This window comes from Nonomuraea jabiensis, from assembly GCF_014204795.1.
Classification (GTDB): Bacteria; Actinomycetota; Actinomycetes; order Streptosporangiales; family Streptosporangiaceae; genus Nonomuraea; species Nonomuraea jabiensis.
On the sequence record NZ_JACHMB010000001.1, the window covers coordinates 12763526 to 12819985 of the forward strand.

Consider the following 56460-nt stretch of genomic DNA (forward strand, 5'->3'; position numbering starts at 1 on the left):
AGGGCGCCGGACTCGGTACGGCGATGCTGCGCCACCGGCTGGAGCGGGCCGACGCCGACGGGCTCGCCGCGTACCTGGAGGCGAGTTCGCCCCGCAGCCGCGACCTCTACCTGCGGCACGGCTTCGAGGAGCTCGGCGAACCGGTGCGCGTGGCGGACAGCCCCCTCCTGTGGCCGATGTGGCGCCGGCCGCGCCCCTGACCATCCGTACAAACCCAACGAACAAAGGAAGAGAACGACAATGAGCAACCATGAAGCAGAGCGAGCGCCGACCCTGCTGTTCGTCCACGGGACCAACTCCTCCTCGGCCTTGGGCACGGGGCTGATCCGCGAACTCACCCTGCGCGGGCACCGCGCCCTGATGGTCGACCTCCCGGGACACGGCGACGAGGCGTTCTATCCTCGCGCGTACCAGGCCCCGCAGGACCTCCAGGCGCTGGCCACCGAGCCGTCGCCGCTCGCCAAGATCACCATCGACGACTACGTCGAGCGGGTCGTGGACGTGGTCCGCCGCGCCCGCCGCCTCGGGCCCGTGATCCTGGCCGGCGCCAGCCAGGGCGGCGTCACCCTGAGCAGGGTCGGCAACGCCATCCCCGAACTGCTCGACCGGGTCGTCTACGTCGCCGCGTACTGCTGCGTGGACCTGCCTAACCTGACCGCCTACCTCTCCACCCCCGAGAACGGCGACAGCCTGCTCTCCCAGGTGACCCAGGCGCTGGTCGCCGACCCCGCGGTCCTCGGGGTGACCCGGCTCAACTGGCGCTCGGCCGACCCGGCGGTGTTCCAGGGCGTCAAGGAGGCCCTGGCCGGCGACTTCACCGACGAGGGGGTGAGCCGGCTGCTCAACCTGCTCGAACCCGACGAGACCGCCGGCATCCCCATCGCAGAAGCCCGGGGCGAGGCGCACACGTGGGGCCGCATCCCCCGGACCTACGTACGCTTCACCCTCGACCGGTTGATCCCGCTGGCGCTGCAGGACCGGTTCATCAGGGAGGCCGACCGCCTCACGCCCGACAACCCGACCGACGTGCGAAGCGTCGCGGCGCCCCACGTCGGCCCCTTCGACCGGCCCGAACTGGTGGAGATCTTCAGCGAGCTCCTCAGCCGCTGACCCCGCGCAGGTCGCGCGTGGTGCCGTCCGCGATGGCCTGGAGTTTGTCCGGGTTGGCGATGTTGTGGATGGTCGTGATGCGACCGTCGGCGTCGAAATCGAACGTGACGGTGGCGATCACCCGGCCCGGGCCGCTGAACACTACGCCCGGGCCGCCGTTGATCTCGACCAGTGCGGCGTTCATGTCGGCGGGCTCGACGCCCTGGTAGGTGACCTCGCCGATGGCGGCGAACCAGGCGGCCACCGTCTGCGCGCCCACGACCGGGCGCAGCGCCTGGCGCACCTTGCCGCCGCCGTCGGTCCACAGGGTGACGTCCGGGGACAGCAGTTCCATGAGGGTGTTGAGGTCGCCTCCGGTCGCGGCGGCGAGGAAGCGCTCGGTGACGTCGCGCTGCCGCGACCGGTCCGCGGTGAACCGGGGCCGCCGGGCCCGTACGTGCTCGCGAGCGCGGTGCGCGGCCTGGCGTACCGCGGTCTCGGAGCGCTCCACCGCCTCCGCGATCTCGGCGTGGCTGAAGCCGAAGACCTCCTTCAGCACGAAGACCGCGCGTTCGAGCGGGCTCAGGGTCTCCAGCACCACCAGCATCGCCGTCGACACCGACTCGGCGTTCGTGACGTCGTCGGCGGTGTCTCCGGAGGTGAGGATGGGCTCCGGAAGCCACGGCCCCACGTAGGTCTCGCGCTGGTGCTGCGTGGAGCGCAGCCGTTGCAGCGCCAGATTCGACGCGATCCGCGCCAGATAGGCCTTGGGGTCGGCCACCTGCGAACGGTCGGCGGCCGACCATCTGATCCAGGCGTCCTGGACCGCGTCCTCGGCGTCCGCCACGGTGCCGAGGATGCGGTAGGCCACGGAGAACAGCAGGTTGCGATGCTGGTTGAAGACCTGCTGGTCGCGATCGGAGTACGGCTGCGTCACCGCACACCCCTGGTGAAGCGGCCGCCGCGGGGCCAGAACGCGCCCGAGGCGGGCATCTTCTTCATGCGGCCATAGGTCGGCCAGGGGGAAGCGGTCACCGTCTCCTTATACCGTGCCGCCATCCGGCCGGTGAGATAGACCCTGCGGGGGCTGTCGTCGGGGCGGGTGAACTGGACGACCGCATCGTGCCGCCCCAGGCTCACCGGCGTGTGGTAGTAGCCGAAGCGGAACGGCTTGGGCCGCCTGCCGTCCAGCGCGCGGACGATCGACACCGCGGCGTGCACGCCGGTCGGCATGCCGCCCTGGCAGGTGCCGTGCATGACGCCGTAGCCCTGCCGGATCGCGGCCGCGTCGCCCACGGCGTACACGTCCGGGTGTGACACCGACCGCAGCGTGGCGTCGGTGACGACCCGGCCGCGCTCGTCGACGGTCAGACCGGCCGCGGCCGCCAGCGGCGACACCCGCGTACCGCTCGTCCACAGCACGGCGTCGGCGGCGACGAGCTCCCCGCCCGCCAGCTCCACCGCGTCCGGCAGCACCTTCACCACCTCGACCCCGCTGAGCACCCGGACGCCCAGGCGCGCGAGCGCGGCCTGCAGATACGCCCTCGGCTTGGGGCTCATGGCCGCGCCGGGCTCCTGCCGGCCCAGCAGCACGACGTCCAGCTCCGGGTGCTGTTCGGCGATCTCCGCGGCCGACTCGACGCCGGTCAGCCCGCTGCCGCCGACCACGACCGTGCCCCGGCCCAGCCGAGCCAGCCGGGCCAGCCGATCGGCCAGCAGCTCGGCGTCCTGCGCGCTGTTGAGCGTGTACGCGTGATCCTCCACGCCCGGCACCGCCGCCGTGTCGGCCACGCTGCCCAGCCCGTACACCAGCGTGTCGTAGTGCAGCACCCGGTCGTCGTCGATCCGTACGAGCTTCGCGCCGGCGTCCACAGCCGTCACCCAGCCCCGCACGAACCGCGCACCCGTGCCCTCCAGCAGCTCCGGGATGCTCAGCTCGGCGACCCGCTGCCCGGTCGCCGACATGTGCAGCCGCAGCCGCTCGGTGAACCGCTCCTGCGCGTTCACCAGGGTCACCTGCACGTCCTCGCGCCGCCTGCCCCGAGCCGCGAGCTGGATCGCCGCGGCCATGCCCGCGTACCCCGCCCCCAGAATCAGAACCCGATGCGTGCCTGTTTCACGGTTCTTGGTCATCTTTGCGCCTTTCTCCTCGCGCTGACGACCACGTGATGCAAGCTGCTCGCCGATACGTGACATGGGCCGGGTGTGACCTGCGCCACACCCGGTCAGCGGCCGCGCGGAGACGTTCCCCGGGTCCCGCTATCGCGGGGTCAGAACGCAGAACTCATGGCCATCGGGATCGGCCATGACCACCCAGTCGACCTCGCCCTGACCGATGTCGACGCGCGTCGCCCCGAGGGCGATGAGACGCTCGACCTCCGCCTGCTGATCGCCGTCGGCGGGTGGAGCGAGGTCGAAATGCAGCCGGTACTTCCCGGTCTTCGGCTCCAGCGGCGGACCACCCCAGGTGATCTTCGGGCCGCCGTGCGGCGAGCGGATCGCGGTCTCCTGGTCCTGATCCCAGACCAGCGGCCAGCCCAGCGCCTTGCTCCAGAAGTAGCCGACCTCCTGCGAGCCGTCGCACGCGAGCGCTCCGACGAATCCGCATTCGGCCAGGAAGTTGTTGCCCGGCTCGATCACGCAGAACTCGTTGCCTTCGGGGTCCGCGAGCACGACATGCTCCTCCTCCGGACCTTGACCGATGTCGAGGTGCCGGGCGCCGAGCTCGAGCGCCCTCGCCACCGTCTCCTGCTGGCCCTCGAGGGACTTGCTCGTCAGGTCGAAGTGCATCTGGTTCTGGCCGATCTTCGGCGCCTGGGACGGAAGGAAGCGGATCCGGAACCCGGTGTCATCGCTCGGCAGGAGCGCGATGCCGTCCCGGGGGTCGTCGGCCAGCTCCCAGTCCAGGACACCGGCCCAGAAGCGCGCCAGGCGGAGCGGGTCGTGTGCGTCGAAGCAGAGCGCGTGGAGACGACAAGCCATTCCGCTCCGCACCTCCGATCTGCTGATTCGCAGCCGCAGAAAGGGCACGCCTGCCGTACCCATGGAGAAAATAACGTCAGGCACTCGGCCCCCGCCACGCATTTTTCCCGCGCCCGTCGTTCCACCACGGAGGGGCAGCCAGCCGGAGAAGGAAGTAGCGAGTCGGTGTGTGCGCCGGGTCCTGAAAGTGCCCTGCGAGCAGGCGCGGCTCCACCCCGGCATGTGCCCGATGCCAGGACCGCGGTGGAGTCTTCTGGGCACATCATGCGGTCGAGCGCGGTGACCTGGCCTGCCTGCAAGTGTGGCCGGACGACGGCGAGGATGGCGCCGGAGTTGACGTTCTCATGCTCGTTGCTCGACCTGGAGTGGTTTGCTGGGTTCCCGCACGTAGCAAGCTGCCGGAAGAGGAACTGATGAGGTTAGCGAGGCGTGGCTCCCGGAACGGGCTAGCCGTTTTCTTCATCATGGTCATGCTCACTGCCTGTGCTCCTGCGGTTGCCGTATCGAAGGTTCCATCTCCAGAGCCGGCCTGGTACGGGACGGGAACGAACGAGAAGGTCGCAGCTGATGAGGCATGCCCTACCGGCGACGGCCCCAGGGGGCTGGACTGCCGCAAGACAGATTCCAAATACAAGGCAGCTCATAGATTCGACGCATGTATGGAGCAGCACCAAGTCAAGAATGCGAACATTCTGTGCCATCGCACTTTGATCGCCTGGTTTGAATGCAAAGAGGGCGCGCTGTCGAACGGTGTTACTTCTAGGATGTGCGACGCTTCGGCCGACTCCTATCTGTCCTGCCGTACCGGAACTCCTCCCCGCTCTGACGATGTCTGTGCGGCTGGCGAACGAGAGTACCTGCGGTGCCCCGGAGCGTATGGTGACCCCTTCGTCGACTGTGGAGACTTACGGCATCCCTATTATGAATGTCGCGGTGATCCTAGAGGGAGTGCCCCGTTCTGTGCCACATATCTTGAGGTTCTGAGCGTCTGCCGCAAGCTCAAGGTCGGATGTGCAGACCTCCTGGACAAGTTCCTCACCTGCACAGACGTAGAACTATCCGCCGATGAATGCGCTTTCGGCCAGCGGATGCGGATCTATTGTCTCCGCGACATCAATGAAGGCGTTTTCCACAGGGCGGACACATGTGACGGTCAATGGCGTCAGGCGATGACTGCATGCCCGGATGAGGATCAAAGCACTGTTCTGTGTTCGATGGGTGCGAGCTGGCGAGACGCGAGCTATTCGATCTGCGAGGGTCAGGCAGGTGTCGCTTATCTGAAAGGGCAAGCGACAGAGACGCACATTTGTTGGACGGGTGGCGATGCTGCCGAACTCATGAAGCAGGTTGCGGAAGGCATCCGGGAAGACACGTACATGCGCGTGGTTCACTTGAACGGCGAAATCAGCTACGAGGTCATGAACCCCTGAAGCCCAGGGCGCTGGAGCATACGCTCGGCAGGCGACGTCCTGCTCTTTGGCCTCCGGTGACACAACCCCGCTCCCTCCCAGGTCAGAGGGAAGGGGTGACGAGTCGGCCTGTAGGCCGGGTTCTGTCCTTCGTGAGAAGGGGCGACCATCCATCTAGGGCCGCCGTTGCCGGCGGCCTCGAGCGGTCTACCCGCGCGGCTCGGGCGGGCAGCCCTCGAACGTCGCGCGCGGAACGCTCCGGAGAGCGTCCCTTCTTGACCTTGCTCCGGGTGGGGTTTACCTAGCCGCCCACGTCACCGTGGGCGCTGGTGGTCTCTTACACCACCCTTTCACCCTTACCTCCCGTCAACTGGGAGGCGGTCTGCTTTCTGTGGCACTGTCCCGCGGGTCACCCCGGGTCGGTGTTACCGACCACCCTGCCCTGTGGAGCCCGGACCTTCCTCGGCGGGCCTGATGGCCCGACGCGGTCGCCCGGCCGACTCGTCTGCAGCACTTTACCAAGCTCTGCGAGGTTCCCGGTCAGCGGCGCAGGTGTGAGGTGTCGTTGAACGACTTCACCACGGCCGGGCCGTCCGCGTAGTACTCGATCAGCGACAGGCAGGCCACGTCGAGGTGCATGCGGTAGAGGGACTCCAGAGGGGCCAGCAGGGCCAGGCGCAGCAGCATCTTGATGGGCGTGACGTGGGAGACCGTGAGGACGGTCTTGCCCTCGTAGCGCTCCACCAGCCGCTCCCCCGCCGCCTGGACGCGGCGGGCCACCGTGGCGAAGCTCTCGCCGCCCGGCGGCGCGGTCTCCGGGTCGGCGAGCCAGGCGGAGAGCTCGGCGGGCCAGCGGCGCTGGACCTCCGTGAACGTGTGGCCCTCCCAGTCGCCGAAATCGAGCTCCCTGAGGTCCTCGTCCACCTCGACGTCGAGCCCCGTCCGTCCGGCGACCGCCTCCGCGGTCTGCCTGGCGCGCTTGAGGGGTGAGCTGACGATCACATCCAGCCGGTACGGCTCGCGCGACAGCCGTTCGGCGGCCGCCGCGGCCTGGGCCAGGCCGTTGGGTGTGAGCTCGGCGTCGCCCCTGCCCGAGAACCTGCGCTCCACGGACAGGGCGGTCTCGCCGTGCCTGAGCAGGAGCAAGGACGTGGCCACGCGGGTGGGCGGGGCCCAGCCGGTGCCCTTGGCGGGCGCCTTGGCCGTGCGTTGCTGGGCCGCGGCGGTGGAGGCGGTTGGGGCGGATATTTCGGAGATGGTGCCGATGGCGCCTATGTCGAGGAGGTCTGTCTGCTGGGCGATCGGGGGCGGCGTGGTGGGCGCAGGGGTGCGGGGCGAAGGGGGCTGTCCCGCTGCGGCCGGCGGCTCTTCGTGCGGCGCTGGTTGGGTGGTGCCGCCGGCCTTCCAGGTCAGGCCCTTGGCGGCCGCGTCCATGGCCTCGTTGGCCAGGCGGTCGGCGTGCTTGTTGCGCTCGCGGGGGATCCAGGTCCACTCCGTCACCCGCAGCCGCCTGACCAGGGCTCCGGCTTCCGTCGCGAGCGGCCGCAGCCCCTCGTTCTTGATCTTCCAGCGGCCCGCCATCTGCTCGATGACCAGCTTCGAGTCCATCCGTACGGCCACCGGCGCGCCCTCGCCGCCCAGCCGCAGCACGGCCTGCAGGCCGGCGATCAGGCCGCGGTATTCGGCGACGTTGTTGGTCGTGACGCCGATGGCCTCGGCCGCCTCCGCCAGCACCTGGCCGTCGGAGGCGTCCATGACCACCGCGCCGTAGCCGGCGGGGCCCGGGTTGCCGCGCGAGCCGCCGTCCGCCTCGATGACGTAGGAGGTCACAGGCCTGACTCTGCCGTACGTACGAGGATGCGCCGGCACTCCTCACAACGGAGGACCTCGTCGTGGGGCGCGGCCTTGATGCGGTTCATCTCGGCGATGGACAGGGCCACCTTACACCCCTGGCACCGGCCGCCCCGCAGCATCGCGGCGCCCACGCCGTACTGGGCCTTGAGCTTCTCGTAGAGCGCCAGCAGGTCGGCGGGGATCTCGCCGGAGACGCCGGCGCGGCGGCCCTGGACCTCCGAAGCCTCCTTGTCGATCTCCTGGAGCCCCTCGTCGCGGCGGGCCTCGGCGGTGGACAGGGCGGCGGCGAGCTCGTCGCGCTGCCTGATCAGGTCGGTGACCTTGGTGTCGGCGGCCTCCCTGCGCTCCATGATCTCCAGCACGATCTCCTCCAGGTCACCCTGGCGCTTGTGCAGCGAGGCGATCTCGGACTGCAGGCTGGAAAGGTCGCGCGGCGAGGTCACGGCGCCGGAGTCGAGGCGCTTCTGGTCACGGTCGGCACGCGTGCGTACGGCGTCGACGTCGCTCTCCGCCTTGGCCTGCTCGCGGGCCAGGTCGCCCGCCTCGGTCTCGGCCTCGATCACCTGCGTGGCGATCTTGGCGAACAACTTCGACCGCTCGTCGATCTCGGCCAGCTCGGGAAGGGTGCGGCGGCGATGGGCCAGCCGATCAATCACGGAGTCGAGCTCTGCCAGGTCGAGCAGTCTCTTCTGGGCCTCAGGGGCTGCTTTCATGATCAATATCCTTTTGTCCAAGCATCGGTGACCGTGGCGGAGACGCGCGTTTCAACGGTAACGCCACTGGAGTGCAGGATGGACGCCGCGCTGTCGAGCCAGGGCCACTCGGTCGCCCAGTGCGCGGCGTCGATGAGCGCGGGCCCGCCCGACTCCACGAACTCGCTCGCCGGATGATGCCGCAGATCCGCCGTCAGGAACACATCGACCTCGGCCGCCTTGGCCGTGCCGAGCAGGGAGTCGCCGGCGCCGCCGCTGACCGCGACGCGGGTGACGGGCCGGTCGGGATCGCCTGCCACGCGGATGCCCCACGACGTACGGGGCAGGCCCTTGGAGACCTGCGCCGCGAAGTCGCCCAGCGTCATCGCCGAGGGCAGCTCGCCGATGCGGCCCAGACCCCGCCACGGGTCGTCCGGGAACGGCTGGAGCGGCACGAGGTCGCCCACCAGGCCCACGGCCCTGGCAAGGGCGTCGGACACGCCGGGGTTGGCCACGTCGGCATTCGTGTGGGCGGTGTAAAGGGATATGTCGTTCTTTATCAGGGTGTGGATCAGGCGGCCCTTCGGCGTGGTCGCGGCCACGCTGGTGGTGCCGCGCAAGTAGAGCGGGTGGTGGGTGACGATCAGGTCGGCCCGCCACTCCAGGGCCTCCTCGGCCACGGCCGCCACCGGGTCGACCGCGAACAGCACCCGGCGCACCTCCTGGGCCGGATCCCCGCAGACCAGCCCCACGGCGTCCCACGACTCGGCCCGGGCGGGCGGGTAGGCCGCCTCGAGCACCTCGATCACATTCCTCAACGACACAGCAGCCACCTGCGCAGACTATCGGCACGGAGGAGGGTGTCGGTGGAACGGCGTCCGGCGTAGTGTAAGTGAATCCTGACCTGCGGAGGGCGGCATGTCACCAAGCGTCGCGATCGTCGGAGCGGGGTTCGGCGGACTGTGCATGGCCATCCAGCTCGAACGGGCCGGGATCCGCTCGTACGTGGTCTTCGAGAGGGCTAACGGCCTCGGGGGTACCTGGCGCGACAACAGCTATCCCGGGGCAGGGTGCGACATTCCCTCGCATCTTTACTCGTACTCATTCGAGAGGTACGCGAGCTGGACCCGCCGTTACCTAGAACAGCCCGAAATTCTTGCATATCTTGAACATTGCGCCGATAAATACGACGTCAGGCGAAAAATCCGGTTCGGCGCCGAAGTCCGGCGCGCCGACTTCGACGGCACCAGGTGGCAGGTGACGAGCGGCGACCGCACCGAGCCGTTCGACGTGATCGTCACCGGCACGGGCCAGCTCAACCGCCCCCACCTACCCGACATTCCGGGAATGCCGGACTTCGGGGGCGTCTCCTTCCACTCCGCCCGCTGGAACCACGCCCACGACCTCACCGGCCGCCGCGTCGCGGTGATCGGGAACGGGTCGTCGGCGGCCCAGCTCATCCCGCGCGTCGCGGAGCAGGCCGAGCGCCTGTACGTCTTCCAGCGCACCCCGAACTGGGTCATCCCCAAGCCGGACACCACCTTCGGACCGCTGGCCAGGCTCGGCTTCCGCTTCGTCCCCGGCCTCCAGCGCGCCTACCGCGAGTGGATCTACCGGTACGCCGAGGCCACCCTCTACCCCGCGCTCGCCCAGGGCTGGAGCGCGGACCTGCTCAGGAAACGCGCCCTGCGGCACCTGCACGACCAGGTGCCCGACCCGGCGCTGCGGGCCAAGCTCACCCCCGGTTACCCGCCGGGCTGCAAGCGGGTCGTCATCGACAGCGCCTTCTATCCGGCGCTGACCAGGCCCAACGTCGACGTGGTGACCGACAGGATCGTACGGATCACGCCCACGGCCGTCGAGACCGCCGAGGGCCCGCACGAGGTGGACACGATCGTCTACGCCACCGGCTTCCGGACCACCGAGTTCCTGGCCCCCATGGAGATCACCGGGCGCGACGGCCACACGCTGGAGGAGCAGTGGAAGGGCGGCCCCGAGGCGTACCTGGGCATCTCCGTGCCGAACTTCCCCAACCTCTTCCTCCTGTACGGCCCCAACACCAACCTGGGCCACAACTCCATCGTCTTCATGATCGAGTGCCAGGTGGAGCACATCATGTCCTGCCTGCCGTACCTGTCCGCCAACGGGCCCATCGAGGTGCGGCCCGAGGTGATGGCGGCCTGGCGCGGGCGGCTCGACGCGGCGATGGCGCGGATGGTGTGGGGCGGCGGCTGCCGGAGCTGGTACAAGACGGCCGAGGGCCGCGTGACGAACAACTGGCCGGGCCCCACCACCCTGTACCGCCGGCTCACCGCCAGACCCCCGGCCCCCGCCTACCGCCCCGTCGGCCCGCGGACGCCGTAACCACCACGGCGCTCGCCCGGACCCCGGCGGACGCCTGACGTCCAGCACGAGGACATCCGCGCCGGCGCCGGTGCGCGGGCGCGCGTAAGCGGGGCGCGCGTAAGCGGGGCGCGCGTAAGCGGGGCGCGCGTAAGCGGGGCGCGCGTAAGCGGGGCGCGCGTAAGCGGGGCGCGCGTAAGCGGGGCGCGCGTAAGCGGGGCGCGCGTAAGCCGGGGCGCGGGGGCGTGAGCCGGTGCGTGGGCGTGCGTAAATGGAGAGGTGAACGGTGGTGTGAAGATCAGGGAGTTGCGGGAGATCGACGAGTTCAAGGAGGTCTACCGGCTCTTCGACGACATCTGGCACCCGGCGCCGCACAACCCGCCCGTGACGATCGAGCTGATGATCGGCTTCGCGCACACGGGCAACTACGTGGCGGGCGCGTACGACGAGGACGGCACGCTCGTGGGCGCCTCGGTCGGGTTCAGGGCCGCGGGCCGGACGCTGCACTCGCACGTGACCGGCGCCGTCATCGGCAGGGGCATCGGCCGCGCGCTCAAGTCGCACCAGCGCGAGTGGTGCCTGAAGCAGGGGCTGGACCGGATCACCTGGACGTTCGACCCCCTCGTACGCAGGAACGCGCGGTTCAACCTGGTCAAGCTGGGCGCCATGCCGGAGGAGTACCTGGAGAACTTCTACGGGAAGATGGCCGACGCGATCAACGAGGGGGACGCGTCGGACCGGCTGCTGGCCGTGTGGCGCCTGACCGAAACGGCGGAACCCGGCGAACCACCCGCCGCCGAAACGCTCCTGTCGGACGAGGGCGGCCGGCCCGTGACCAAGGAGGCGCGGGGCGGCACGGTGCTCGTGGGGACGCCGGCGGACGTCGAGCGGCTGCGGCGCGAGGATCCGGCGGCGGCCGCGGCGTGGCGGCTGGCCGTGCGTGACACGCTTGGCCGGCTCATCAAGGCAGGCTGGCGGGTCGTGGGTTTCACCGAACGCGGAGAATACGTGATCTCGCAGGTTAACTAGGTATTCCACCAGAGTTTCCGGTCTCTGTAATGTGGCGGCTAGGCAACGCTTAGCAAGGAGATTCGCATGGCGGAGTTCACCCCGACCGTTCCTGCGCGAGTCCTACCGTCCGTCACCGTCCGCGACCTGCCCGACCCACCCCGATCGACCTGGCGCATCATCGGCCCGGGGCTGGTCGGCGCGGGTGTGGGGCTGGCGTCGGGCGAATTCATTCTCTGGCCGTACATCGCCTCCCAAGTCGGGCTCATCTTCGTCTGGGGAGCCGCGATCGGCATCATCACGCAGTGGTTCCTGAACATGGAGATCGAGCGTTACACTCTGGCCACCGGCGAGACCGCGCTCACCGGCTTCAGCCGGATGTGGAAACACTGGGGCCTGGTCTTCGTGGTGATGACGCTCTGCTCGAACCTGTGGCCCGGCTGGGTCACCACGTCCGCGACGATGGTGACGTACCTGACCGGGTCGGGCGCGGGCAGCGTGCGGTGGATCGCCATCGGCATGCTCGTCGTCATCGCGCTGGGCCTGACGCTGGCGCCGGTGATCTACACCGCGCTCGAACGGGTCATCTTCGTGAAGATCATCCTGGTGGCCACGCTGATCCTGGTCGCCGTCCTGTTCGCGATCAACGCGGACAGCTGGGTCCAGCTCGGCAAGGGCCTGACCGTGGGCGCCGGGTTCCCGGTGCCGCCGCTGGAGTTCTCGGTGCTGATGGGCGCCATCGCCTACGCCGGCGCGGGCGGCGGCCAGAACCTCTGCCAGAGCAACTGGATCCGCGACAAGGGCTTCGGCATGGGCCAGTACGTGCCGCGCCTGGTCAGCCCGGTGACCGGCCAGGAGGAGGCGGCCGCCTCGACCGGCTTCCAGTTCGCGCCCACCAAGGAGAACCTGGCGCGCTGGCGGCAGTGGTGGCGCTTCGCGAACATCGAGCAGGCCTGGACGTTCGCCATGGTGTCGTTCGTGACGATCGCGTTCATGTCGATGCTGGCCTACTCCACCGTGTTCGGCCGGGAGGGGCTGGCCAACAGCATCCAGTTCCTGCAGGTCGAGGGCCAGGTGCTGCAGGAGGTCGTCGGGCCGTGGTTCGGCGTGCTGTTCTGGGTGATCGGGGCGCTGGCGCTGTTCGCCTCCGCCATGGGCATCGTCGACTACACCTCGCGGCTGGCCTCCGACACGATCAAGACGGTCTACCTGCGTGACAAGCCCGTCTCGGTGAACCGCGTCTACTTCTACACCGTCTGGGCGATGGCGCTGATCGGGATCGCGGTCCTGCTGGCGGGCTTCGACCAGCCGCTCATCCTGCTGGTGTTCTCGGCGTGCTTCGCGGCCGTGATGATGTTCGTGTACTCGATCCTGCTGATCATCCTCAACCGGCGGTCGCTGCCCGAGCCCATCAAGGTGCGCTCGTACCGGCTCGGCGCGCTGATCTGGTCGGTGGCGTTCTTCGGCACGCTGACCGTGCTGGTCGTCATCCAGCAGGCGCAGAAGCTGTTCGGCTGATCGCAGGGGAGCGACCTGCCCCGGAAGTTGACCTCAACCTCACTTGAGGTTACAGACTCGGCCGCATGAACGTGATAGAGGTGACGAGGTTCGGCGGTCCCGAGGTGCTGGAGGTCCGGCAGGCGCCGGAGCCGGAGGCCGGCCCGGGGCAGGTGCTCATCGGCGTGTCGGCGGTGGACGTGATGTCGCTGGACGCGCAGTTGCGGACCGGGTGGGGGCAGGAGTGGTTTCCCGGCGAGCCACCGTTCGTGCCCGGCACCGGCGTGGCCGGGCGGGTGCTGTCGGCAGGCGACGGGGTGGACGAGGCATGGGTGGGGCGGCGCGTGGCCGCGTTCCTGCCGGGCGGCGGCGCGTACGCCGAGCGGGTCGTGGCCGACGTCGAGACGGTCGTCGCGGTGCCGGACGAGGTGCCCCTGTGGCGGGCGGCCGCGCTGATCCAGGTCGGACCCGCGGCCCTGAGCCTGGTGGAGGCGGCCGAGCTGAAGCCCGGGACGCGGGTGCTGGTCACGGGGGCCGGCGGGGCGCTGGGGCTGCCGATCGTGCGGCTGGCGAGCGCGGCGGGGGCCCAGGTGACGGCCGCCGCCCGTGGCGCGGCGAAGCGGGCCGCGGCCCTGGACATGGGCGCGGCGCGGGCCGTCGGCTACGACGAGCTCGGCGGGCCCTTCGACGTGGTGTTCGACGGGGTCGGCGGGGAGGTCGGCGGCGCCGCGTACGAGCTGGTCGAGCCCGGCGGCACGTTCTTCGCCTACGGCGTGCCCAGCGGCTCGACCGCCCGGATCGAGCCCGGGGGCGCGCGGGTGGTGGGCATGGAGCAGGTCCAGTTCGCCCCGGACGAGTTCCGGCGGCTGGCCCGGCAGGCCCTGGAGCACGACACCCTCACGACCGTCGTGGGACTGGCCGTGCCGCTGGAACGGGCGCACGAGGCCCACGCCGCCCTGGAAAGCCGCGAGCTGGTCGGCAAGGCGGTCCTGCTGGTCACCGCCCAGGCCGCCCGCTACCACGCCCACGGCGGCCCGGAGGTGCTGGCTCTGGAGGAGATCCCGCTCCCCCAGCCCGGCCCGGGACAGGTGCGGGTCGCGGTCAGGGCGGCCGGGGTCAACCCCATCGACTGGAAGATCCGCAGCGGCCTCATGGGCGCGCCCCTCGGCGAGCCTCAGGGCACCGGGCTCGAACTGGCCGGGACGATCGACGCCCTCGGCCCCGGGGTGAGCGAGTGGCGGCTCGGGGATCCGGTGTTCGGGCAGGTCAAGGGAGGGGCCGCCGCCACGCACGCGATCGCGGAGGCGAGCCTGCTGACGGCCAAGCCGGACGATCTGACGTACGAGGAGGCCGCCGCGCTGCCCGTCGCCGTCGAGACGGCCCGGCGGGCGCTGGCCGCGCTGGGCCTGGAGGAGGGCCAGACGCTGCTGATCCACGCGGTCGCGGGCGGCGTCGGGCTGGCCGCCGCGCAGCTCGCCCTCGCCGCGGGCGCCCGGGTCGTCGGCACGGCCGGCGAGCGCCATCACACCTTCCTGCGCGGCCTCGGCGTCCACCCGGTCACGTACGGCGAGGGCCTGGAGGAGCGCCTTCCCGGCCCCGTCGACCGGGTGCTGGACGCCTCGGGGAGAGGCGAGCTGGAGCTGTCGGTGAAGCTGGCCGGCGACCCCGCCAACGTGATCAGCATCGCCGACCGGGCCGGCGCGGCCAGGCTCGGCGTGCGCTTCACCTCCGGTGGCGTGAAAGGACCGGTGGACCACCGGAACGTACGGATCCCCGTCGCGGAGTCGTTCCCCCTGGAGCGGATCGCCGACGCGCACCGGCGCAGCGAGGACGGCCACTTCCTGGGCAAGATCGTGGTGAACACGGAAGGGACCTTGCCGCGATAGCACGGCACACTGGTCTCCATGCTGGAAACCTCGGCCCGCCTGCTGAAGCTCCTGTCCCTCCTCCAAGCGCGCCGGGACTGGACCGGCCCCGAGCTGTCGTCCCGGCTCGGGGTCTCCACCAGGACGATCCGCAACGACGTCGAGCGCCTGCGCACGCTCGGCTATCCCGTGCACGCCACGCCCGGGGTCGCGGGCGGCTACCGGCTGGGGGCCGGGGCCGCGCTGCCGCCGCTGCTGCTCGACGACGAGGAGGCCGTCGCGGTGGCGGTCGGGCTCGGCCGGGCGGCCGGGGGCGGCGTCGAGGGCATCGAGGAGACCTCCGTGCGCGCCCTGGCCAAGCTGGAGCAGGTCCTCCCGTCCCGGCTGCGCCGCCGGGTGAACGCCCTCAACACCTACACCGTGCAGATCCCGGGCGACACCCCGGCCGTACCCCCCGAGGTGCTGACCACGATCGCGAACGCGGCCCGCGACCACGAGCGGCTGCGCTTCGACTACACCGGCCACGACGGCGCGACGGCCGTGCGGAACGTGGAGCCGCACCGCCTGGTCCACCGGCGCGGCCGCTGGTACCTCCTGGGGTACGACGTCGAGCGGCAGGGCTGGCGCACGTTCCGGGTGGACCGGGTGCGCCCGCGCACTCCGGCCGGGCCCAGGTTCACCCCGCGCGAGCTGCCGGAGGGCGGCGACGTGGCGGCGTACGTGGAGAAGGGCGTCAACACGGCGACGTGGCGCCACCGGGCCACGGTGCTGGCGCACGCCCCGGCCGACCGGCTGGCCCACCTGCCGCTCGGGCTGGAGGTGGAGCCGGTGGACGAGGCCACCAGCCTGGTCAGGCTGGGCGGCGACGACCCGGACAGCATGGCCGTGTGGATCGGGTTCCTGGGCGTGGACTTCGAGGTGCTCGACCCGCCCGAGCTGGCCGAGGCCGTGCTGAGGCTCTCCGAGCGCTACCGGCGGGCGGTCAGCGAACGGTAGGGCCGCGGTCAGCGGGCGGCCCCAGGCTCGACCGCATGAACAACATGACGCGAGTGGCGGGCGGCAAGGACGACTTCCAGCTCGTGCACCACCTCACGCTCAAGGGCAGCCAGTTCGAGATCGGCAGGGCGCTGACCGAAGAGGCACGCCGGCTGGGCTGGGCCCCCACGCCGGCCGACCCGGCGGTGAACCGGGCCCGCAGGACGTGGTTCGAGCGGCACTGGCCGCAGCACCACGCCCGCATGGACGGCGCGGCGGCGGTCCTCGGCCTCGACCCCGACCAGGACGACCTGGCCCTCGACGGGCTGAACTACGTCCCCGAGGGCTCCGGCTGCTCGGCCCTGTGGATCCCGCCGTCGGCCGCCGCGGACGGCCACGGCCGGATAGGCCGCAACTACGACTTCTTCCCCCTGACCACCAGCGAGGTGATGGGCACCGCGCCCAGGCCGGGCGAGCTGCCGATGGCCTCGCGCCCCTACGTGATCACGACGGTGCCCGACGAGGGGCTCGCCTCCACCGTGATCACCATGTCGGCCCTGGACGGCTGCATGGACGGCGTCAACTCGGCCGGCCTGGCGGTCACGCTGCTGGTGGCCGACTTCGAGCGCGCCGCGCCGCCGGAGCGCGTCTCGCCGCAGGTCGGGGTGGGGAGCGTGCAGCTGCCCAGGTTCCTGGTCGACACCTGCGAGAACGTCGAGCAGGCCAAGCAGGCGCTCCTGGGCGCCAAGCAGTACGACCACGGCCTGTCCCTGCACTACCTGGTGGCCGACGCGAACGGGCGGGCGTTCGTGTGGGAGCGTGGCAGGGACGGCAGCGAGCACATCGTCGAGCTCGGCGACGGCCCGCTCTGCGTCACCAACCACCTGCTGCACCGCCACCCCGACCCGACGAAGCTGCCCGCGGACAGCCCGGGCAGCTTCGGGACCTACGAGCGGCTGCGCACGCTGTACGAGCGCAGCAAGGGCGTCACCGTGTCACCGCGGGACCTGCGCGACCACCTGCGCGCGGTCCGGCAGGCCGAGGATCCGGCCCTGCCGTTCCGCACGTTGTGGACGACCGTCTTCGACACCGCCGACCGCACCCTGTCGGCCCGCTTCTACCTGGGAGACGGCCGCGGCTACAGCGAGGAGCTGGTGTTTCACCCCTCCGACAGGTAGTCCTCGCGGACCTTGGAGCGCGACAGCTTGCCCGTGGGCGTGCGCGGCAGCAGGGAGCGGTATTCGATCTCCTTCGGGTGCTTGAACCTGGCGATGCGCGGCCCGCAGTGCTCCAGCAGCTCGGCGGTGAGTCCGGGGCCGGGCGTGACCCCTGCGGCGGGCTGGACGAGGGCGACCACGTTGTGGCCCCACTCCTCGTCCGGCACCCCGATGACGGCCACGTCCGCCACCGCCGGGTGTTCGAGCAGGGCGGCCTCGATCTCGGCGGGGTAGATGTTGACCCCGCCGGAGACGATCAGGTCGGTGCGCCGGTCGCACAGGAACAGGTAGCCGTCCTCGTCCAGGTATCCGATGTCGCCCGGCGAGTACCACTCCCCCAGCATGCTGGCGGCCGTCTTCTCCGGGTCCTTGCGGTACTCGAACGTGCCCATGGCCGACTTGACGTAGATCAGGCCGGGCTCGCCGGGCGGCAGCTCGGCGCCGTCCTCGTCCACGATCTTGGCCTCGAACGTGGGCGCCGGCCGCCCGACCGTGCCGGGCCTGGCCAGCCAGTCGTGCGGCTTGACCGCGAACGCGATCGCCGACTCGGTGGAGCCGTAGTACTCGTACAGCACCGGCCCCCACCAGTCCATGATCTGCTGCTTGACCGCGACGGGGCAGGCGGCGGCGGTGTGGATGACCTGGCGCAGGCTCGACACGTCGTACTTGCCCCTGACCTCCTCCGGCAGCTGCAGCATGCGGTGGAACATGGTCGGCACCATCATCGCGTTGTTGACCCGGTATCGCTCGACGAGCTCCAGGATCGTCACCGGCTCGAACTTGGGGGCGACGACCACGGCGTGCCCGAGGTGCAGCGCGAACTGGGTGTGCGCGCACGGCGCGGAGTGGTACATCGGCGAGGTCACCAGGTGGACGTCGTCGCCCGGCTTGAGGTCCACGACCTCGCCGAGGAACCACTGGTAGGCGGGCACCAGCTGCTCGGGTGCGACGCCCGGCAGCGGCCGCTGCACGCCCTTGGGGAAGCCGGTGGTGCCGGAGGTGTACCACATGACCGCCCCGGACGTCCGCTCGCCGGGCGCGCCGGTGGGCTGCCCTTCGGCCAGCCCCGCCGTGCCGATCTCCCCGCCGGGCACGGCGTGGTCCGGGCCGGTGACCACGATCTTGGCGTCGCAGTCGGCCAGGATGTACGCCACCTCCGACGCCGTCAGGTGCCAGTTGATCGGCACGTAGTAGAGCCCGATCTGCGCGGTCGCCATGACCATGACGATGGCGTCGATGCCGTTGGGCAGCACGCCCGCCACCACGTCGCCGGTGCCGAGCCCGCGCGCCCTGAGGCCGTGCGAGACCCGGTTGACCCGGGCGAGCAGCTCGCCGTAGGACGTCCTCGTGCCGTCGGAGTCGATCACCGCGAGGCGGCCGGGGTCGGCGGCGGCGATGGCGTAGAAGCCGGGCAGCTGGCTGACGTCCATTTAGAGCTCCAGCAGTTGCGCGAGGCGGGCGCGGTGGATGCGGGGCGGGCCGAGCAGCACCTCGTCCGCCTTGGCCCGCTTGTAGAACAGATGCGCGTCGTGCTCCCAGGTGAAACCTATGCCGCCGTACAGCAGCAGGTGGTCGCGGGCCACCTCGAAGCAGGCGCGGCCGACGTACGCCTGGGCGAGGGCGGCGGCGCCGGGCAGCTCGTCCGGTGACTCGTCGGCGGCCCAGGCGGCGTACCTGACGATGGACTCGGCCTGTTCGAGCTTGCAGTGCATGTCGGCCAGCTTGTGCTTGACGCCCTGGTAGGAGCCGATGTACCGGCCGAAGGTGACGCGGATCTTGGCGTAGGCCACGATGGCGTCCAGCGCCGCCCGCATCACGCCGAGCTGCTCGGCCGCCAGCGCCACGCACAGCAGGTCGCCGACGTCCGGCGCCGGCCCCAGCACGCGGGCGGGCGCGTCCTCCAGGACCACCCGCGCCTGGCCGCGCGTCGGGTCGAGCGTCTCCAGCGGGGTCCTGGTGACGCCGGGCCCGGCCAGCTCGACGGCGACCAGGACGTCGCCGTCGCCGCCGCGCGCGGGCGCCACCAGCACGTCGGCCTCCATGCCGCTGAGCACCTGCGCCGGCGTGCCGCGCACGGCCCCGCCGTCGAGGTCGACAGGGGTCTGGGCGAGGGTGGCCGTGGTGCGGCCCTCCGCGACGGCGGCGAGCAGTTCCTTGTCGGGGGCGCGGGTCAGGGCGATCGCAGCGAACGCGGTGGCCAGGAACGGGCCGGGCAGCAGGGCCGCGCCCGTCTCCTCCAGCGCGACCGCGAGTTCGGCCAGGCCCGCGCCCGCGCCGCCGTACTCCTCCGGGATGATCAGGCCGGCCAGGCCCAGCTCGCCGTTGAGCCTGGCGTAGACCTGCGGGTCGTAGCCGTGCCGCGCCTTGGACAGCGGCGAGGCGGCGCCCAGGAAGGCGCGCACGGCCTCGCGCAGCTGCCGCTGCTCCTCATCGAGTACGAGCTTCACCCCTGCGTCCCCACCTTCAGGTCCTTGAACGGCACGGTCTTGTCCACCCGGGGCTCCGGCGGCAGGTTGAGCACGCGGTCGCCCACGATGTTACGCATGATCTCGTTGGTGCCGCCGCCCAGCGACATGGCCGGAGCCAGCGAGATCGCGTGCGCGAGCGGGGAGTCGCCCAGGACGGCCTCCGGGCCGGCGAGCCGCGTGGCCAGGTCGGCCTGGAACATGGTCAGCTCGGCCAGCAGCAGCTTGGCGGCGCTGCCCCGGGCGCCGGGGAAGATCCCCGCCTCGGTCTCCTGGGCCAGCCGCTGGTTGAACAGCGCCAGGGCGCGGCTGCGGATGTGCAGCTCGACCAGCTCGTCGCGGACCAGCGGGTCGCCGGTGTCGACCACCCGGCGCAGCGCCTCCAGCGAGGTCGGGTCCTCCTTCTGGCCGCTCATGCCCACGCCCGCCGAGATCGACAGCCGCTCGTGCAGCAGGGTCGTGACGGCCACGCTCCAGCCGTCGTTGACCTCGCCGACGCGGTGCTCGTCGGGGATGGGGACGTCGTCGAAGAAGACCTCGTTGAAGTTGGACCTGCCGGTCATGTCCTTCAGCGGCCGGACCGTGACCCCGGGGTGGTGCATGTCCACCACGAACATGGTCAGCCCCTTGTGCTTGGGCACCTCCACGTCGGTGCGGGCCAGCAGCAGCCCCCAGTCGGCGTGGTGGGCGACCGAGGTCCACACCTTCTGGCCGTTGACGATCCAGTGGTCGCCGTCGCGCTCGGCCCTGGTCTGCAGGCTGGCCACGTCGCTGCCCGCGCCCGGCTCGGAGAAGAGCTGGCACCAGATCTCCTCGCCGCGCAGCAGCGGCCGGACGAACCGCTCGCGCTGGGCGTCGGTGCCCCGGTCGACCAGCGTGGGGCCGGTCATGCCGAGGCCGATCGAGAAGACGTACGTGGGGAGGGTGAAGCCGCGGGCCTCGGCGGCGAACGCGCGCTCCTCCGCCTGCGTCAGCCCCTGGCCGCCCCACCGCCGCGGCCACGTGATGCCGGAATAGCCGGCGTCGTGGAGCTTGGCCATGAATTCCTTGGCCCGGGCGATCGGGTCTCCCCCGGGCCGGTCGTCCGCCGGGACGTTCTCCTGCAGCCAGGCCCTGGCGGACCGCCGATAATCAGCAAGGTTCACATCGACTCCCTTGGCATCAGTGCTCACTTACTCTAATCAGGCGACCGGATGCCGCATAGAGCACTGTTCCGCAGCTCTTTTAGCGGGATTTGTCCCTGAATCTCCGCTAATTGGATGCGGGGGCACGTACTGTGATCATCTGATCACGGGGGGATGGGGAGTGATCGAACGGCTGGGCCGGTCCATTCGCGCGCGCCTGGCGCTGTTCGCCAGCGTCGCCATGGCACTGCTGTGCCTGGTGGCGGGGTCGTTCTTCCTGTGGGTGGGGCACAACACGGCCGTCGACATCCGCACGAGGGAGGTCACCACAGCGGCGCTGCACGTGGGCCACGACATCCAGCGCAATCACCTGCACGCCCTGACCAACTTCGACCTGAAGGGCATCCAGGTCATCGACCCGACCGGTCACGTGGTGGCCTCGACGCCGAACCTGGAGGGCATGCCGCGCCTGACCGCCGTGGTGCCCGACCCGAACAGCCCCAGCCGCACCGACGAGCTGTGCGAGCTGCCCCAGCTCGGCGAGGACTGCCACATCACGGCGGCCGTCCGGGTCTACGACGAGGCCGGCGACTGGCTGGTCTACGCCTACGACTCCACGGTGCCCTGGTACATCCACCCCTCCGTGATAGCCGTGCTGGTCGTGCTGACCGTGCTGCTGGTCGCCTTCACCTGGTTCGGCGTGTCCAAGGTGGTGGCCAGGACGCTCGTGCCGGTGAACCAGATCACCAAGCGGCTGAACGAGATCGGCTACGGCGACGAGACCATGCGCGTGCCCGTACCGGAGAACGCCGAGGAGATCAAGGCGCTCGCGGAGGCCGCCAACCACACGCTCGCCCGGCTCGACGTCGCGATGGAGCAGCAGCGCCGGTTCGCCTCCGACGCCTCGCACGACCTGCGCAGCCCGATCACCGCCATGCGCGCCGAGCTCGAGGCGGCGATGCTCGCCCCCGAGGAGACCGACTGGTGCGAGGCCGGCGGCAAGCTGATGGCCAGCCTCGACCGGCTGCAGAACATCGTCGCCGACCTGCTGACGCTGGCCAAGCTCGAAGCCGGCGCGCCGTCGCGGCTCGAGTCCGTCGACCTGGCCGAGCTGGTCGCCGCCGAGACCACCAGGCCGCGGTCGAAGAAGATCGTCACCGCGCTGCAGCCCGGCGTGGTCGTCACGGGCGACCGGCTCAAGCTGGCCCGCCTCCTGACGAACCTGCTGGACAACGCCGAACGGCACGCCGAGAGCACGATCATCGTGACCCTGCGCCGGAACGAGCAGGCCGTGCTCGAGGTGCTCGACGACGGCGCGGGCATCGCGCCGGACCAGCGCGAGGTGGTCTTCCGGCGCTTCACCCGGCTGGACGCCTCGCGCAGCCGCGACGCCGGCGGCACCGGGCTGGGCCTGCCCATCGCCCGCGAGATCGCCCAGGCCCACAGCGGCACCCTCAGGATCGAGGATTCCGACACCGGCGCGCGCTTCGTGCTGCGATTGCCGATACGAAAGGAGTGAATGTGGGTATGAAAAATTTTCCGCCCTTTGCTGGATTTCGGGCGTGCACGATTACTACGCATAGGAGGTGAGTTACTCGCTGTGACTTCAGGGTTCAGCCGATTACGGCGCGAGGATCTGCTCAAGACGGCCTGCGAGGTCATCGCGGAGCGCGGGTTCGGGCATACCCGGACCATTGACATCGCCAGAGCCGCCGGGGTGAGCCAGGCGCTGCTGTTCTACCACTTCGAGTCCAAGGATCGGCTGTTCGCGCAGGCCTTCACCTACGCCGCCCGCCAGCATCTCCACTCGCTCGAACACATCGAGGAGTCCACGGGCACGCCGCTCGAACGGCTGCGCACCCTGCTCAGGCTCTCCTCCCCGGCGATCCCCACCGAGGGATGGCGGCTGTGGATCGACGCGTGGTCCGAGGCGATGCGCAACTCGGAGCTGGAGGAGATCTCGCGCCGCCTCGACTCCCGGGGCCGTCTGGTCCTGCGCGCGATCATCGAGGCGGGCGTGTCGTGCGGCGAGTTCAAGTGCGACGACCCCGACGCCTCCACGTGGCGGATTCTCGCGCTCGTGGACGGGCTCGCGATCCAGACGCACGCGCATCCCAAGGTGCTGACCAGGCGCAAGGTGAACACGCTGATCCGGACGGCCGCCGCGGCCGAGCTCGGGCTCTCTCCGGAAACCCTGTGACCCTCCCCTCTTCCGACGCTATTGGATGCTTCGTACAATTAGCGGCGAGGAGAGGAGCACGCGATGGGATCCCGATCCGCACCGAGCTCTGCCGCCGCCCGCGAACGCGACGAGCAGGTCGCCGGCAGGAGCGCCTACCGAGCGGTCATCGAACGGCTCTCCAAGGCGTCGGTCGACAAGCACTGGGAGCCGTACCGGGACATCCCGTGGGATGACCCGGAGTTCGCCGTGGACCCGGCGGATCCCCGCTGGGAGCTGCCGGAGGTCGACAAACTGGGCGGCCACCCGTGGTACCGCAGCCGCCCGCCCGAGGTGCGGGCGGCGATCGGGCTGTGGCGGGTGGCCACCGCGATGAAGGTCGGGCTGCAGTTCGAGAACCTGCTCAAGCGCGGGCTGCTCAACTACGCCTACCGGCTGCCGAACGGGTCACCGGAGTTCCGGTACGTCTACCACGAGACCATCGAAGAGGGACATCACGGGATGATGTTCCAGGAGTTCGTGAACCGTACCGGCTTACCGATCCGCGGGATGCCGGGGCCGCTGTCGCTGATCGCGCAGGTGGCGCCGTGGATCCCGCTGATCTCGACGGAGCTGTTCTTCGTGTTCGTGCTCGGCGGCGAGGACCCGATCGACCACGTCCAGCGCAAGGTGCTGAAGGACGGGCGGGCCCACCATCCGCTGGAAGAGACGATCATGCGGATCCACATCGCGGAGGAGGCCAGGCACATCTCCTTCGCCCGGCACTACCTGCGCAACCGGGTGCCCCGGATGCCCGCGTACCGGCGGCTCCTGCTGGGGATCATCTCCCCCGTCATCCTGGGCGTGATGGCCCGGATCATGCTGTCGCCCCCGGGGCCGATGATCCGGCGCTTCCGCATCCCGGCCCACGTGGTCGCCGAGGTCTACCTGCGCAATCCCGCCGCCAAGCAGGAGATCCGCGACTCGGTGAGCAGGACGCGGGAGCTGTGCACGGAGATCGGCCTGATCAACCCGGTCACCCGGCGGATCTGGCGGGCGATGGGCATCTAGCCGGCCGGTCGCCGGGCGATCAGCACCTCGATGAGGTCCGTGTACTCCCAGGTCCCCGAGGGGTCGAGGGCGAGCAGCGCCTTCCTGGCCGCCTCCTTGAACGGCTCCAGCCGGTCGCCGAGGCGGGCCGGGGAGCTGTAGCTGTAGGACAGCTGCAGGCCGATCACGGCGTCCACGTCGTACGTCAGGCGGTGCTCGTACATGGTGGACTCCAGGTCGCTGAACGGCGAGGTGGCCAGCACGTCGTGGGGGTGCTCGCCGCTGGCCTGGAAGGAGTCGGTGGCCGTGAACGTGTACGCGTCGAACTCCTCGCGCACCCGGCGCATCGTCGGCTCCCAGGGCTCCTCCACCGGTTGGCGGCCCGGGCCGACGAGCGCCACGACCCCGCCGGGCGGCAGCAGCTCGTCGAGCTCGGCCAGCACCGCGCGGCGGTCCATCCAGTGGAACGACCTGCCCATGACGATGTGGCCGAACGCCGGGAGCTCGCGCAGCCTCGTCGAGTCGCCGCGCAGCCACCGGATGTTCGGCACCCCCGCCGCCAGCGCTCTGCCCGTCTCCAGCATCCCCTCGTCGGGATCGACGGCCAGGACCTCGCCCACGCTGCGCGCCAGGGGGATCGCCACCGTGCCCGGGCCGCAGCCGAGATCGAGCACGACGCCGTCCGGGCCGAACGTCCTGGCCAGGTGCTCGATCGCCTGATCCCCGTGATCGGGGCGGTACTTCGCGTAGTAGGGGGCCGCGCCGCCGAACAGGTCTGTCATGGATGGGACCATATACGGGTTCGTTTCGTCGTTGCTGGAAGGTTTTGATCTTTGAGGCGGCTACTCACGGTCCTGCTGCTCGCCTTCGCCGCCGCCGGGATCGCCCCACCCGCGGCACAGGCGCACAACGTGCTCATCAGCAGCGACCCCAAGGACGGGGCCACGTTGCCGGCCGCGCCGGCGCGGGTGACGCTGGTGTTCGACCAGGCGGTGCGGCAGGGCTACGCGCAGGTGGGCGTGACGGGCCCGGACGGGTCCTCGTGGGCGGACGGGGCCGCGGAGGTGGCCGCCGAGCGGGTGTCGGTACGCGTCAAGCCGCTGCCGTCGGCGGGGGCGTACACGGTGGGCTACCGGATCCTGTCGGCCGACGGGCATCCGGTCACCGGCAAGATCACCTTCATCCTCGCCGCCGGGGCAGCCACCGGTGGTCCGGCGCCGAATACCGGCCAGGACGCTGGTCAGGATCCGGGCGCGAACACGAGCCAGAACACGGGCCAGGACGCGGGCCAGGGTGCCACCGGGCAGGCGCCGCGGGATGCGAGCGCGCAGGCCGCCGAGGCGGCCGCCAACGGCGGCGCGGGCATGGCGGTGGTGTGGATCGTGGGCGCGCTGCTGCTGCTCGCTGCCGGCACGGCGGTGGCCCTGCGCCGCTCCCGCCCGGCCGCGACGGCCCCCGCCCCGGGCGCGACCGGAGAAGCGCGGCCCGAGGCGACGCCCGCCGGAGAGGCCCAGCCCGGTGCCGCCGGTGAAGAGGCGCGGGCATGACCGTCACCGCGCCTCCCCTCCCCCGGCAGCGGGTCGGCGGGCGGCTGGTGGCCGGGGCGTTCGGCGTCTGCGCGGTCGTCGCCGCCGTGGCGGCGAGCACGTTCACCGCCCAGGAGACCGTCCCCGGCGTCCCCATGCCCGGCCCGCTGGTGTCCTTCGGCCTGCCCGTCGTGCGGGTGCTGCTCGACCTGGCCGCCGTCGCCACGGTCGGGCTGAGCCTGCTGCCCAAGCTGCTCGGGTTCGACGCCCCCGAGCGGACCGAGCCCGTCATGCTCAGGGTGCGGCCGCTGGCCGTGCTGGCCGCCTGGGCGTGGGCGATCTGCGCGCTGCTCACCATCGTGTTCCAGACGGCCGAGCTGAATCCCGGCAGCGTGCCCACGTTCGGGATGATCGCCGGCTACGTCGAGACCGTCGGCACCGGTCAGGGGCTGCTGTTCAGCGCGGCGTGCGCGCTGGCGGCGGCCGGCATCGGGCTCATGGCGGTGCGGTTCGGCGAGAAGGTGCCGGCCGAGCTGCGGGTGATCGTGGCGCTGTTCGGGCTGCTGCCCATCCCCGTCACCGGGCACGCCGTCAACTCGATCTGGCACGACCCCATCATGGTCTCGATGGAGATCCACGTGATGGGCGCGGCGGCGTGGACGGGCGGGCTGGCGGCCACGGCCGTGTTCGTGGCGCCGCACCGGGAGCTGCTGGCCGTGGTCCTGCCCAGGTTCTCCAGGATCGCCACGGTGTGCCTGCTCCTGGTCGGGCTGTCGGGGCTGGTCAACGGGCTCGGCACGATGGCGCTCACCCCCGGCGTGACGCTGCCCGACGCCCTACTGACCAGCCACTACGGCGTGCTGGTGGTGATCAAGACGGTCCTGGTGGCGGCGCTGGTGCCGCTGGCCGCCCACATCCGCTTCCGCCTGATGCCCGCCATCCGCGGGGGCCGGGCCACCGCCCTGGCGGGCTGGGCGGCGGCCGAGGTGGCCGTGATGGGGCTGGCCTACGGCGTGGCGGTGGCGATCACCCGGGCCTCGATCGTCTGAGACCCGCGCCGCCTGTCGGCCAGCCACTCGACCGCCAGCCAGACGACCAGCAGGCCGAGGCCCGCCCAGACGGCCGACGACGTGGCCAGCGGGGGCGCTCCGAGCAGCCCCTTCTGGCCCTTGATCGCGCTGTACACGCCGCCCATGATCGCGCTCTGCGCCACCAGCGCGCCGTAGGCGGCGGCCGTCACCCCGACGGTCCCGAGCAGGGCCCGTACGTACGGCATGCGCACCAGGAACGCGAGGTCCACCACCAGCCCCGCGACGACCAGGAAGAACGGCACCGCCGACGGCGGGAACCCGGTGAACGTCAGCAGCGGCCAGAGCAGCGTGCGGACCCCCACGTAGGCGCCCGCCACCAGCGTCGCGGCCCCGAACCTGCCGATCAGCAGCCTGGCCGCGACCAGCACCGACAGGCCGGCGACCACCGCGTAGACGGGGTAGAGGAAGTCGGGAACGGGCAGCGAGAACGCCGTCATCATCCCCCGGTCCACCGGCCGCCCCATCTGGTCGGCCGCGAACTGCAGCAGGATCGGCTCGGCGTAGGTCGCGTGGTTGTCCCAGGCGCCGATCGACAGGATGCCGTACTCCTGGTGCTGCTCGGGGAAGTGCACGTTCTCCAGGAAGAACGCGAAGAACGCGCCCAGCACGACGGTCCGCTCCCGCCCCGGCGGCGCTCCCATGAACCAGCCGCGGAGCACGCCCGCGATCATGAAAAACGTTCCAAGGTAGAGCATGATGTGCGACGGGCTCCACGAGGTGATGTCGAGCCCGTTGACACGGTGGTTGATCAGGTCGAGCGGGACCGCGACCAGGAAGATCCCGGTGCCCCACTGGATCAGCCGCAGCGCCGCCTTGTCGACGCCGTAGCCGGTGTATCCGTGGATGACGGTCAGCGCGACGGCGATGGCCGTGCCGGCGGAGTTGAGCAGGTGGGGCGGGGCGAGGTCGTCCCGCAGCCACTTGAAGTGCCACGAAACGTCCCACGCCGAGCCGAGCAGCTTGAGGGTGAACGCCACCAACCAGCCGAAATAGAGCACCCGGAACAGATCCTGCGGCGTCTCACGCCCCGCCTGGCCCCTGGTCCAGTACGGCAGGGCCCACTCGGCGGCCCTCTTGAGAGATGCTGGAGACTTCACGGGACTGAATCTTACGGTTCCCCGCGTTGAGCTGTTGCTGGGGTAATGCCGGGCAATGTCCTGGCAGGTCAGGCCGGTGCCGAGGCCCGCAGGGAGTACAGCAGCGGGATCCTGGGCGCCCCCTCCGGCAGGCGGAAGCCCTCCGGTCCGCCGACCAGAGTGGCGAAGCGGCGGAAGTACGTGCGGTCGTGCTCGCGCAGGAACTCCACCCGCAGGCCCGCCGCCGCGACCGCGCTGACGACCTCGCCGAGGCCGTGCTGGAACTGCACGGAGGTCTGGTGCTCCAGGATTTCGCTGCCGGTGTAGGTGTGCGGGTACTCCCAGACGTGCGGGCCCACATCGAAATAGTCGTGGGTGACGGTGGTGCCCGTCTCGTCGTCCAGGGTGTCGGCGAACGGATGAAATTCGGCGAGATAGAGGAATCCGCCCGGCTTGAGCAGCGCGGCCACCGTCCGCGCCCAGCCGGTGAGGTCGCCCAGCCACACCAGCGCGCCGAGGCCGGTGTAGACGATGTCGTACGTGGCCCCGCCGAGCACCTCGACCGCGTCGTAGACGTCAGCGGTGACGAACTCCGCCGGGATGCCGCATTCGGCGGCGATGGCCCTGGCCTGCTCGATGGCGGCCGCGGAGAAGTCGAGTCCGGTCACCTCGGCGCCGAGCCTGGCCCAGGACAGGGTGTCCAGGCCGAAGTGGCACTGCAGGTGCAGCAGGCGGCGGCCGGTCACGTCGCCGACCTCGTCCCGCTCGAACGCCCGCAGGGGGCTGCGGCCCGCCCTGAAGCCCTCGACGTCGTAGAAGTCGCTGGCGACGTGGATGGGGACCCGCCCGTTCCAGTTGGCCCGGTTGACGTCCAAGTAGTCCATGGGAGGGCAGCGTAGGCGAGCCCTGATCCCGCCGCCGCCGGTTTTCGGCGGGCATCATGAGCGCATGACTCCAGCAGACGCGGAGGCGATCCTCCAGGAATACTTCGCCCCCTGGATCCGGCGGCTCGGGTTGCGCGTGGAGGAGGTGGGCGAACGCCACGCCGTCGTACGGCTCCCGTGGTCCGACGACCTGGCCCGGGAGGGCGGCGGGCTGTGCGGCCAGGCGATGATGGCGGCGGCGGACACCGCCACGGTCATCGCCATCTCCTCGGCGCGCGGGCAGTTCGTGCCGATGACCACGGTGCAGCAGTCGACGACGTTCCAGCGGCCGGTGGTGGGCAAGGACGTCCTGATCGACGTCCGCATCACGAAGCTGGGCCGCACGCTGGCCTTCTCCGAGGTCACCCTCACGGCCTCGGGCAGCGCCGAGACCGCCGCCCACGCGACGACCGTCTACGCCATCCTGGCCTGATCCCGCAGGTCGGGACGTGATCTCAGGGATCTCTCAGGTGCGGAAAGTAGGCTCTCGGTCATGAAGCGTGTGGCCGCGCTGGTAGCGGCGCTCGCCCTCATCGGGGTGACGACGTGGCTCGTGTGGCCGTCGGCTCCTGGGGTGCGGGGCCAGGACCAGACAATCAGTGTCGTCGACGGACCCGGCGACGACCAACGGGTGGAGCTCGACACGACCTTCTTCCCGCCGCCCGACGGCGGGAAGGCTCCGGCCGTGCTGATCGGGCACGGCTTCGGCGGCAGCAAGCAGAGCGTGCGGGACCAGGCCGTCCGGATCGCCCAGCAGGGCTACGCCGTGCTGACCTGGTCGGCGCGCGGGTTCGGGCGCTCGACCGGCGAGATCGCGCTCAACTCGCCCGACTACGAGGTCAAGGACGTCAAGCAGCTGATCGACTGGCTGGCCAAGCGCCCGGAGGTCCAGCTCGACGCGGCCAACGACCCGCGCGTGGGCATCGCGGGCGGCTCGTACGGCGGCGCCATCGCCCTGATGGCGGCCGCCTACGACCAGCGGGTCGACGCCATCGTGCCCCAGATCACCTGGGCCGACCTGGCCGACGCGCTCTTCCCCAACGCCGCCGCGCAGGGCGCCGGTCCCGCGCCCATCGGCCAGGACGCCGCGCACGGGGTCTTCAAGCGCATGTGGGCCGGCATCTTCTTCGGCCAGGGCGTCTCGCTGGACAGCTTCGCGGGGCGGGGCGCGCGGCAGGCCGCCGCCGGCCCGCTGACGCCCGAGCAGGCGCGGTGCGGCAGGTTCCTGCCCGCGATCTGCGACGTCTACCAGCAGGTCGCCAAGGACGGCAAGGCCACGCCGGAGGCCGTCGCCCTGCTGCGCAAGTCGAGCCCGATCACCGTGGCCGGCCAGATCAAGGCGCCGACCCTGCTCATCCAGGGCCAGCGCGACTCGCTCTTCCCGCTCGGCCACGCCGACGCCAACGCCAAGGCGATCGCCGCCGCCGGCACCCCGGTGAGCCTGGCCTGGTTCGACGGCGGGCACGACGGCGGCAACGGCGAGGCGGACTGGGTGTTCGAGCAGTCCACGGCCTGGTTCGCCCGCTACCTGAAGGGCGACAGGTCCGCCCCGGCGGTGAGCGCGTTCACGGTGACGCGCGACGGCGGCCGCGACCCCGGCACCCGCCAGCGCATCCGCCTGCACCCGGAGGCCGCCTCCTACCCCGGCCTGGCCGGCACCGACACCACCACGGTCCAGCTGAACGGCCCCGCCCAGAACATCGTCAACCCGCCGGGCGGCGCGCCCGCCTCCATCTCGACGGTGCCCGGCATCGGCGGCCTGCTGGGCGGCGGCCAGACCACCGCCGGCGTGTCCATCGACATGCCGGGCCAGAGCGCCGCGTTCGAGTCCCGACCGCTCACCGCCCCGCTCCAGCTCACCGGCAGTTCCACGGTCAGGGTCAAGGTGTCGGGCAAGGGCGAGGCGACGCTGTTCGCCAAGCTGTACGACGTGGCCGACGGCACCCAGCCGCCCGCCCTGCCCGCCGGGCTGGTGGCGCCGGTCCGGGTGACGATCCCGGAGGGCGCGGGCAGCGCGGAGGTCACCGTCACCCTGCCCGCCGTGGACTACCGCTTCGCCGTGGGCCACCGGCTCCGGCTGGTCCTGACCACGACGGACATGGGGTTCGCGACCGCCGCCGAGCCCGCTTCGTACCAGGTGTCCCTGGCCTCCCCCGCGCTCGCCGTGCCGACGGTGCGCACGCTCGCCGCCGCGCCGACCGGGGTGGCGTGGTGGGTGTGGGCGATGCCGCTGGCCGCCGTGGTCGTCGCCGCCGTGCTGCTGGCGACGGGGCGCACCGCGTCCCGCCGGACGGCGGCCGGCGCGCCGGAGAGCGGCGAGCCGCGTGACGGCAAGGACGTGCCGCTGGAGATCAGCGGGCTGACCAAGGCGTACCGGAACGGCGAGCTGGCCGTGGACGGGCTGTCGTTCCGCGTCGAGCGCGGCCAGGTGCTGGGCCTGCTCGGGCCGAACGGCGCGGGCAAGACGACCACGATGCGCATGATGATGGGGCTCATCCAGCCGGACGGCGGCGAGATCCGGATCTTCGGTGACCGCGTCACGCCGGGGGCGCCGGTGCTGTCCAGGCTCGGGTCGTTCGTCGAGGGGCCGGGGTTCCTGCCGCACCTGTCCGGGCGCGACAACATCGAGCTGTACTGGGCCGCCACCGGGCGGCCCGCCGCCGACGCGCACTTCGACGAGGCGCTGGAGATCGCCGGCCTGGGCAAGGCCCTGGACCGGGCCGTCCGCACGTACTCGCAGGGCATGCGCCAGCGGCTGGCCATCGCCCAGGCCATGCTGGGGCTGCCGGACCTGCTGGTGCTCGACGAGCCCACGAACGGTCTCGACCCGCCCCAGATCCGGGAGATGCGCGAGGTGCTCAAGCGCTACGCGCAGGACGGCCGTACCGTGATCGTCTCCAGCCACATGCTGGCCGAGGTCGAGCAGACCTGCAGCCACGTCGTGGTCATGCACCGGGGCCGCCTGGTCTCGGCCGGGCCGGTGTCGCTGCTGCTCACGTCGGCCACCGTCCCCTCCAACGGGCACGGGCCGCGCCTGGAAGACGTCTTCCTCGACCTCATCGGAGACAAGTCATGACCGTCGCCGCGCCGGGCTACGCGCCCCGTCGCACGCTGCCGCTGCGCGTGGAGATCGTCAGGCAGTTCAAGCGGCGGCGGACGCTGGTCATGTTCGGGCTGCTGCTGGCGCTGCCGTGGATCCTGGTGATCGCGTTCCAGTTCGGGCCGCAGCCGAGCGGGCAGGGGCAGTCGTCGCTGCGCATCTCCGACCTGGCGACGGCCAGCGGCCTGAACTTCGCCGCCTTCGCCCTGTCGGTGTCGGCCAGCTTCCTGCTGGTGGTGGCGGTCGCGCTGTTCTGCGGCGACACCGTGGCCAGCGAGGCCAACTGGTCGTCACTGCGCTACCTGCTGGCCGCGCCCGTCCCGCGCGACCGGCTGCTGCGCCAGAAGCTGATCGTGGCGCTGGGCTACTCGGCGGCGGCGGTGATCTGCCTGCCGCTGATGGCGCTGCTCGCGGGCACGCTGGCGTTCGGCTGGAACGACATCCAGGTGCCCGGCACGGGCGAGATGATCCCGGCCCTGGACGTGCTGCCGCGCTTCGGCATCGTGATCGGGTACGCGCTGGTCAGCCAGCTCGTGGTGGCCGCGCTCGCGTTCCTCGTCTCCACCATGACCGACTCCCCGCTCGGCGCGGTCGGCGGGGCGGTCGGGCTCTGGATCGTCTGCAACATCCTGCAGGCGGTGGAGGCGCTGGGCTCGCTGCGCGAGTTCCTGCCCACGTTCTGGAACAACGCCTGGCTCGACGCGCTGATGCCGGAGCTGGACTGGAGCGGCATGGCGAAGGGGGCGTCGGTGTCGGTCACGTACGCGGCCATCCTGATCGCGCTCGCGTTCCGGCGCTTCCGGCGCAAGGACGTGGTGAGCTAGGCCGTGAGCTAGGCCGTGAGTAGGCCGCTCGCTAGACCCAGTCGAACGACCTGGTCACGGCCTTCTTCCAGCCCGCGTACGCCTCCTCCCGCCGGTCCTCGCTCCACCGGGGCTCCCAGCGGCGGTCCTCCGCCCAGTGCGCCCGCAGCTCCGAGACGTCCTTCCAGTAGCCGCAGGCGAGCCCGGCGGCGTACGCGGCCCCGAGCGCGGTGGTCTCCGACACGACCGGGCGGCTGACCGGGACGCCGAGGATGTCGGACTGGAACTGCATGCACAGGTCGTTGGAGGTGACGCCGCCGTCCACCTTGAGCACGTCCAGGACCACCCCGGAGTCCTGCTGCATCGCCTCGACGACGTCGCGGCTCTGGTAGCAGATCGCCTCCAGAGCGGCCCTGGCGAGGTGGGCGTCGGTGTTGTAGCGCGACAGGCCGACGATCACGCCGCGGGCGTCGGCCCGCCAGTACGGGGCGAACAGCCCGGAGAAGGCCGGCACGAAGTACATCCCCCCGGAGTCGTCCACCTGCCGGGCGAGGGCCTCGCTCTGCTCGGCGGAGGTGATGACGTGGAGCTGGTCGCGCAGCCACTGCACCGCCGAGCCGGTCACCGCGATGGACCCCTCCAGCGCGAACACGGCCGGCTGGTCCCCGAACTGGTAGGCCGGCGTGGTGAGCAGCCCGCTGCGCGAGCGCACCGGGTCGGTGCCGGTGTTGAGCAGCAGGAAGTTGCCGGTGCCGTAGGTGTTCTTGGCCTCGCCGGGCGCGAAGCAGACCTGGCCGACGGTGGCCGCCTGCTGGTCCCCCAGGATCGCGCTGATCGGCACCTCCCCGCCGACCGGCCCGTACGGCAGCGTGGTCCCGTACATGGCCGGGTCGGCCGACGGCCGGATCTCGGGCAGCATCCGGCGCGGGATCCCGAAGAACGACAGCAGCTCGTCGTCCCAGTCGAGCGTCTCCAGGTCCATCAGCATCGTCCGGGCGGCGTTGGTCACGTCGGTGATGTGCACGCCGCCCTTGACGCCGCCGGTGAGGTTCCACAGGGTCCAGGTGTCGGTGTTGCCGAAGACGGCCTCGCCCCGCTCCGCGTCCTGGCGGACGCCCTCCACGTTCTCCAGGATCCACTGGATCTTGCCGCCGGAGAAGTACGCCTCCGGCCGCAGGCCCGTCCTGTCGCGGATGACCTCGCCGCGCCCGTTCTGCTCCAGCGCGGCGGCGATCCGGTCGGTACGGGTGTCCTGCCACACGATGGCGTTGTAGTACGGGCGGCCGGTCCGCCGGTTCCAGACGACCGTGGTCTCGCGCTGGTTCGTGACGCCCAGGGCCGCCAGGTCCTTGGCGTGCAGCCCGGCACGCTGGATCGTCGTCTGGATCACGGCCGCCGTCACGGTCCAGATCTCTATCGGGTTGTGCTCGACCCAGCCCGCCTTCGGCAGGAGCTGCTCGTGTTCGAGCTGGTATTTGGCGACCTCGGCGCCGTCGTGATCGAAGATCATGAATCGGGTGCTGGTGGTGCCCTGGTCGACGGCTCCCACGAACTCCGGCATGTCTTTCTCCTCTGCAAGATTCCGGTCAGATCTCCACCGGCTGCACGATCCCGCGCTCCTCGCTCGGCGGGAGGAACCGGGCGATGCCCGCCTGGTAGAGGCCGGCGCCGACGAGACCGCCGATCAGCGGGCCGACGATCGGCACCCAGAAGTACAGATCGCCGTACTGATCCCGCCAGGCGGTGGAGTAGCCGGTGAGGTAACTCGCCAGGCGCGGCCCGAAGTCGCGCGCGGGGTTGATCGCGTAGCCGGCGTCGGCGCCGAAGGACATGCCGATCCCCACGATGAGCAGGCCGACGACGACGGGGCCGAGGTTCGCGCTGGGGGCCATGTTGGCGACGTCGGACACGGCGAAGATGGCGAAGAGGAGGATGGCGGTGCCGATGACCTGGTCGCGCAGCCCGCCCCACATGTCCACCGGCAGCGTCCCGTTGCCGGGCAGGGTCGAGAAGACGCCCTGGGTCTTGATCGTGAGCCCGGGGTCCACCATGGTCAGCACCTCGGTGTAGTTCCAGCGCACGATGAGCGCCGCGACGAAGGCCCCGGCCGTCTGCGCCAGCGCGTACGGCAGCACCTTGCCCCAGGCGAAGCCGCGGAAGGCCGCGAACGCCAGCGTGACCGCCGGGTTGAGGTGCGCGCCCGTGGTCCGGCCCGCGACGTAGACGCCCAGCGTGACGCCGATGCCCCACGCCCAGGCGATGCTGTCGTGGTCGCCGAGCTTGCCCGCGACCACCTGGGCGACCACGCCGACGCCGAACAGAATGAGCACCATCGTGCCGGCGAACTCGGCGATCAGCTCACCGGTCAGCCCTATCCGGTCGCGACGTCCGGCCACCGCTCCTCCTTGCGCACGTGATCGTCGTGTGGCATTCCCGATTTCGGAGCATGCATACGGTGCGCACGATATACGTCACGCAAAGTGACCACGGAGGCTGTTCACCGGCAGGGTCCGGGGACGGGCGGTGGACAGGGCCGGCGAGTTCCGGCTGCCGGTCGAGGTTCCTGACGCGGGATCGCCTACCGATCACCGACGCTTCGGCTGAAGGTCACCAGGGCGGTTCCCGGGCCGTTGTAGCCGGGGACGGGCTCGCTGACCTCGAACCCCATGCGCCGGTGGAACGCTATGGACGTCTGGTTGACGGGCGAGGTGATCGCCTTCACGACGCGGCGGTCGTGGCGGCGGGCCAGGTCGAAGAAGCGTTCGTACATGGCGCGGGCCACGCCGCCCGTCCTGACCTGCGGGGAGACGCCGACGAAGTGGATGTACGCCTCGTCGGGCTCGGACGGGGAGAGGAAGCCGATCAGGAACCCCGCCATGCCCGCCGGACCCTCCGCGATCAGGCTGGTCCGGTGGAAGTGGTCGAGGAAGAGCCTGGGCAGGGAGGGCAGGACCGGCCGGCCCCACCACTCGTCGACGACGGCGGCTATGGGGTCGTAGTCGGCGGGGGTGGCGGGGCGCAGCTCGTACGCGGGCGGCATCATGGGGGTCCTGTCACCTGACCTGCGCGGCGATGATCCGCGCGCATTCCAGGGACTCGGCACGCGTGGTGTCCACCTCCAGGTCATACGTCACGCCCTGGTGGACCACCTCCGCCTGCAACTCCGCCATCCCCCGGACCCGGTCCCCCCGGGCGATCTCCCGGCCCGCGGCAACCGCGCTCTCACACCTGACACCGACCCACAGCACGTCCAGCCCGGCAAGAGCCTTCTGCCACCGCTCCTGGGAGGCCGGTCCACCGAGGAAGACGTCGTCGATGATGACCCGCGCGCCCGCACGGACCATCGCGGCGACCCCTTCCGCCCACGCCGCGTCCAGCATCCGGAACTGCGGCCCGACACTGACCCCGCCGTCCGGAGCGAACTCGATGCCCGCCTCCGATCCGTGCATGGACGCCGGCATGGCCTCGAGCAGCGAGTCGACCCCGAGGGCGAGCCATGGATCCGGCAGGATCGCCTGCAGACACCGGACGATCCCGGACTTGCCCGAGCTGGAGCCGCCGTTCAACACGATCACCTGAGTAGTCACCGGCCCACGATAGGGGTGCTCCCCAGCAGCCCCAAAGGCATTTTCGGGCTTCTGGCTTCTGGCTTCTGGCTTCGGGCGGACGGCGCCCCTTGCTGTCACAATCCGGCGAACGTTGTGGTCGCGCGCGATGCGTAAGCGGCCGTCAATGGCGCCAGGCGCGATCGGGCAACGCGGCCCGGAAGGGCCCCTGGTCCGGGCGGGCATCAGACGGCCCACCATGCTCAAGATCGGCGAACGTGGTCAACTGGCTCTGGAGAGCGGCTGGAGCTGGACGCTGAGCCGCAGTTCGAGCGCTTCGGCCAGGCGTTCCAGCATGGGGATGGTGCCGCCCGCCTCGAAGCGGGCCACCGCCGGTTGCTTGAGTCCCGCTCGCTCGGCGAGTTCGGCCTGGGTGAGCCCGAGTTCCTCGCGACGGCGCCGTACGGTCTCGCCGAGTTCGAAACGGATCCTGGCGGCCTCGTAGGCGGCTCCGGCGCCAGGGCGGCTCATGATCTCAGCGCGCTTGTCGGACCATGCCTTGCGCTCAGCCACGCCGCTCACTCCTCATCTGCGGTGTGAGCCTCAGCGACGCATCGCTTCATGGCCTGCACTGCCCGTTCGATCTCGGCTGTCTCCCGCATACGCTGCTTGCGGAACACCGTCAGCAGGAGGATGCGCCTGCCTGGGGCGATCCAGTAGGTGATGCGGACGGCGTCGCGGGAGAGATGAAACCGCAGTTCCCGAAGCTTGCCGTGCAACTACCTGGTATATGGCATGAATAACACGGACGTTATAGACGGCGAATCGGTCGAAGCCATGGGGGATCGTCCGTCGGCTGGAGGGGCGGCAGAGCAACGGGCTCCGGACACGTAACCGGCCGTCAATTGCGTTGTGCGCGATCGGGCAACGCGGCCTGGAAGACACCCGCGTCCGGGGTGGGCATCAGCTGGCCCACCGCTTCGCCGGTCAGCGGGTGGGCTCGATGGCGCCGGAGGCGCGTGGGGGTGCGCCGGAGGCGCCCAAATGAGCACAGCCCGAGCGGAGCGAGGCCCCTTGGCTTCGGGGCGGGCTCCAGCAGGTCAACCCGGTAACCAGGCAACGGGCGGGGCCGGCGAGCGGAGCGAGCGGGGGTTTCGGGGGAGGCGCTGCCTGGAGCCCCGGGCGCGGAGCGCTCCCGTTGTGGAAGGCCGTGCTTTCAGGCCCAGTGTGGTGGCTTGTTGTCCAGGTAGAAGGCGTCCGGGTCGGTCTCGGGCCAGTCGCTCCAGCCCTCGTCCGTGTCGTCCGCTGTCTGCTCCGGTAGAAAGTCGTTCACACAGGACATGCTACTCGGGCATACAAAGCACCCGACGTGTCCGCAGGTCCAGGGACAGGCGGGGGCGGCGGCGGTACGATGCGAGAGCAGGTGTCGCCTATCCCCCGTGAGGCTGCTCATGGCAACCCCGACAGGCTGGCAGCGAGACGGCAATCTACCGGCGGAGCTCACCAGCTTCATCGGCAGGACACGGCTCCTGGCCAACCTCAAACGGCACCTCGGCGAGTCCCGCCTGGTGACCGTGACAGGTATCGGGGGCGTGGGCAAGTCCCGTACGGTGCTGAGGCTCGCGCATCTCGTCCGGTCGCAGTATCCGGACGGCGTGTGGTTCGCGGATCTCGGGCGGTTGCAGGACTCGGGCATGGTCAAGCACACCATCGCCTCCGCGCTCGGCATCGCCGACCAGTCCTCGCGGGCCGAGTCGGAGTCGCTGTCGGAGTGGGTGGGCGAGCGCGACATGCTGCTCATCATCGACACCTGCGAACATCTGGTGCAGGGGTGCGCCGAGCTGGTGCACGAGTTGCTGGAGGCGGCGCCCAATCTGAAGGTGCTGGCCACCAGCCGCCAGTCGCTGAACCTGCCGTACGAGCACGTGGTCCCCGTGCCGCCGCTGCAGGTGCCGTTCGAGGATCCGGGCGAGAGCCTGTTCACGAACGAGTCCGTGCAGCTCTTCGCCGAACGCGCCGGGGCGAGCGTGCCCGACTTCGTGCTCGACGAGGACAACATCGGCGCCGTGGCCGAGCTGTGCCGCAGGCTCGACGGCATCCCGCTCGCGATCGAGCTGGCGGCCGTGCGGCTGCGGGCGCTGTCGGTGGAGCAGATCCTCGGGCTGCTGGCCGACCGGTTCAGCCTGCTGGCGGGCGCGAGCCGGACGGCGCTGCCGCGGCACCAGACGCTGCGGGCGGCCATCGGGTGGAGTCACGAACTGTGCGAGCCCGCGGAGCGGCTGCTGTGGGCGCGGCTGTCGGTGTTCGCGAAGGACTTCGAGCTGGACGCGGCCAGGTTCGTCTGCTCCGACGGGCGGCTGCCGTCCGAGGACATCACCGACCTGGTCACGGGGCTGGTGGAGAAGTCCATCCTGCTGATCAGGAGCAACCACGCCGGGGTCCGCTACAAGCTCATCGACACCCTCGCCGAGTACGGCGAGGAGTGGCTCGACAAGCTCGGCCAGCGGGAGCAGATGCAGCAGCGGCACCTGGAGTACTACCTGAGCCTGGCTCAGCGCAGCGAGGACGCCTGGTCAGGGCCGCGGCAGATCTACTGGTTCGTCCGCATGCGGCAGGAGCACGACAACGTACGGGTGGCGCTCGACCACGCGCTCAGGTCCCCGGGCAAGTCGGTGCTGGCGCTGACCCTGCTGTCGTCGTTGTGGTTCATGTGGATCTGCTGCGGGTTCGTCCGGGAGGGACGGCTCTACCTGGAGAAGGCGCTGCAGGCCAACCCCACCGCGAGCAAGGAGCGCTGCAAGGCGCTGTGGGTGCTCTCGTACGTGCGCAGCGCCCAGGGCGACAGCGCGGGCGCGTTGAAGGCGGCCGAGCAGTGCAGCACCGAGGCCGTCAGGGTCGGCGACTCCAGGGCCGTGATCCTGGCCTCCAAGATGCAGGGCACGGCCGCGCTGCTCCAGGGCGACCTGCAGAAGGCCAGCGCGCTGCTGGGCGTGGCGATCGAGTTCAACACCGACAACAAGGAGCTGAACCCCGGCCTGCTGCCCGCCATCGTCGAGCTGTCGCTGGTGCTGTCGTCGCAGGGCGAGTTCTACGAGGCGGAGTCGCTGCTGCTGGACTGCCTGCAGGTGTGCAGGGAGCGCGGGGAGCTCTGGGTCAGCTCGTACGCGCAGTGGGCGCTGGCCTTCACCAGGCTCGCGACCGGCAGGGCGGAGGAGGCGCTGCAGAGCGCCAGGGAGGGGCTGCGGATCAAGCGGCACTTCCACGACACGCTCGGCACCCTGCTGGCACTGGAGACCTGCGCGCGCATCTTCGTCATGAACGACCAGCCGGCACTGGCCGCCAAGCTGCTCGGCGCGCTGCACCAGAACTGGCGGTCAGCCGGCCTGCCGCGGATGGGCGCGCCGTTCCTGACCGAGGACCACGACCTGTGCGTGCGCGATTGCAAGCGGCAGATGGGCGAGCTGGCCTACAAGAGCACGTTCGAGGACGGCGCCAGGCTCGACCTGGACGAGGCGTCCGAACTCGCGCTCGCCGGCGAGCCGGACGCCTCTGACTAGCGCCGGCCTCAGACCGCCTGGGGCCAGCGCGTGCCGTCGGGCCAGGCGTGCACGTAACGCGCGCTGCCGAGGGAGAACTCGATGTGCCCGCGTACCCAGTGTTCGAGCCCCCGTACGTACTTGCGGACCGGCAGCGACGCCCAGTGCTCCAGCGCCGCGCGCCGCTCGACGAACGCCGCGATCGCGTCGTTGTGCATCTCCGCGACCTCGCGCAACGCGTTCTGCAGGGCGAGGGACTTGTGCGTGGCCAGCACGGTGACGAGGTTGTGCCGGGCCTTGTCGTTCCCCCGTTCCTTGGCGTACGACAGCAGGTCGTTGTCCCAGCCGATGAGGTCGCACGCCAGGTCGGACAGCGCGCGGACGTCGGGATGATGCCATTCCTCCGCCTCTAGCCGGTAGCCGCCCCCGGCGTCGATGAGCGCGAAGCAGGTGTACGTGGCCCCCGTGATGCGGCGCATCAGCACGTAGTCCTCAGGAGTGGGGATCAGGTCGGCCTCGCGGTTGGCCGCCTCCCAGATCTGGGCGAACAGGTACTCCTTCACCGTGATCCGCCACCGGTCCACCTGTGCGGGGGTGGCGGCTTCGGAGATCCGGTGCAGGAGCTCGTTGAGCGCGAGGCCGAACGGGTCGTCGGCGTCCGGCTCCCTGCGCCCGTCGAGGATCTCGAGGAGCGGCGGCAGGGCGCGGGCCAGCGCGGAGGCCCGTTGTGCCATCAGCTCGCCCTCGCAGAACGCGTCGTCGAACGCGAAGAGCCAGTTGTACCAGTCGTTGATCAACCGGAGGCTGTCACGCGGCACGGTCGGGTTCGTCCGGGCCGCGAGCAGGCCGATCTTGGAGCGCCGGAAGTGCTCGATCGCCTCGGCGCCGGTGAGCATGTTTGAGGCGGCCAGCCATGCGTGACTCTCCGCGTCGACCTCCGCGGCATGCACGTTGATCTCGTTCGGGAACGGACATGGCAACGGAGGGATGTGGAGTGGTCGCCTACCAAATGTTTGCGCAGAAGTAGCCACGCCATCCAGCATGACGAGGCAGTGCACGAAAGGCCACAGTCGGCAACTTCAAGGTCTTTAGTGCTTATTTCATACTATGAATCGCTTTGCGTGAACCATTGGATAAAAGGGTCATTTACCACATTCGTGCCGCAGGCAGCACCGGCGGCGAACCCGCGCAGCGACCGGCTCCCCCATACGGTAACGCCCTGACCACGACAGACTCGTTTCCGTAGCGAGCGGGGTCAGAACAGGGTCGTGAGACCGGGCGGGAATCGGTGCCTCATGTGGCAAGCAGGCGAACGGTCCCGGCGTGACCGTAATGAGCCGCGAGCACCAGCAAAGTGTCACCTTTGCCGTCGGTGACATCGACCGGCGCCCCGACCTCGGCTTACGCCCGCGCCGTCCCAGCGGCACCCACCCTGGCCAGGGCGAACATCCCGGTTGCGAACCCCCGAGCTTCGGGTCCGTGGCGATGTGTCCTATTGACCCCCGATAGGGTGCCGTGCGCGGAATCGTTCTGACCCGCCGTAGGTTCTGGTGAAGAGTACCTAGGGAAAGGCTGTCCAACCGTGTTCGACCCGAAGGATCTCTACGAGCTCGCAGACGACGTGCCCGAGCTGCCCGATCCGGTGTTGCTGTACCACTTCGACGGTTTTGTCGACGCGGGCGCCGCCGGACGCCTCGCACTGGGCCACCTGCTGGCCGAGCTGGAGCACCGGGTCGTGGCGACGTTCGACGTGGACCGGCTGCTCGACTACCGGTCTCGCCGGCCCATCATGACCTTCGACACCGACCGATGGGTGGAGTGCGAGAGCCCGGAATTGGCCGTTCATGTCGCGAAGGACGCGACGGGAACGCCGTTCCTGGTGATGAGCGGGCCCGAGCCCGACCGGGAGTGGGAGCTGTTCACCAACGCCGTGTCGGACCTGGTGGAGCGCTTGAAGGTGAGCAAGCTCGTGACCCTCCACGGCATCCCCATGGCGGTCCCCCACACCCGCCCGCTCGGGCTCACGATGCACGCCAGCCGGCCCGAATTGATCAACTCCCAGACGAGCGCGTTCGGGCGCGTCCAGGTGCCGGGGAGCGTGGCGGCGCTGCTGGAGTTGCGGCTGGGGGCGCAGGGGCACGACGCGGTGGGGTACGCGATCCACGTGCCGCACTACCTCTCGCAGGCCGAGTACCCGACCGCCGCCGTCACCGGCCTGGAGGCGGTGACGCGGGGCACGGGGCTGGTGTTCCCGCTGGACCCGCTGCGCGACGCGGCCCGCCGTACGACGACGGAGATCGAGGAGCAGATCCAGGCCTCGACCGAGCTCTCCACCGCGATCAAGGGGCTGGAGCAGCAGTACGACGCGTTCGCGGGCGGCGCCGAGCGCGAGAACCTGATGGCCGAGACGACCCCGATGCCGACGGGTGACGAGCTGGCCGCCCAGTTCGAGCGCTTCCTCGCCGAGCGTGACGACGAGTAGACGTCCATATTTTACGGTGGCCCGAGCCGGCACCACCCGCCGCACGTGGCCGGGGCCTGTCCAGGGTGACGCTCACCAGGTGTGCAGACGTCCATATTTTACGGTGGCCCGAGCCGGCACCACCCGCCGCACGTGGCCGGGGCCTGTCCAGGGTGACGCTCACCAGGTGTGCGTGGCGGGCCACCGTCACGCCGCCACCTGGGCCGTCTGGGTGGTGCCTGCGTGCCCCTGGGAAAAGGTCCCTCCGGAAACGGGACGCGCCTGAGGGGGCTCCTCTGGCCTGCCGGATAGCCTGAGGAAATGACTGACATCCGCGTCGGACTGGTCGGCTACGGCACCGCCGGAGCGTATTTCCACGCCCCTCTCATCCACGCCACCCCCGGCCTGTCCCTGGCCGCCGTCGTGACCGGCAACCCCGCCCGCCGGGCCGAGGCGGCCGAGAAGTACGGCGCGACCCCGGTGTCCGACGTGGAGGAGCTGTGGGGCCGGTGCGATCTCGTCGTGGTCGCCTCCCCCAACAGGACCCACGTGGCCACCGCCGCCGCCGCGCTCACCCCCGGCCTGCCCGTCGTCGTGGACAAACCCCTGGCCAGGACCGCCGCGGAGGCCCGGGAGCTGGTGCGGCTGGCCAAGGAGCGGGGGCTCATGCTGACCGTGTTCCAGAACCGGCGCTGGGACGGCGACTTCCGTACCGTCCGCAGGCTGGTCGAGGAGGGGCGGCTGGGTGACGTGCTGCGCTTCGAGTCGAGGTTCGAGCGGTGGCGGCCGGTGCCCAAGGGCGGCTGGCGGGAGACCGGGGGCGCGGAGGAGATCGGCGGGCTCCTCTACGACCTGGGCAGCCACCTGGTGGACCAGGCCCTGCAACTGCTCGGCCCGGCGCGCGAGGTCTACTGCGAGAGCGACGTGCGGCGCGAGGGGGTGGCCTCCGACGACGACACGTTCATCGCGCTGACGCACGCGGGCGGGGCCCGGTCGCATCTGTGGATGAGCTCGGTGGCGGCCTGGCGGGGGCCCCGGTTCCGGGTGCTGGGCTCGTCGGCCGGGTTCGTGAAGTACGGGATGGATGTGCAGGAGGAGCGGCTGCGGGCGGGGATGTCGCCCGGTTCGCCGGAGTTCGGGGAGGACGACGAGGGGAGCTGGGGGCTGCTCGGCACGGAGGAGGCCCATCGTGCCGAGCGGACGGAGCCGGGGGCGTACCTGGACTTCTACCGCGGGGTGGTGGCGGCGCTGCGCGAGGGCGCGCCACCGCCCGTGGACCCGGAGAGCGTGATCGACACGCTGACCGTCATCGAGGCCGCCCACCTGTCGGCCACCCAGCGCATCGTCACCCACCTCGGCTGACCCACCCGCCCGGGACGCAAGGCGGCGGACCGGTCACCCAGGGCGGCGACCAGCGTCACCCGCCGGCAGCGCCCGCGGTCCAGCGGCGGCGGTCCAGCGGCGGCAGCGGTCCAGCGGTGGCAGCGCCGCCCCGGCCCCAGCCGCGCCGGCCAGGCCGACGTTCTGCAGGCGTACTGCGTGAATGGACGCAACAAGCGCCGGCCGAAGGTCCTGACCCCGGCCCCCGCGTCGCTTCGGCGCGGGGGCCGGCCGCGCCACGCGTCCGGCCGGAGTGGCGGGTCAGTCGCGCAGGCGGGCGTGGAGGGCGGCGGTGTCGGCGTCGGTCCAGCCGTAGCGGGTCAGCCAGCCCATCGGCCCGCCGAACCGCTCGTCCAGCACCTGGAAGAACTGCTCGATGTACCGGGCCCGCGGCATGTGGTCGTCCGCCGGCCGCGAGTCCAGGTCGCCCCGGTACGTCTCGCTGCTGCGCAGCCGCTTGAGGATCAGCTCCAGCCGCTCGCCCGTCGCCACGTAGTCCTCGACGATCGCCTCGCGGGTCGCCCCCGCCACCTCCAGCGCCAGCGCCGACAGCACTCCGGTGCGGTCCTTGCCCGCCGCGCAGTGCACCAGCGCCGCCCCGTCGTCCAGCGACATCGCGCGCAGCGCCGCCACCACCGCGTCCGGGCGGTCGCGCAGGTAGCCGAAGTAGAAGCCGGTCACCCGCAGCTCCTCGTCCAGCGCGCGCTCGGCCCAGGGCAGCACCCGGTCGCCGTCGATGGTGTCGGCCTCGACGTCGGTGTGCGTGCCGCCCTCCGCGAACAGCGTCAGGTGGTGGTGGCGCACCTCGGGCACCAGGGTGAGCGGCCCCGGCCCCTCCAGCGCGACCTCGGCGTTCGAGCGCAGGTCCACGACGTGCCGCAGCTTCAGCTCACCCACCAGGATCGCCACGTCACCCGGCGTGAGGCCCTGCAGGTTGTCGGCGCGGAAGATCCGCCCGCGACGGGTGCGGCCGCCGTCGCGGGTCGGCAATCCGCCCAGGTCACGCGCGTTGACCGCGCCTTCCAGGTCTATCCACCTCGTCATCTCATCCATTATTGCGACCCTATATGTCCGCCAAATATGAGCGAATTCGAGGTTCATAACGCAGCATGAACGTATGGATCCACGAGCTCTGCCTCCACGGCTGGTGATCGATCCAACGCTGCACCCGGAGATCTCGGTCGAGCTGCGGTCCAGCCCGCACATCCTCCGCATGGCCCGATCCGGTGTGCGCGTGGACACCACGAAGAACCCCGCGCTCCTCTTCGTGATCCCGGCCCTCCTGATGGTGCTCGCCGTAGCGACCGGCGTGGAAGAACTGCTGGTCCCCGGTGTGGGGATCGGGCTGATCGTCCTGTTCAGGTGGATCGCGTTGGACGGTACCTACCGATCGACCCGGCGGCGGATCCGCTCCGCCCAGGTCCACGCCAACCGCTTCATCCTCCCCGAGGACCTGGACTACCCCTGCCAGAGGCTGCTGCGCAGGGCGCAGAACGCGGTCGAGGCGATCATGGCCTCCCGCGTCCACCGGGACGGCCTGATCGACACCATCGACAACCGGGTGTCACTGCCCGAGGAGGTCTGGCAGATCGCCCAGCGGCTGCGGAAGCTGTCGGCCATGCACGCCGAGCACGGCAAGATCGTCCCCCGCGACCTGCCGCCCGGCATGGAGGACGCGTTCAAGCCCTACACCACCGCGCTGGACGCCGCCTGGACGTCGCTGTCGCACCGCGTCCGCCACCTGGAGAAGTACGCCAAGCAGGTGGTCAAGGCGGACAAGGTCTACCACGCGCACCGGCGGCTCGAGGCGCTGGCCGCCAAGACCCCCGAGTACCAGCAGCTGATCGCCGACACCGTGCGGGACGAGCTGGCCCACGAGCGCATCAGGGAGCTGGCCGACCAGGCGGCGCACGTGCGCAAGCTGTTCGAGGAGAGCATCGCCCAGGCCAGGCTGGCGGCGGGCGAGCTGATCAAGACGCCCCTGGCGTGAGGGTCAGGGGCCGGCGCGCCTGAGAAGCTCCAGGGTCAGGGGCCGGCGCGCCTGAGAAGCTCCAGGGTCCGGCGCATGCCGGCCTCGTTGCCGAGGCTGCGGTAGATGTCCCTGGCCTGCTCCAGCGGCTCCACCGCGGCCCCGCGGCCGCCCGCGTCGAGGTGCGCCTCCCCCAGGTAGCGCAGGCTCCTGGCCATCCACCACCGGTCCTCCAGCTCCTCGAACCCGCGCACCGCCCGCCGCAGCTCCCGCTCCGACTCCTCGATCCGGCCCAGCCGCGCCAGGGCCCGCCCGGCCGACACGGCGGTCCTGGCCACCCCCCACGAGTCGCCCAGCGCGACCAGGATCTTCTCGGCCCGCCGGACGAAGTCCAGCTCGCGCAGCCCGTTGTCGGGGTCGCCGACCTCCCCGGCGGCCCGCAGGCAGCGGGCCTCCTCCCACAGCTCCCCGCGTTGCCGGAACATCTCGGAGGCCCGGTCGAGGCTGAACCCGGCCCTGGTGAACAGGTTGGCCGCCAGCCGGAGGTCGCCCGCGCGGTGCTCGGCGCGCGCCTGCGCGGCCAGCACCTCGCCGTAGACGCGCAGGGTCTGGGCCTCGGAGTAGCGGTTGCCGTCCCGCTTGAAGATCTCCAGGGCGTCTTCCAGCAGCTCCCTGGCCTCGTCGGGACGGCGTTCCGACATGCGCATCTCGGCGAGGTTGCGCTGGGTGCGGGCCATCCACCACAGGTCTTCCTCGCCCTTGAACGCGGTGATGGCCCCGATGAGGTAGTCCTGCGCCCGGTCCAGGTGGCCGTCGCTGAACAGGGTCATGCCGATCGTGCGCATGGCCCTGGCCGCCCACCAGGACTCCCCCAGCTCCTCGAACGTCTCCAGCGCCCGCCTGGCCTCCTCCAGCGCCCGTTCCCGCAGGCCCAGGCCGCCGTGCACGGAGGCGCTGTCGAGCAGCGCGATGGCCAGCGCGCGCCGGTCGCCGGTCTGCGCGGCGGCCTCGCAGCCGAGCTCGGCGACGGCCGCCCAGTCGGCCCAGTACGCGCGCAGCGAGTGGCAGAGAGAGCAGAACGCCCTGGCCAGCCCCCAGGTCAGCTCCCACAGCCGGAGCTGGCGGGCCAGGTGGATCATGGCGAGCAGCGTCAGCCGTTCGGCGTTGAGCCAGTCGCCGGCCCGGACCTGCCCGTCGGCGTCGGAGCGGCGCCCGCCCTTGCTCCAGTCCTGCGGCCAGCGGTTCTGCGCGGCCTCCTCGGCGCGGCGGCGGTAGCCGTAGAGGACCCGCTCGATGGCGGCCCTGCGCCGCTCGGCCTCGTCCTGCTCGGCCAGCTCCGCGGCGAACACTCTGACCAGGTCGTGCAGCCGGTAACGCATCGTGCCGGTCTGGTCGGTGCCCGAGCATTCGGCGAGCTGGGCGTCGATGAGGGCTTCGAGCTGGTCGGCGCCGTCGAGCCCGGAGCTGTCGAGCAGCTCGCCGGCCACCCAGCCGGGCACGTCGGGCGCGGTGAGCGCGCTGAGCAGGCGCAGCAGGCGGCGCTGCATGCCCGTGCAGTCGTCGTAGCTGAGCTGCACGGAGGCGCGCACGCTCTTGTCCACCGTCGGGGCCACTTCGAGCTGGTCGAGGCGGCGGCGCGTGTCGGCCAGCCGGGCGGCCATCTCGCGCATGCTCCACTGCTCGCGGGTGGCCAGCCGGGCGCCGCAGATGTTGATCGCCAGCGGCAGGTAGTCGCACAGCCGCACGACCTCCTTGGCGGCCTCCAGGTCGTCGACGACCCGGTCGCCGCCGGCCAGCCTGGCCAGCAGCTCCACTCCGTGCGCCTCGCTGAACACGCTCAGCCGCGTGTCATGGGTGCCGTTCAGGAACAGCGGCGCTCGCGAGGTGACCAGCACCGCGCAGCCGGGCTCGGCCGGGATCAGCGCTTTGACCTGGTCGGCGTCGTGGGCGTTGTCGAGGCCGATGAGGATCCTGCGGCCCTTGGTCCAGGTCAGCCAGAGCTTGCGCAACTCGTCCAGGCCGCCGGGGTCGGTGGTCAGGCGCACGTCCAGCGCGCGCAGGAACCCGATCAGCACCTCCTCGGGGCGCACCGGGGCGTCCACGCCGCCGCGCAGGTCGGCGTAGAGCCTGCCGTCGGGGAACCAGCCGGCCATCTCGTGCGCGAACCTGGTCATCAGCGCCGACTTGCCGACGCCGCCCCGGCCGTACAGGGAGACCACGAGGGGCGGTGAGAGGCCGGAGGTCTTCCTGCGCTCGGTGAAGACCTCGCGCAGCTCGGCCAGCGCCTCGGCGCGGCCGGTGAAGTGCTCGGGGACCGGCGGCCACTGGTCGGGCGGGAGCGAGCCGGGCGCGGGCAGCGCCTGCTGCGGGGGCTCGCGCTGCTCGGTGGTGGCCCAGGTGGTCAGCCCGACGAGGACGGCCGCCGCGCCGGTCACGGCGACCTTGGCCAGCGGCGGGATCTCCCAGTCCACGGAGGCGGTCAGCACGCTCGCGGCGGCGGCCGCGAGGCCCGCGGAGACGGGCGCGGCCCATGGCACCTTTCTGCGCCTTTTACGCGGTTTGTCAGGTAAATCCCCTGTCAACGAACACCCCCTATGGGGATTCAAACCGATGGGGTACGGCTTGCGCCAGCCGTACCCCATCGTTCATCTGTCAGCCGATCACATGACAGGTGGCCGTCGCCGTCTTGCTCGGGTCGCTCTCCGAGGTGGCGGTGAGCTTGACCCTGGCCAGGCGGTCGCCGCCGGACTCGCGCACGGCGTTCACGGTGACGAGGTCCTGCTTGCCGAACGCGACGGAGGCCAGCGCGTTCGGGAGCTGGGCGGTCCAGCCCTTGCCCTGGACCTCGGCCTTGAGCCGGTAGACGTCGGAGTTCAGGTAGGCGCTGACGTCCTCCGGGTGCTGCCCCTGCGCCGGGGCCGCCTTGCCGGTGTTGAACAGCGGGAACTTGCAGGTGGAGATGTTCTTGCCGGCGGGCAGGCCGGCCGAGGGAATCAGCTTGACGCCGCGCTTCTGCGGGCCCGCGCCGTCGAGCGAGCGGATGGCGACCGTGTAGGACAGCTCGCCGGCGCGGTCGCGCTTGACGTCGGTGACGTAGAAGTGCAGGCGGTTGGCCTGGTCGACGTACTCGTACTCGCTGCCGGAGTCCGTGCCCGCGTGGAAGAGGGCGTCGGAGAGCTGGCGGTAGTCGCCGACCGTGATCGGCACCTTGGTCCCGTCGGGCAGCACGTAGTCGGTCATGCCGATGTCCTGCGGGTTCGCGTCGATCACCCACTCGAACGGGGACCGGTCCTGGTTCTTGGTCTTGGCCAGCAGGACGCCGGAGTCGGGCGTGAAGGAGTCGGTGCCGACGCGGTCCACGACCTCGACCGTGTAGTTCTCGTAGCCGCCGCCGTCACACAGCGGGTTCGTGGTGACGTCGCAGGCGGGGCTCTTGTCGCCGGTGTCGAAGGAGATGTTGACGCCGGACAGCTCGTTCTTGCCCGGCTGGATCGCGCGGGCCAGGACCCTGGCGGTGACCAGGCCCGACTCGTCGAGCGCCTCTCGCGAGAGGCGTAAGACGTTCTGCTCGTCCACCATCTCCAGCTTGATCTTGTTGCGCAGCATGTGCTGGGCGCCCATGGAGGCGCCCGCGGTCGGCGGGATCAGCCAGCGGGAGTGCGGGCCGCCGGGGCCGTTGAAGCTGCCGCGGCTGAGCATCTCCCAGATGCCCGTGTACGCCCTGCGCGCCGGCACGCCGTAGGGGTTGTTGTAGTTGTCGGCGATGCCCATGATGTGGCTCAGCTCGTGGGCGTAGACGGCCATGCCCGAGCTCTCGGCCTGGACCGAGTCGATGCCGAAGCGGGCGTTCGGCCAGAAGTTGGAGCCGGCCTGCCAGGAGGTCCAGTCGACGTAGCGGGTGTCCACCCAGTTGGGCAGCGCGGGGTCCGGCGGGCCCCACTCGTCCGGCACGTCCTCCTTGGTCGGGAACTTCATCATCCCGAACTCCTGCCAGGTGGACGACTCGTCCTGGCCCGCGCTCAGGTAGAAGACGAAGTCGAACTGCTTGGCCACCTCCTCGCCGACGGCGGCGATCCAGGCGGCGTTGCCCTCGGTACGCAGGTTCTTGGTGCAGTTGTCGCCCGCCGGGCAGCCGGTGCCGCCCTGGAACTCCATCGCGTACTCGTGGTCCTTGCCCGACAGCGTGTAGGGCCCGAAACCGGCCAGCTCCACCCCGTACCTGCCGCCCGAGTCCTCCATCCAGTACTCGTGGATGGTGTGACCCTTGTTGAGGTCGTTCGGGGTGTTGAGGAAGTCCTGGTAGAACTTGGCCACCTGGTCGCGCGGGACGTCGTGGGCCTCGGCGCTCGGGTTCGAGTAGATCGTCGAGCCCTTGGGCTGCGTCACCACGAACGGCTGGTTCGGGTAGTCGAGCAGCACGAGCGCGCCCTTGAACGTGCGCTTCGACCCCTTGACGGCGGGGTCGTTCCACTTGGTGCCGGGCGGCCGTTTGTAGTCCGCCCATGTCATGTTGTCGGGGTTCTCCCAGTTCTGCGGATCGATCGGCTTGATGCCGCCGGCTGGGCGGGAGCGCAGGGCCTGGGCGTCGGCGGGTTCGTCGCGCTGCCAGGGCTGCGTTTGCGGCCAGTGGTTCTGCCGCCACGGGTACTCGGGATCGGTGGGGGGTGCTGCGGAAGCAGGGGTCGCCATCAGGCTCACCGGGATCAGCACGATGGCCGCCAGCAAACCCTTCAGCAGCTTCTTCGGGGCAATCACGGATTGACGGTATAGACGATATTGACGGAGATCACCGATCAGCTGTAGGGAAGAACCGTAGCGGTCTTTCCGACAATTGTTGAAATATCCACGTAAAGGTGTTGTTGTGGCGGATCTCCAGCGGACCGTGGACGAGCTCGCCGCCCGTCTCGGCCGCCCCCTGCTGCTCGAGGACCGCGTGCAACGCGTCGTGGCCTACAGCGAGCAGAACGGCGCCATGGACGACATCCGCCGCGACTCGATCCTCCGCCGCAGCACCACCCCCGAGGTGCGGCAATGGTTCCGGGCCGCCGGCGTGCACGAGGCGACCGGGCCCGTGCGCACCCCTGGCGCGCCGCACTTCGGCCTGCTGCCGCGGGTGTGCGTCCCGGTACGGCACGCGGACGCGCTGCTCGGCTTCCTGTGGTTCGTCGACGCGGAGCCGGCCATGTCCGACGCCGAGATCGCCGAGGCCCTGGCCGCCGCCCCGGCGCTCGCGCTGGCCCTGTTCCACGAGAGCCTGGCCAGCGGGCTGGCCTCCCACCGGGAGCTGGAGGCGGTCACCGGGCTGCTGGCGGGCGAGCGGGACGCGGCCAGGCAGCTCATCGAGGCGGGCGCGTTCCCACAGGCGCAGCCGGTGACCGTGCTGGTGGCCAAGCCGCGCGGGGCCGAGCCGGACGAGGCGCTCAGGCTGGGGCTGGAGCAGGGGCTGCTGGCGCTGCGGCGGCGGCTGAGCGGTCACCATCCGCTGCACCTGGTCCGCTACGACCACGCCGTGCTGCTGACCGCCGGGCCGCCGGCCTCCCCCGACGAGTTGCACGCGGCCCTGCCGGTGCCGGTGGTGGTCGGGGTGGGGCGGACCAGGCCGGCGCTGGCGGAGGCGGCGGAGTCGTACCGGGAGGCCAGGCACGCGGCGGAGGTGACCTCGCGGGTGCCCGGGCTCGGGCGCACGGCCGAGTGGGCGCGGCTCGGCGTCTACCGGATGCTCACCCAGCTGCCCGGCCAGGAGCTGCACCCGGGGCTGGAAGGGCTGCTGGCGGACGCCCAGTACCTGCCGCTGCTGGAGACCCTGGAGACCTACCTGGACCTGGCCGGGAGCGCGGTCGCCACCTCGCGGGCGCTGCGGCTGCACCGGACGTCCCTGTACTACCGGCTGCAGCGGGTGGAGGAGCTCGCCCGTACCGACCTCAAGGACGGGGGTGAGCGGCTCGCGCTGCACCTGAGCCTGAAACTCGCCCGCCTCTCCGGTCGATACTTACCGAGAGAATCACAGAATTTGTCCTCATTGAGAACCTGACAGGGCTCGCACGCCCTGGAGGGATGATCCGACGGGAGTGCCGATGCCGCCTGCGAAGCGTGCCGGTCCGGTCCTGAACAGGCGCGCGCCCATGCCCGTCGTGATTCATTCCGCCCCGCTCGTGCTGCCCGTCTGCGCCGATCCCATCCGCGACGGGGCCGTGGCGTTCAAGGGCGACCGGGTGGTCGAGGTGGGCACGCGGGCCTCGGTGACCGCGTCCTTCCCCGCCGCCGAGGAGCTGCGCTGGACCGGCATGATCGTGGCCGGGCTGGTCGACGCCCGCGCCGCCGGGTCCGTCTCCAGGCTCGCCGCCGGGCCAGGGGTGACGGCCCGGGCGGGCGTGGTCACCGAACTGGCCGAGCCGGCCGGGGTGCCCGGGATCTCGTACGTCGAGGTGACCAGCGCGAGCGAGGAGGAGTGGGAGACCCGCGGGCGGGACGCGGTGATCACGGCGATCCGCGAGGTCGACCGGCCCTGCGCGGTGGGGATCGCGGCGCACACGCCCGACCCGCAGGTGCTGGAGGACGTGGCGGTGCTGGCCAGGACGTTCGGGCTGCGGCTGCTGGTCGATCTGGACCGGCACTCCCCCGCCGCCCTGGACGAGGCCGGGGTGCTGGGGCCGCTGTGCCACGTGGCGGTCTCCCGGCCCCTGGACCCCGGGGAGCGCAAGCTGCTGCGGCTGCGCAGGACCGTGGTGGCCGTCTGCGCCTCGCCCGCCCCCGACGTGCTGGCCCTGCTCGACGAGGGCAACACCGTCGCCCTCGGTACCGGGGCCGGCGGCGGTCCGGCCGGCGGCAGCGGCGGGGTGCTCGAAGTGGCGCGGGGCATCCGGCAGCACGCCCGCGAGCTCGGGCTGCGGACCCGGGGGCTGGACGGCAGGCTGGTGGCGGCCGCGACCATGGGCGGGGCCCGGGCGCTGGGGATGGACCGGGGCAAGGGGCGCATCGGGTCGCTGGCCCCGGGGACTCGCGCCGACTTCGCCGTCTTCGACGCCCGCGGGCGCTACCCGTACACCGCGCTCCTGGCCCAGCCGCCCTGCCTCGGCACCGTCATCGGCGGCACCGTGCTCCCCGCCGCCTGAACGACCGCGTCAGCGGAACTGGGACTCCACCAGGCCCAGCAGGTCGCGGAGCTGGTCGCGCTGCTCCTCCGTCAGGACCGCGAACAGGTCCTGGCCCGCGTCCCGGCGGGCCTCGCGGGCCCGCTCGGCCATCCGGCGGCCCTCAGGGGTGATCACCACCAGCGTGGAGCGGCGGTTGGCGGGATCCACCTCGCGGCGCGCCAGCCCGGCCTCCTCCAGCGCGTCCACCACCGGCGTGAGCGAGCGCGGCACGATCCGCAGCTCGTCGGCCAGCCGCACCATCCGCAGCGGCTCCGGGGCCTCGGCGAGCGCCCGCAGGGCCCGCGCCTGCCCCGGGTTGAGCCCCAGCGGGACCAGCCGGTCCACGTACCCGCGCCGCAACCGCCGGCTGACGAGGTGCAAGAGCTCGGCGAGCTCCTTTTCTCCCATGTCGATAAGTTTAGCCGGAACAAATATGAGTTAACCTCTGTTTGAGTGGACATCTGAAAGGAGGCGCCACTTGGCGGAGGAACCACGCGCGCCCCTCGGGCGCATCATCAAGCTGTTCCGTCCCTACCGCGGCCGCCTGGCCCTGGTGGGCTCCCTCATCCTGCTGTCGTCGCTGGTGTCGCTGGCCTCGCCCTTCCTGCTGCGCGAGGTGCTGGACGTGGCGATCCCGGCCAGGGACGCCGGCCTGCTCGCGCTGCTGGCCCTGGGCATGATCGCGGTGGCGGTCACCACCAGCGTGTTCGACGTCGTGCAGACGCTGATCTCCACCACCGTGGGCCAGCGGGTGATGCACGACCTGCGCATCGCCGTTTATGGCCACCTGCAGCGCATGTCGCTGGCGTTCTTCACCCGCACGAGGACCGGCGAGGTCCAGTCGCGCATCGCCAACGACATCGGTGGCATGCAGTCGGTCGTCACCTCGACCGCCTCCTCCCTCGTCTCCAACCTCACCACCGTGATCGCCACGATCGTCGCCATGGTCGCGCTCGACTGGCGGCTGACGGTCGTCTCGCTCCTGCTCATGCCGGTGTTCGTGTGGATCAGCCGCAAGGTGGGCACCGAGCGCAAGCGCATCACCAACGAGCGCCAGCGCAAGCTGGCGAGCATCGCCTCCATGGTCCAGGAGTCGCTGTCGATCAGCGGCATCCTGCTCGGCCGCACCATGGGCCGCTCCGACGGGCTGACCGAGCGCTTCGGCCGGGCCTCCGACGAGCTGGCCGACCTCGGCGTGCGCACGAGCATGGCGGGACGCTGGCGGCAGTCGTCCATCCAGATCGTCATGGCGGCCATGCCCGCGGTGATCTACTGGGCCGTCGGCCACACGGGCGCGATCTCGGTCGGCACGCTGGTGGCCTTCACGACCCTGCAGACCAGCCTGTTCAGGCCGATGGTCTCGCTGCTGCGGCTGGGCGTCGAGGTGCAGACCTCGCTGGCGCTGTTCGGGCGGATCTTCGAGTATCTGGACCTGCCGGTGGACATCCGCCCCGGCACGCGGGAGCTGAAGGACGTGCGCGGCGAGGTCCGCTTCGAGGACGTCGACTTCTCGTACGGCGAGACCCCCACCCTCACCGGCGTGGACCTCAAGGTCCCGGCGGGCGCCAGCCTGGCGATCGTGGGCGAGACCGGCTCGGGCAAGACCACGCTCAGCTACCTGCTGCCCAGGCTCTACGACGTCACCGGCGGGCGGGTCACGATCGACGGGGTGGACGTGCGGGAGCTGACGTTCGAGACGCTGAGCGAGGCGGTCGGCGTCGTTTCGCAGGAGACGTACCTCTTCCACGCCTCGATCGCCGACAACCTGCGCTTCGCCAAGCCGTCGGCCACCGACGAGGAGCTGGAGGCGGCGGCGCGGGCCGCGCGCATCCACGACCACATCGCCTCGCTGCCCGACGGCTACGACACGCTGGTGGGCGAGCGCGGCTACCGGTTCTCCGGCGGCGAGAAGCAGCGCCTGGCCATCGCGCGCACGCTGCTGCGCGACCCGCCGGTGCTGGTCCTCGACGAGGCCACCAGCGCGCTGGACACGCAGACCGAGCGGGCCGTGCAGGAGGCGCTCGACACGCTGGCGCGGGGCCGTACGACCATCACGATCGCGCACCGGCTGTCCACGGTCCGCGACGCGGACCAGATCGTCGTGCTGGACGGCGGGAAGATCGTCGAGCGCGGCACCCACGACGAGCTGATGGCCCGCGCCGGTCACTACGCCGCGCTGGTGAGCAGGGATCACCCGCTCGAACTCGTTTAAACTTCAAACGGACGTGTCCTGCCTCACACTTTGGCCAGACCGGAATCTCCCCCCGCGAGCGCCGCGTTTGACCCCCCGGTGTATCTCGAAGGCTAGGACCCCCGTTTTGTCTCCCTCTTCCTCCACGTTCAGAGCGCTGCGGCATCACAACTACCGGCTCTGGGCAGGAGCGGACCTCATCTCCGTGACCGGCACCTGGATGCAGGTGCTGGGTGTCAACTGGCTCATCCTGACGCTGACCGGCTCGGCGACCAGCGTCGGGCTCAGCCTCGTCATGCAGGCGCTGCCGACGCTGCTGCTGGGCATGTGGGGCGGCGCGCTGGCCGACCGGCTGCCGAGCCGCCCGGTCGTGATCGCCGCGCAGCTCGCGCAGGCCGCGCTCGCGGCGGTGCTGGCGATGATCGCGGCCACCGGGGCCCAGTCCGTCCTGCCGATCTACGGGGTGGCGCTGGCCGGCGGGGTGGTCAACGCGCTGGGCGGGCCGGCGCTCGGGCGGTTCGGCGCCGAGGTGGTGCCGCCCGCCGACCTGCCGAACGCGATGGCGCTCGGCTCGATCCTCAACTCCGCGGGCCGCATCCTGGGCATGAGCCTGGCGGGCGTGCTGCTGCCGTTCTCGGGGGACGAGGGACTGTTCCTGATCAACGCCGCCAGCTTCTTCGTGGTGGTCGCGGCGGTGCTGGCCATGCGCCGGGAGGAGTTCCACCTGCTCACGCCCTCCGAGCGGCGGGGCGGCTCGGTGCGCGAGGGCCTGCGGTACGTGCTGCGCACCCCGTGGCTGCTCGTCGTGCTGGCCCTGTGGTTCGTGCTGGGCAGCGTGGGGCGCAACTACCAGGTCACCATGGCCGCCATGAGCGCCGGCCCCCTGGACGCGGGCGCCCCCGGCTACGGCCTGCTGTCCACGGTCTTCGCCGTCGGCACCGTGCTCGGCGGCTTCCTGGCGGCCGCCCGGCCCCGGCTGACGCTCCGGCTGCTGCTGATCACGGCGTTCGTGACCGGGGTGGCGCAGGCGCTGAGCGGGCTGATGCCGCAGCTGTGGACGTTCGCGGCCGTGCTGCTGCCGATCGCGGCCGGCGCGGTGGCGCTCGACACCACCGTCTCGGCCCGCGCGCAGCTCGACACCCCCGAGCCGATGCGCGGCCGGGTCATCGCGGCGCTGTCCATCGTGAGCGCGGCGGCGGGCGCGGTCGGGGGGCCGCTGCTCGGCTGGCTCAGCGACACGCTCGGGCCGCGCGCCGCGCTGGAGATCGGCGGGGTGTCGTGCGTGGCGGCCGCGCTGCTCGCCGCCGCCGGGCTGGCCCGGCTGTCCGGCCGGACGCTCAGGCAGGCGGTACGGCCGCGCCCCGCCCTGGAGAACGCCTGAGACTGAACCCCGGTCCCACGGGTAGCCGTGGTCCCATGGCAACCGACGTCATCACTCTGATCACCAAAGACCACCGGACCGTGGAATCGCTCTTCGAACGGCTCAAGACGGGTCAGGGCAACCAGAAGGCCATCGTGACGGAGCTGCACGCCCTCCTGATCGCGCACGCCCGCGCCGAGGAGGACCGGGTCTATCCGGGCATCGACGCCCACCACAGCGTCGAGGAGCACAAGGAGGCCGAGATCCTGCTCGACGCCCTCGTACGGGCCGAGCCCGGCACCCCCGAGTTCCGCATGACGCTGGAGAAACTGGTCGAGTCCGTCACTCACCACGTCGAGGAAGAAGAGAGCAGGATCCTGCCCGCGCTGGCGAAGTCGGTCGGCGACAAGGGGCTGCGGGAGCTCGGCAAGGCGTTCAAGGAGCGCAGGGCGGAGGAGCTGAAGGCGCTCAGCGTCCCCAAGCAGGCCGCGCCGGCCGGCTCCCGGGAGGGCGCCAGCAAGTCCGAGCTGTACGAACAGGCCAAGAAGGCCGACATTCCCGGACGGTCCCACATGGACAAGGAAGAGTTGGCCCAAGCCCTGAGCAAGGCCAAGTCATAGGATTTCGGGCCGCGTCCT

The 56460-nt window shown here is 71.0% G+C and carries 50 protein-coding genes and 1 other RNA gene (1 of these 51 running past the window's edge); 27 read left to right on the forward strand and 24 right to left on the reverse strand.

Annotated features, from left to right (window positions below; all coding sequences use genetic code 11):
- Nucleotides 1–200, forward strand: partial view of a GNAT family N-acetyltransferase gene (locus tag HD596_RS58205; RefSeq protein WP_185077877.1) — the final stretch only. 391 nt of this gene lie to the left of the window's left edge; the window shows 200 of its 591 coding nt (coding positions 392–591); its start codon lies beyond the left edge, outside the window; it ends in the stop codon at nucleotides 198–200.
- Nucleotides 201–240: 40 nt separating this feature from the next.
- Nucleotides 241–1110: an alpha/beta fold hydrolase gene (locus HD596_RS58210; RefSeq protein WP_185077878.1), complete on the forward strand. Its 870-nt coding sequence runs from the start codon at nucleotides 241–243 to the stop codon at nucleotides 1108–1110.
- On the opposite strand, the gene HD596_RS58215 is transcribed toward HD596_RS58210, so the two are convergent.
- From HD596_RS58215 to HD596_RS58225, 3 genes are all read right to left on the reverse strand, one after another.
- On the reverse strand, nucleotides 1100–2026 hold the full coding sequence (locus HD596_RS58215; RefSeq protein WP_185077879.1) for an RNA polymerase sigma-70 factor: 927 nt from the start codon (nucleotides 2024–2026) through the stop codon (nucleotides 1100–1102). The two genes, HD596_RS58210 and HD596_RS58215, sit on opposite strands and share 11 nt — an antisense overlap.
- Nucleotides 2023–3222, reverse strand: coding sequence for an NAD(P)/FAD-dependent oxidoreductase (locus HD596_RS58220; RefSeq protein WP_185077880.1), 1200 nt, complete (start codon nucleotides 3220–3222; stop codon nucleotides 2023–2025). The genes HD596_RS58215 and HD596_RS58220 overlap by 4 nt, the downstream gene beginning before the upstream one ends.
- Before the next feature lie 126 nt (nucleotides 3223–3348).
- Nucleotides 3349–4071 (reverse strand): VOC family protein, encoded by a 723-nt coding sequence (locus HD596_RS58225; RefSeq protein ID WP_185077881.1) that lies wholly within the window; start codon nucleotides 4069–4071, stop codon nucleotides 3349–3351.
- Nucleotides 4072–4730: 659 nt separating this feature from the next.
- Here HD596_RS58225 and HD596_RS58230 point away from each other — a divergent pair.
- Complete coding sequence (locus HD596_RS58230; RefSeq protein WP_185077882.1) at nucleotides 4731–5501, forward strand: hypothetical protein; 771 nt, start codon at nucleotides 4731–4733, stop codon at nucleotides 5499–5501.
- Nucleotides 5502–5596: 95 nt separating this feature from the next.
- On the opposite strand, the gene rnpB is transcribed toward HD596_RS58230, so the two are convergent.
- The 4 genes from rnpB to HD596_RS58250 all read right to left on the reverse strand — a co-directional run bounded on the left by rnpB (nucleotide 5597) and on the right by HD596_RS58250 (nucleotide 8850).
- An RNA gene (gene rnpB, locus HD596_RS58235) (RNase P RNA component class A) lies at nucleotides 5597–5984 on the reverse strand.
- 36 nt (nucleotides 5985–6020) lie between these two features.
- The gene (locus tag HD596_RS58240; protein WP_185077883.1) at nucleotides 6021–7310 is read right to left on the reverse strand and encodes a bifunctional RNase H/acid phosphatase; all 1290 of its coding nucleotides are present in this window, start codon (nucleotides 7308–7310) and stop codon (nucleotides 6021–6023) included.
- On the reverse strand, nucleotides 7307–8047 hold the full coding sequence (locus tag HD596_RS58245; protein ID WP_185077884.1) for a zinc ribbon domain-containing protein: 741 nt from the start codon (nucleotides 8045–8047) through the stop codon (nucleotides 7307–7309). Before HD596_RS58245 ends, HD596_RS58240 begins: the two co-directional genes overlap by 4 nt.
- Before the next feature lie 2 nt (nucleotides 8048–8049).
- On the reverse strand, nucleotides 8050–8850 hold the full coding sequence (locus tag HD596_RS58250) for a Nif3-like dinuclear metal center hexameric protein (protein ID WP_185077885.1): 801 nt from the start codon (nucleotides 8848–8850) through the stop codon (nucleotides 8050–8052).
- 94 nt (nucleotides 8851–8944) lie between these two features.
- On the opposite strand from HD596_RS58250, the gene HD596_RS58255 reads away from it, so the two are divergent.
- From HD596_RS58255 to HD596_RS58290, 7 genes are all read left to right on the forward strand, one after another.
- Nucleotides 8945–10390, forward strand: coding sequence for a flavin-containing monooxygenase (locus HD596_RS58255; protein WP_185077886.1), 1446 nt, complete (start codon nucleotides 8945–8947; stop codon nucleotides 10388–10390).
- Nucleotides 10391–10444: 54 nt separating this feature from the next.
- Entirely contained in the window at nucleotides 10445–10618 is a 174-nt protein-coding gene (locus HD596_RS66095; RefSeq protein WP_185079417.1) for a pentapeptide repeat-containing protein, read from the forward strand.
- A 30-nt stretch (nucleotides 10619–10648) separates the two neighbouring features.
- Nucleotides 10649–11398, forward strand: a complete 750-nt coding sequence (locus tag HD596_RS58265; protein ID WP_185077887.1) for a GNAT family N-acetyltransferase — start codon at nucleotides 10649–10651, stop codon at nucleotides 11396–11398.
- Nucleotides 11399–11464: 66 nt separating this feature from the next.
- A complete protein-coding gene (locus HD596_RS58270) occupies nucleotides 11465–12895 on the forward strand; it encodes an Nramp family divalent metal transporter (protein WP_185077888.1) in 1431 nt (476 codons plus the stop codon).
- A gap of 65 nt (nucleotides 12896–12960) precedes the next feature.
- Nucleotides 12961–14760, forward strand: a complete 1800-nt coding sequence (locus tag HD596_RS66230) for an alcohol dehydrogenase catalytic domain-containing protein (protein ID WP_246555520.1) — start codon at nucleotides 12961–12963, stop codon at nucleotides 14758–14760.
- A gap of 18 nt (nucleotides 14761–14778) precedes the next feature.
- Nucleotides 14779–15735 carry a helix-turn-helix transcriptional regulator gene (locus HD596_RS58285; protein WP_185077889.1) on the forward strand — a complete coding sequence of 319 codons (957 nt, stop codon included), beginning with the start codon at nucleotides 14779–14781 and terminating at the stop codon, nucleotides 15733–15735.
- Nucleotides 15736–15770: 35 nt separating this feature from the next.
- Entirely contained in the window at nucleotides 15771–16892 is a 1122-nt protein-coding gene (locus HD596_RS58290; RefSeq protein ID WP_221520097.1) for a C45 family autoproteolytic acyltransferase/hydrolase, read from the forward strand.
- Here HD596_RS58290 and HD596_RS58295 read toward each other — a convergent pair.
- The 3 genes from HD596_RS58295 to HD596_RS58305 are packed head-to-tail and all read right to left on the reverse strand — an operon-like array spanning nucleotide 16874 to nucleotide 20541.
- A complete protein-coding gene (locus HD596_RS58295) occupies nucleotides 16874–18361 on the reverse strand; it encodes an AMP-binding protein (protein WP_185077890.1) in 1488 nt (495 codons plus the stop codon). The genes HD596_RS58290 and HD596_RS58295 overlap by 19 nt on opposite strands.
- On the reverse strand, nucleotides 18362–19378 hold the full coding sequence (locus HD596_RS65460) for an acyl-CoA dehydrogenase family protein (RefSeq protein WP_185077891.1): 1017 nt from the start codon (nucleotides 19376–19378) through the stop codon (nucleotides 18362–18364).
- Entirely contained in the window at nucleotides 19375–20541 is a 1167-nt protein-coding gene (locus HD596_RS58305) for an acyl-CoA dehydrogenase family protein (protein ID WP_185077892.1), read from the reverse strand. The genes HD596_RS65460 and HD596_RS58305 overlap by 4 nt, the downstream gene beginning before the upstream one ends.
- 160 nt (nucleotides 20542–20701) lie before the next feature.
- Between HD596_RS58305 and HD596_RS65465 the strand changes: the two genes are divergently transcribed.
- The 3 genes from HD596_RS65465 to HD596_RS58320 all read left to right on the forward strand — a co-directional run bounded on the left by HD596_RS65465 (nucleotide 20702) and on the right by HD596_RS58320 (nucleotide 23749).
- A complete protein-coding gene (locus HD596_RS65465; protein ID WP_185077893.1) occupies nucleotides 20702–22039 on the forward strand; it encodes a sensor histidine kinase in 1338 nt (445 codons plus the stop codon).
- An 81-nt stretch (nucleotides 22040–22120) separates the two neighbouring features.
- Nucleotides 22121–22720, forward strand: coding sequence for a TetR/AcrR family transcriptional regulator (locus HD596_RS58315; RefSeq protein WP_185077894.1), 600 nt, complete (start codon nucleotides 22121–22123; stop codon nucleotides 22718–22720).
- Nucleotides 22721–22783: 63 nt separating this feature from the next.
- Complete coding sequence (locus tag HD596_RS58320) at nucleotides 22784–23749, forward strand: AurF N-oxygenase family protein (protein ID WP_185077895.1); 966 nt, start codon at nucleotides 22784–22786, stop codon at nucleotides 23747–23749.
- On the opposite strand, the gene HD596_RS58325 is transcribed toward HD596_RS58320, so the two are convergent.
- Nucleotides 23746–24510 carry a class I SAM-dependent methyltransferase gene (locus HD596_RS58325; RefSeq protein ID WP_185077896.1) on the reverse strand — a complete coding sequence of 255 codons (765 nt, stop codon included), beginning with the start codon at nucleotides 24508–24510 and terminating at the stop codon, nucleotides 23746–23748. The genes HD596_RS58320 and HD596_RS58325 overlap by 4 nt on opposite strands.
- Nucleotides 24511–24561: 51 nt before the next feature.
- On the opposite strand from HD596_RS58325, the gene HD596_RS58330 reads away from it, so the two are divergent.
- Both HD596_RS58330 and HD596_RS58335 read left to right on the forward strand, forming a co-directional pair.
- The gene (locus HD596_RS58330; RefSeq protein WP_185077897.1) at nucleotides 24562–25275 is read left to right on the forward strand and encodes a copper resistance CopC family protein; all 714 of its coding nucleotides are present in this window, start codon (nucleotides 24562–24564) and stop codon (nucleotides 25273–25275) included.
- Complete coding sequence (locus HD596_RS58335) at nucleotides 25272–26303, forward strand: CopD family protein (RefSeq protein WP_185077898.1); 1032 nt, start codon at nucleotides 25272–25274, stop codon at nucleotides 26301–26303. Before HD596_RS58330 ends, HD596_RS58335 begins: the two co-directional genes overlap by 4 nt.
- On the opposite strand, the gene HD596_RS58340 is transcribed toward HD596_RS58335, so the two are convergent.
- Nucleotides 26261–27442, reverse strand: coding sequence for a hypothetical protein (locus HD596_RS58340; RefSeq protein WP_313047483.1), 1182 nt, complete (start codon nucleotides 27440–27442; stop codon nucleotides 26261–26263). The two genes, HD596_RS58335 and HD596_RS58340, sit on opposite strands and share 43 nt — an antisense overlap.
- Before the next feature lie 68 nt (nucleotides 27443–27510).
- A complete protein-coding gene (locus tag HD596_RS58345) occupies nucleotides 27511–28305 on the reverse strand; it encodes a class I SAM-dependent methyltransferase (protein WP_185077899.1) in 795 nt (264 codons plus the stop codon).
- Between the two features lie 64 nt (nucleotides 28306–28369).
- Between HD596_RS58345 and HD596_RS58350 the strand changes: the two genes are divergently transcribed.
- Genes HD596_RS58350 through HD596_RS58360 form a run of 3 tightly spaced genes read left to right on the forward strand, consistent with a single transcriptional unit; the run spans nucleotide 28370 to nucleotide 32268 of the window.
- A complete protein-coding gene (locus tag HD596_RS58350; protein ID WP_185077900.1) occupies nucleotides 28370–28777 on the forward strand; it encodes a PaaI family thioesterase in 408 nt (135 codons plus the stop codon).
- 60 nt (nucleotides 28778–28837) lie between these two features.
- Nucleotides 28838–31420, forward strand: coding sequence for a CocE/NonD family hydrolase (locus HD596_RS58355; RefSeq protein WP_185077901.1), 2583 nt, complete (start codon nucleotides 28838–28840; stop codon nucleotides 31418–31420).
- Nucleotides 31417–32268, forward strand: a complete 852-nt coding sequence (locus HD596_RS58360) for an ABC transporter permease (protein WP_185077902.1) — start codon at nucleotides 31417–31419, stop codon at nucleotides 32266–32268. Before HD596_RS58355 ends, HD596_RS58360 begins: the two co-directional genes overlap by 4 nt.
- A 31-nt stretch (nucleotides 32269–32299) precedes the next feature.
- Here the strand turns inward: HD596_RS58360 and glpK are convergent, their stop codons facing one another.
- The 6 genes from glpK to HD596_RS58390 form a co-directional block, all read right to left on the reverse strand.
- On the reverse strand, nucleotides 32300–33808 hold the full coding sequence (glpK, locus tag HD596_RS58365) for a glycerol kinase GlpK (RefSeq protein ID WP_185077903.1): 1509 nt from the start codon (nucleotides 33806–33808) through the stop codon (nucleotides 32300–32302).
- Nucleotides 33809–33833: 25 nt separating this feature from the next.
- The gene (locus HD596_RS58370; RefSeq protein WP_313047484.1) at nucleotides 33834–34643 is read right to left on the reverse strand and encodes an MIP/aquaporin family protein; all 810 of its coding nucleotides are present in this window, start codon (nucleotides 34641–34643) and stop codon (nucleotides 33834–33836) included.
- A gap of 182 nt (nucleotides 34644–34825) precedes the next feature.
- Entirely contained in the window at nucleotides 34826–35290 is a 465-nt protein-coding gene (locus HD596_RS58375; protein ID WP_246555521.1) for a GNAT family N-acetyltransferase, read from the reverse strand.
- A 10-nt stretch (nucleotides 35291–35300) separates the two neighbouring features.
- Nucleotides 35301–35834, reverse strand: a complete 534-nt coding sequence (gene cpt / locus HD596_RS58380) for a chloramphenicol phosphotransferase CPT (RefSeq protein WP_185077904.1) — start codon at nucleotides 35832–35834, stop codon at nucleotides 35301–35303.
- Between the two features lie 240 nt (nucleotides 35835–36074).
- Entirely contained in the window at nucleotides 36075–36365 is a 291-nt protein-coding gene (locus HD596_RS58385; RefSeq protein ID WP_185077905.1) for a helix-turn-helix domain-containing protein, read from the reverse strand.
- Between the two features lie 5 nt (nucleotides 36366–36370).
- Nucleotides 36371–36571, reverse strand: coding sequence for a type II toxin-antitoxin system RelE/ParE family toxin (locus HD596_RS58390; protein WP_246555522.1), 201 nt, complete (start codon nucleotides 36569–36571; stop codon nucleotides 36371–36373).
- A gap of 672 nt (nucleotides 36572–37243) precedes the next feature.
- Here HD596_RS58390 and HD596_RS58395 point away from each other — a divergent pair.
- Nucleotides 37244–39349 (forward strand): ATP-binding protein, encoded by a 2106-nt coding sequence (locus HD596_RS58395; protein WP_185077906.1) that lies wholly within the window; start codon nucleotides 37244–37246, stop codon nucleotides 39347–39349.
- A gap of 8 nt (nucleotides 39350–39357) precedes the next feature.
- Here the strand turns inward: HD596_RS58395 and HD596_RS58400 are convergent, their stop codons facing one another.
- Nucleotides 39358–40278, reverse strand: coding sequence for a terpene synthase family protein (locus tag HD596_RS58400; protein ID WP_185077907.1), 921 nt, complete (start codon nucleotides 40276–40278; stop codon nucleotides 39358–39360).
- 632 nt (nucleotides 40279–40910) lie between these two features.
- Between HD596_RS58400 and HD596_RS58405 the strand changes: the two genes are divergently transcribed.
- Nucleotides 40911–41810: a proteasome assembly chaperone family protein gene (locus tag HD596_RS58405; RefSeq protein ID WP_185077908.1), complete on the forward strand. Its 900-nt coding sequence runs from the start codon at nucleotides 40911–40913 to the stop codon at nucleotides 41808–41810.
- Nucleotides 41811–42110: 300 nt separating this feature from the next.
- On the forward strand, nucleotides 42111–43151 hold the full coding sequence (locus tag HD596_RS58410; RefSeq protein WP_185077909.1) for a Gfo/Idh/MocA family oxidoreductase: 1041 nt from the start codon (nucleotides 42111–42113) through the stop codon (nucleotides 43149–43151).
- Nucleotides 43152–43430: 279 nt separating this feature from the next.
- On the opposite strand, the gene HD596_RS58415 is transcribed toward HD596_RS58410, so the two are convergent.
- Nucleotides 43431–44213: a tyrosine-protein phosphatase gene (locus tag HD596_RS58415; protein WP_313047485.1), complete on the reverse strand. Its 783-nt coding sequence runs from the start codon at nucleotides 44211–44213 to the stop codon at nucleotides 43431–43433.
- A gap of 73 nt (nucleotides 44214–44286) precedes the next feature.
- Between HD596_RS58415 and HD596_RS58420 the strand changes: the two genes are divergently transcribed.
- Complete coding sequence (locus tag HD596_RS58420) at nucleotides 44287–45159, forward strand: hypothetical protein (RefSeq protein ID WP_185077911.1); 873 nt, start codon at nucleotides 44287–44289, stop codon at nucleotides 45157–45159.
- Nucleotides 45160–45194: 35 nt separating this feature from the next.
- Here HD596_RS58420 and HD596_RS58425 read toward each other — a convergent pair whose 3' ends face one another.
- Nucleotides 45195–47675 carry an ATP-binding protein gene (locus HD596_RS58425; protein ID WP_185077912.1) on the reverse strand — a complete coding sequence of 827 codons (2481 nt, stop codon included), beginning with the start codon at nucleotides 47673–47675 and terminating at the stop codon, nucleotides 45195–45197.
- Between the two features lie 115 nt (nucleotides 47676–47790).
- Entirely contained in the window at nucleotides 47791–49893 is a 2103-nt protein-coding gene (locus HD596_RS58430) for a M6 family metalloprotease domain-containing protein (RefSeq protein WP_313047486.1), read from the reverse strand.
- Nucleotides 49894–49999: 106 nt separating this feature from the next.
- Here HD596_RS58430 and HD596_RS58435 point away from each other — a divergent pair, with 106 nt between their 5' ends.
- Complete coding sequence (locus HD596_RS58435; protein WP_185077913.1) at nucleotides 50000–51169, forward strand: PucR family transcriptional regulator; 1170 nt, start codon at nucleotides 50000–50002, stop codon at nucleotides 51167–51169.
- A 91-nt stretch (nucleotides 51170–51260) separates the two neighbouring features.
- The gene (locus HD596_RS58440; protein ID WP_185077914.1) at nucleotides 51261–52250 is read left to right on the forward strand and encodes an amidohydrolase family protein; all 990 of its coding nucleotides are present in this window, start codon (nucleotides 51261–51263) and stop codon (nucleotides 52248–52250) included.
- A gap of 9 nt (nucleotides 52251–52259) precedes the next feature.
- Here the strand turns inward: HD596_RS58440 and HD596_RS58445 are convergent, their stop codons facing one another.
- A complete protein-coding gene (locus tag HD596_RS58445; protein WP_185077915.1) occupies nucleotides 52260–52679 on the reverse strand; it encodes a MarR family winged helix-turn-helix transcriptional regulator in 420 nt (139 codons plus the stop codon).
- A 70-nt stretch (nucleotides 52680–52749) separates the two neighbouring features.
- Here HD596_RS58445 and HD596_RS58450 point away from each other — a divergent pair, with 70 nt between their 5' ends.
- The 3 genes from HD596_RS58450 (at nucleotide 52750) to HD596_RS58460 (ending at nucleotide 56442) form a co-directional block, all read left to right on the forward strand.
- The gene (locus HD596_RS58450) at nucleotides 52750–54483 is read left to right on the forward strand and encodes an ABC transporter ATP-binding protein (protein WP_246555523.1); all 1734 of its coding nucleotides are present in this window, start codon (nucleotides 52750–52752) and stop codon (nucleotides 54481–54483) included.
- Nucleotides 54484–54589: 106 nt separating this feature from the next.
- Nucleotides 54590–55843, forward strand: coding sequence for an MFS transporter (locus HD596_RS58455; RefSeq protein WP_185077916.1), 1254 nt, complete (start codon nucleotides 54590–54592; stop codon nucleotides 55841–55843).
- 35 nt (nucleotides 55844–55878) lie between these two features.
- A complete protein-coding gene (locus HD596_RS58460) occupies nucleotides 55879–56442 on the forward strand; it encodes a hemerythrin domain-containing protein (RefSeq protein ID WP_185077917.1) in 564 nt (187 codons plus the stop codon).
- Nucleotides 56443–56460 lie beyond the last annotated feature (18 nt).

Excerpts from the sequence above, each read along its gene's own strand:
- HD596_RS58220 (WP_185077880.1), bottom strand. The coding sequence starts at position 3,222 with ATGACCAAGAACCGTGAAACAGGCACGCATCGGGTTCTGATTCTGGGG.
- HD596_RS58325 (WP_185077896.1), bottom strand. The coding sequence starts at position 24,510 with ATGACAGACCTGTTCGGCGGCGCGGCCCCCTACTACGCGAAGTACCGC.
- HD596_RS58360 (WP_185077902.1), top strand. The coding sequence starts at position 31,417 with ATGACCGTCGCCGCGCCGGGCTACGCGCCCCGTCGCACGCTGCCGCTG.
- HD596_RS58295 (WP_185077890.1), bottom strand. The coding sequence starts at position 18,361 with ATGGACGTCAGCCAGCTGCCCGGCTTCTACGCCATCGCCGCCGCCGAC.
- HD596_RS58410 (WP_185077909.1), top strand. The coding sequence starts at position 42,111 with ATGACTGACATCCGCGTCGGACTGGTCGGCTACGGCACCGCCGGAGCG.
- HD596_RS58350 (WP_185077900.1), top strand. The coding sequence starts at position 28,370 with ATGACTCCAGCAGACGCGGAGGCGATCCTCCAGGAATACTTCGCCCCC.
- HD596_RS58230 (WP_185077882.1), top strand. The coding sequence starts at position 4,731 with ATGGAGCAGCACCAAGTCAAGAATGCGAACATTCTGTGCCATCGCACT.
- HD596_RS66230 (WP_246555520.1), top strand. The coding sequence starts at position 12,961 with ATGAACGTGATAGAGGTGACGAGGTTCGGCGGTCCCGAGGTGCTGGAG.
- HD596_RS58290 (WP_221520097.1), top strand. The coding sequence starts at position 15,771 with ATGAACAACATGACGCGAGTGGCGGGCGGCAAGGACGACTTCCAGCTC.
- HD596_RS58320 (WP_185077895.1), top strand. The coding sequence starts at position 22,784 with ATGGGATCCCGATCCGCACCGAGCTCTGCCGCCGCCCGCGAACGCGAC.
- HD596_RS58270 (WP_185077888.1), top strand. The coding sequence starts at position 11,465 with ATGGCGGAGTTCACCCCGACCGTTCCTGCGCGAGTCCTACCGTCCGTC.
- HD596_RS58345 (WP_185077899.1), bottom strand. The coding sequence starts at position 28,305 with ATGGACTACTTGGACGTCAACCGGGCCAACTGGAACGGGCGGGTCCCC.
- HD596_RS58335 (WP_185077898.1), top strand. The coding sequence starts at position 25,272 with ATGACCGTCACCGCGCCTCCCCTCCCCCGGCAGCGGGTCGGCGGGCGG.
- HD596_RS58255 (WP_185077886.1), top strand. The coding sequence starts at position 8,945 with ATGTCACCAAGCGTCGCGATCGTCGGAGCGGGGTTCGGCGGACTGTGC.
- HD596_RS58445 (WP_185077915.1), bottom strand. The coding sequence starts at position 52,679 with ATGGGAGAAAAGGAGCTCGCCGAGCTCTTGCACCTCGTCAGCCGGCGG.
- HD596_RS58285 (WP_185077889.1), top strand. The coding sequence starts at position 14,779 with ATGCTGGAAACCTCGGCCCGCCTGCTGAAGCTCCTGTCCCTCCTCCAA.
- HD596_RS58245 (WP_185077884.1), bottom strand. The coding sequence starts at position 8,047 with ATGAAAGCAGCCCCTGAGGCCCAGAAGAGACTGCTCGACCTGGCAGAG.
- HD596_RS58355 (WP_185077901.1), top strand. The coding sequence starts at position 28,838 with ATGAAGCGTGTGGCCGCGCTGGTAGCGGCGCTCGCCCTCATCGGGGTG.
- HD596_RS58375 (WP_246555521.1), bottom strand. The coding sequence starts at position 35,290 with ATGATGCCGCCCGCGTACGAGCTGCGCCCCGCCACCCCCGCCGACTAC.
- HD596_RS58440 (WP_185077914.1), top strand. The coding sequence starts at position 51,261 with ATGCCCGTCGTGATTCATTCCGCCCCGCTCGTGCTGCCCGTCTGCGCC.
- HD596_RS58210 (WP_185077878.1), top strand. The coding sequence starts at position 241 with ATGAGCAACCATGAAGCAGAGCGAGCGCCGACCCTGCTGTTCGTCCAC.
- HD596_RS58225 (WP_185077881.1), bottom strand. The coding sequence starts at position 4,071 with ATGGCTTGTCGTCTCCACGCGCTCTGCTTCGACGCACACGACCCGCTC.
- HD596_RS58415 (WP_313047485.1), bottom strand. The coding sequence starts at position 44,213 with ATGACGAGGTGGATAGACCTGGAAGGCGCGGTCAACGCGCGTGACCTG.
- HD596_RS58395 (WP_185077906.1), top strand. The coding sequence starts at position 37,244 with ATGGCAACCCCGACAGGCTGGCAGCGAGACGGCAATCTACCGGCGGAG.
- glpK (WP_185077903.1), bottom strand. The coding sequence starts at position 33,808 with ATGCCGGAGTTCGTGGGAGCCGTCGACCAGGGCACCACCAGCACCCGA.
- HD596_RS58420 (WP_185077911.1), top strand. The coding sequence starts at position 44,287 with ATGGATCCACGAGCTCTGCCTCCACGGCTGGTGATCGATCCAACGCTG.
- HD596_RS58460 (WP_185077917.1), top strand. The coding sequence starts at position 55,879 with ATGGCAACCGACGTCATCACTCTGATCACCAAAGACCACCGGACCGTG.